At 47.6% G+C, this 57,506-nt stretch carries 56 protein-coding genes and 3 tRNA genes (1 of these 59 running past the window's edge); 32 read left to right on the forward strand and 27 right to left on the reverse strand.

Annotated features, from left to right (window positions below; all coding sequences use genetic code 11):
- Together NTZ10_00900 and NTZ10_00905 are read left to right on the forward strand one after the other, a co-directional pair.
- On the forward strand, window positions 1–695 hold a 695-nt coding region (locus NTZ10_00900), incomplete at its 5' end, for a DnaJ domain-containing protein (protein MCX5748793.1).
- A gap of 70 nt (window positions 696–765) precedes the next feature.
- Window positions 766–1,794 carry a Fic family protein gene (locus NTZ10_00905; GenBank protein ID MCX5748794.1) on the forward strand — a complete coding sequence of 343 codons (1,029 nt, stop codon included), beginning with the start codon at window positions 766–768 and terminating at the stop codon, window positions 1,792–1,794.
- Between the two features lie 55 nt (window positions 1,795–1,849).
- On the opposite strand, the gene NTZ10_00910 is transcribed toward NTZ10_00905, so the two are convergent.
- The 3 genes from NTZ10_00910 to NTZ10_00920 all read right to left on the reverse strand — a co-directional run bounded on the left by NTZ10_00910 (window position 1,850) and on the right by NTZ10_00920 (window position 6,454).
- A complete protein-coding gene (locus NTZ10_00910; protein ID MCX5748795.1) occupies window positions 1,850–3,094 on the reverse strand; it encodes a hypothetical protein in 1,245 nt (414 codons plus the stop codon).
- A 107-nt stretch (window positions 3,095–3,201) separates the two neighbouring features.
- Window positions 3,202–3,876 (reverse strand): hypothetical protein, encoded by a 675-nt coding sequence (locus NTZ10_00915; protein MCX5748796.1) that lies wholly within the window; start codon window positions 3,874–3,876, stop codon window positions 3,202–3,204.
- 163 nt (window positions 3,877–4,039) lie between these two features.
- Window positions 4,040–6,454: a hypothetical protein gene (locus NTZ10_00920; GenBank protein MCX5748797.1), complete on the reverse strand. Its 2,415-nt coding sequence runs from the start codon at window positions 6,452–6,454 to the stop codon at window positions 4,040–4,042.
- 339 nt (window positions 6,455–6,793) lie between these two features.
- On the opposite strand from NTZ10_00920, the gene NTZ10_00925 reads away from it, so the two are divergent.
- The 4 genes from NTZ10_00925 to NTZ10_00940 are packed head-to-tail and all read left to right on the forward strand — an operon-like array spanning window position 6,794 to window position 11,238.
- Window positions 6,794–8,002 (forward strand): MiaB/RimO family radical SAM methylthiotransferase, encoded by a 1,209-nt coding sequence (locus tag NTZ10_00925; protein ID MCX5748798.1) that lies wholly within the window; start codon window positions 6,794–6,796, stop codon window positions 8,000–8,002.
- Window positions 8,003–8,029: 27 nt separating this feature from the next.
- The gene (locus tag NTZ10_00930; GenBank protein MCX5748799.1) at window positions 8,030–8,983 is read left to right on the forward strand and encodes a ribose-phosphate pyrophosphokinase; all 954 of its coding nucleotides are present in this window, start codon (window positions 8,030–8,032) and stop codon (window positions 8,981–8,983) included.
- Window positions 8,984–9,042: 59 nt separating this feature from the next.
- Window positions 9,043–10,317, forward strand: coding sequence for a homoserine dehydrogenase (locus NTZ10_00935; protein ID MCX5748800.1), 1,275 nt, complete (start codon window positions 9,043–9,045; stop codon window positions 10,315–10,317).
- A gap of 30 nt (window positions 10,318–10,347) precedes the next feature.
- Window positions 10,348–11,238: a hypothetical protein gene (locus tag NTZ10_00940; protein ID MCX5748801.1), complete on the forward strand. Its 891-nt coding sequence runs from the start codon at window positions 10,348–10,350 to the stop codon at window positions 11,236–11,238.
- A 13-nt stretch (window positions 11,239–11,251) separates the two neighbouring features.
- On the opposite strand, the gene NTZ10_00945 is transcribed toward NTZ10_00940, so the two are convergent.
- Genes NTZ10_00945 through NTZ10_00960 form a run of 4 tightly spaced genes read right to left on the reverse strand, consistent with a single transcriptional unit; the run spans window position 11,252 to window position 15,376 of the window.
- A complete protein-coding gene (locus NTZ10_00945) occupies window positions 11,252–12,043 on the reverse strand; it encodes a patatin-like phospholipase family protein (GenBank protein MCX5748802.1) in 792 nt (263 codons plus the stop codon).
- Between the two features lie 30 nt (window positions 12,044–12,073).
- Window positions 12,074–12,901, reverse strand: coding sequence for a dihydroorotate dehydrogenase (locus NTZ10_00950; GenBank protein ID MCX5748803.1), 828 nt, complete (start codon window positions 12,899–12,901; stop codon window positions 12,074–12,076).
- Window positions 12,892–13,665 carry a dihydroorotate dehydrogenase electron transfer subunit gene (locus NTZ10_00955; protein ID MCX5748804.1) on the reverse strand — a complete coding sequence of 258 codons (774 nt, stop codon included), beginning with the start codon at window positions 13,663–13,665 and terminating at the stop codon, window positions 12,892–12,894. The genes NTZ10_00950 and NTZ10_00955 overlap by 10 nt, the downstream gene beginning before the upstream one ends.
- 52 nt (window positions 13,666–13,717) lie before the next feature.
- Window positions 13,718–15,376 carry a YegS/Rv2252/BmrU family lipid kinase gene (locus NTZ10_00960; protein MCX5748805.1) on the reverse strand — a complete coding sequence of 553 codons (1,659 nt, stop codon included), beginning with the start codon at window positions 15,374–15,376 and terminating at the stop codon, window positions 13,718–13,720.
- A gap of 52 nt (window positions 15,377–15,428) precedes the next feature.
- Here NTZ10_00960 and NTZ10_00965 point away from each other — a divergent pair, with 52 nt between their 5' ends.
- Entirely contained in the window at window positions 15,429–16,952 is a 1,524-nt protein-coding gene (locus NTZ10_00965; GenBank protein ID MCX5748806.1) for a methyltransferase domain-containing protein, read from the forward strand.
- A 20-nt stretch (window positions 16,953–16,972) separates the two neighbouring features.
- On the opposite strand, the gene NTZ10_00970 is transcribed toward NTZ10_00965, so the two are convergent.
- Complete coding sequence (locus tag NTZ10_00970; GenBank protein ID MCX5748807.1) at window positions 16,973–18,190, reverse strand: hypothetical protein; 1,218 nt, start codon at window positions 18,188–18,190, stop codon at window positions 16,973–16,975.
- A 180-nt stretch (window positions 18,191–18,370) separates the two neighbouring features.
- On the opposite strand from NTZ10_00970, the gene NTZ10_00975 reads away from it, so the two are divergent.
- From NTZ10_00975 to NTZ10_01000, 6 genes are all read left to right on the forward strand, one after another.
- Window positions 18,371–18,441, forward strand: a tRNA-Gly gene (locus tag NTZ10_00975).
- 6 nt (window positions 18,442–18,447) lie between these two features.
- A tRNA-Cys gene (locus NTZ10_00980) sits at window positions 18,448–18,518 on the forward strand.
- Window positions 18,519–18,537: 19 nt separating this feature from the next.
- Window positions 18,538–18,611: transfer RNA gene (locus tag NTZ10_00985), tRNA-Val, on the forward strand.
- 401 nt (window positions 18,612–19,012) lie between these two features.
- The gene (locus NTZ10_00990) at window positions 19,013–19,630 is read left to right on the forward strand and encodes a hypothetical protein (GenBank protein MCX5748808.1); all 618 of its coding nucleotides are present in this window, start codon (window positions 19,013–19,015) and stop codon (window positions 19,628–19,630) included.
- Between the two features lie 264 nt (window positions 19,631–19,894).
- Window positions 19,895–20,749 (forward strand): SPFH/Band 7/PHB domain protein, encoded by an 855-nt coding sequence (locus NTZ10_00995; GenBank protein ID MCX5748809.1) that lies wholly within the window; start codon window positions 19,895–19,897, stop codon window positions 20,747–20,749.
- 52 nt (window positions 20,750–20,801) lie between these two features.
- A complete protein-coding gene (locus NTZ10_01000; protein MCX5748810.1) occupies window positions 20,802–22,082 on the forward strand; it encodes a dehydrogenase in 1,281 nt (426 codons plus the stop codon).
- Between the two features lie 64 nt (window positions 22,083–22,146).
- Here NTZ10_01000 and NTZ10_01005 read toward each other — a convergent pair whose 3' ends face one another.
- On the reverse strand, window positions 22,147–22,512 hold the full coding sequence (locus tag NTZ10_01005; protein MCX5748811.1) for a response regulator: 366 nt from the start codon (window positions 22,510–22,512) through the stop codon (window positions 22,147–22,149).
- Between the two features lie 177 nt (window positions 22,513–22,689).
- Between NTZ10_01005 and NTZ10_01010 the strand changes: the two genes are divergently transcribed.
- Together NTZ10_01010 and NTZ10_01015 are read left to right on the forward strand one after the other, a co-directional pair.
- On the forward strand, window positions 22,690–23,883 hold the full coding sequence (locus tag NTZ10_01010) for a PAS domain-containing sensor histidine kinase (protein ID MCX5748812.1): 1,194 nt from the start codon (window positions 22,690–22,692) through the stop codon (window positions 23,881–23,883).
- A gap of 13 nt (window positions 23,884–23,896) precedes the next feature.
- Window positions 23,897–24,259, forward strand: coding sequence for a response regulator (locus tag NTZ10_01015; protein ID MCX5748813.1), 363 nt, complete (start codon window positions 23,897–23,899; stop codon window positions 24,257–24,259).
- A gap of 20 nt (window positions 24,260–24,279) precedes the next feature.
- Here NTZ10_01015 and NTZ10_01020 read toward each other — a convergent pair whose 3' ends face one another.
- The 8 genes from NTZ10_01020 to NTZ10_01055 form a co-directional block, all read right to left on the reverse strand.
- Window positions 24,280–26,073, reverse strand: coding sequence for an ABC-F family ATP-binding cassette domain-containing protein (locus tag NTZ10_01020; protein MCX5748814.1), 1,794 nt, complete (start codon window positions 26,071–26,073; stop codon window positions 24,280–24,282).
- 73 nt (window positions 26,074–26,146) lie between these two features.
- Window positions 26,147–27,439, reverse strand: a complete 1,293-nt coding sequence (locus NTZ10_01025; protein MCX5748815.1) for a glucuronate isomerase — start codon at window positions 27,437–27,439, stop codon at window positions 26,147–26,149.
- A gap of 100 nt (window positions 27,440–27,539) precedes the next feature.
- Window positions 27,540–28,148: a hypothetical protein gene (locus NTZ10_01030; GenBank protein MCX5748816.1), complete on the reverse strand. Its 609-nt coding sequence runs from the start codon at window positions 28,146–28,148 to the stop codon at window positions 27,540–27,542.
- Entirely contained in the window at window positions 28,145–29,113 is a 969-nt protein-coding gene (locus tag NTZ10_01035) for a hypothetical protein (protein ID MCX5748817.1), read from the reverse strand. The genes NTZ10_01030 and NTZ10_01035 overlap by 4 nt, the downstream gene beginning before the upstream one ends.
- Before the next feature lie 15 nt (window positions 29,114–29,128).
- Window positions 29,129–30,025 carry a hypothetical protein gene (locus NTZ10_01040; protein ID MCX5748818.1) on the reverse strand — a complete coding sequence of 299 codons (897 nt, stop codon included), beginning with the start codon at window positions 30,023–30,025 and terminating at the stop codon, window positions 29,129–29,131.
- A 15-nt stretch (window positions 30,026–30,040) separates the two neighbouring features.
- A complete protein-coding gene (locus NTZ10_01045; protein MCX5748819.1) occupies window positions 30,041–30,940 on the reverse strand; it encodes a hypothetical protein in 900 nt (299 codons plus the stop codon).
- Between the two features lie 132 nt (window positions 30,941–31,072).
- A complete protein-coding gene (pabA, locus tag NTZ10_01050) occupies window positions 31,073–31,636 on the reverse strand; it encodes an aminodeoxychorismate/anthranilate synthase component II (protein MCX5748820.1) in 564 nt (187 codons plus the stop codon).
- Window positions 31,624–32,052, reverse strand: coding sequence for an endonuclease domain-containing protein (locus tag NTZ10_01055; protein ID MCX5748821.1), 429 nt, complete (start codon window positions 32,050–32,052; stop codon window positions 31,624–31,626). The genes pabA and NTZ10_01055 overlap by 13 nt, the downstream gene beginning before the upstream one ends.
- Before the next feature lie 125 nt (window positions 32,053–32,177).
- Between NTZ10_01055 and NTZ10_01060 the strand changes: the two genes are divergently transcribed.
- From NTZ10_01060 to lnt, 5 genes are read left to right on the forward strand one after another with little or no spacing between them, the layout of a single operon-like run.
- Window positions 32,178–33,227 (forward strand): peptidoglycan bridge formation glycyltransferase FemA/FemB family protein, encoded by a 1,050-nt coding sequence (locus tag NTZ10_01060; protein MCX5748822.1) that lies wholly within the window; start codon window positions 32,178–32,180, stop codon window positions 33,225–33,227.
- 5 nt (window positions 33,228–33,232) lie between these two features.
- A complete protein-coding gene (locus tag NTZ10_01065; GenBank protein MCX5748823.1) occupies window positions 33,233–34,717 on the forward strand; it encodes a UDP-N-acetylmuramoyl-L-alanyl-D-glutamate--2,6-diaminopimelate ligase in 1,485 nt (494 codons plus the stop codon).
- Complete coding sequence (locus tag NTZ10_01070; protein MCX5748824.1) at window positions 34,629–36,998, forward strand: hypothetical protein; 2,370 nt, start codon at window positions 34,629–34,631, stop codon at window positions 36,996–36,998. Before NTZ10_01065 ends, NTZ10_01070 begins: the two co-directional genes overlap by 89 nt.
- 2 nt (window positions 36,999–37,000) lie before the next feature.
- Window positions 37,001–37,681, forward strand: a complete 681-nt coding sequence (locus NTZ10_01075; GenBank protein MCX5748825.1) for a hypothetical protein — start codon at window positions 37,001–37,003, stop codon at window positions 37,679–37,681.
- Between the two features lie 12 nt (window positions 37,682–37,693).
- Entirely contained in the window at window positions 37,694–39,109 is a 1,416-nt protein-coding gene (lnt, locus tag NTZ10_01080; GenBank protein ID MCX5748826.1) for an apolipoprotein N-acyltransferase, read from the forward strand.
- Here lnt and NTZ10_01085 read toward each other — a convergent pair.
- Genes NTZ10_01085 through NTZ10_01115 form a run of 7 tightly spaced genes read right to left on the reverse strand, consistent with a single transcriptional unit; the run spans window position 39,072 to window position 44,380 of the window.
- Window positions 39,072–39,479: a hypothetical protein gene (locus NTZ10_01085; GenBank protein MCX5748827.1), complete on the reverse strand. Its 408-nt coding sequence runs from the start codon at window positions 39,477–39,479 to the stop codon at window positions 39,072–39,074. The genes lnt and NTZ10_01085 overlap by 38 nt on opposite strands.
- 11 nt (window positions 39,480–39,490) lie before the next feature.
- Entirely contained in the window at window positions 39,491–40,495 is a 1,005-nt protein-coding gene (locus tag NTZ10_01090; protein ID MCX5748828.1) for a DUF3084 domain-containing protein, read from the reverse strand.
- A 7-nt stretch (window positions 40,496–40,502) separates the two neighbouring features.
- Window positions 40,503–41,585 carry an LptF/LptG family permease gene (locus tag NTZ10_01095; GenBank protein ID MCX5748829.1) on the reverse strand — a complete coding sequence of 361 codons (1,083 nt, stop codon included), beginning with the start codon at window positions 41,583–41,585 and terminating at the stop codon, window positions 40,503–40,505.
- Window positions 41,582–42,304 (reverse strand): LPS export ABC transporter ATP-binding protein, encoded by a 723-nt coding sequence (gene lptB, locus NTZ10_01100; protein MCX5748830.1) that lies wholly within the window; start codon window positions 42,302–42,304, stop codon window positions 41,582–41,584. The genes NTZ10_01095 and lptB overlap by 4 nt, the downstream gene beginning before the upstream one ends.
- Before the next feature lie 11 nt (window positions 42,305–42,315).
- The gene (trpD, locus tag NTZ10_01105) at window positions 42,316–43,335 is read right to left on the reverse strand and encodes an anthranilate phosphoribosyltransferase (protein MCX5748831.1); all 1,020 of its coding nucleotides are present in this window, start codon (window positions 43,333–43,335) and stop codon (window positions 42,316–42,318) included.
- The gene (locus tag NTZ10_01110) at window positions 43,336–43,962 is read right to left on the reverse strand and encodes a hypothetical protein (GenBank protein MCX5748832.1); all 627 of its coding nucleotides are present in this window, start codon (window positions 43,960–43,962) and stop codon (window positions 43,336–43,338) included.
- 1 nt (window position 43,963) lies between these two features.
- Window positions 43,964–44,380: a hypothetical protein gene (locus NTZ10_01115; GenBank protein ID MCX5748833.1), complete on the reverse strand. Its 417-nt coding sequence runs from the start codon at window positions 44,378–44,380 to the stop codon at window positions 43,964–43,966.
- A gap of 180 nt (window positions 44,381–44,560) precedes the next feature.
- Between NTZ10_01115 and NTZ10_01120 the strand changes: the two genes are divergently transcribed.
- From NTZ10_01120 to NTZ10_01150, 7 genes are all read left to right on the forward strand, one after another.
- Window positions 44,561–45,052 (forward strand): sigma-70 family RNA polymerase sigma factor, encoded by a 492-nt coding sequence (locus NTZ10_01120; protein ID MCX5748834.1) that lies wholly within the window; start codon window positions 44,561–44,563, stop codon window positions 45,050–45,052.
- On the forward strand, window positions 45,039–45,323 hold the full coding sequence (locus NTZ10_01125; protein ID MCX5748835.1) for a hypothetical protein: 285 nt from the start codon (window positions 45,039–45,041) through the stop codon (window positions 45,321–45,323). The genes NTZ10_01120 and NTZ10_01125 overlap by 14 nt, the downstream gene beginning before the upstream one ends.
- A gap of 61 nt (window positions 45,324–45,384) precedes the next feature.
- Complete coding sequence (locus NTZ10_01130) at window positions 45,385–45,864, forward strand: Spy/CpxP family protein refolding chaperone (protein ID MCX5748836.1); 480 nt, start codon at window positions 45,385–45,387, stop codon at window positions 45,862–45,864.
- Between the two features lie 79 nt (window positions 45,865–45,943).
- Window positions 45,944–47,119 carry a hypothetical protein gene (locus NTZ10_01135; protein ID MCX5748837.1) on the forward strand — a complete coding sequence of 392 codons (1,176 nt, stop codon included), beginning with the start codon at window positions 45,944–45,946 and terminating at the stop codon, window positions 47,117–47,119.
- 119 nt (window positions 47,120–47,238) lie between these two features.
- Window positions 47,239–48,492 (forward strand): TolC family protein, encoded by a 1,254-nt coding sequence (locus tag NTZ10_01140; protein ID MCX5748838.1) that lies wholly within the window; start codon window positions 47,239–47,241, stop codon window positions 48,490–48,492.
- Complete coding sequence (locus NTZ10_01145) at window positions 48,489–49,433, forward strand: efflux RND transporter periplasmic adaptor subunit (protein MCX5748839.1); 945 nt, start codon at window positions 48,489–48,491, stop codon at window positions 49,431–49,433. The genes NTZ10_01140 and NTZ10_01145 overlap by 4 nt, the downstream gene beginning before the upstream one ends.
- Window positions 49,434–51,395, forward strand: coding sequence for an ABC transporter permease (locus NTZ10_01150; GenBank protein ID MCX5748840.1), 1,962 nt, complete (start codon window positions 49,434–49,436; stop codon window positions 51,393–51,395).
- A 48-nt stretch (window positions 51,396–51,443) separates the two neighbouring features.
- Here NTZ10_01150 and NTZ10_01155 read toward each other — a convergent pair whose 3' ends face one another.
- Complete coding sequence (locus NTZ10_01155) at window positions 51,444–51,644, reverse strand: DUF2892 domain-containing protein (protein MCX5748841.1); 201 nt, start codon at window positions 51,642–51,644, stop codon at window positions 51,444–51,446.
- A gap of 231 nt (window positions 51,645–51,875) precedes the next feature.
- Window positions 51,876–52,100, reverse strand: a complete 225-nt coding sequence (locus NTZ10_01160; protein ID MCX5748842.1) for a hypothetical protein — start codon at window positions 52,098–52,100, stop codon at window positions 51,876–51,878.
- Window positions 52,101–52,283: 183 nt separating this feature from the next.
- Between NTZ10_01160 and NTZ10_01165 the strand changes: the two genes are divergently transcribed.
- A complete protein-coding gene (locus NTZ10_01165; protein ID MCX5748843.1) occupies window positions 52,284–53,930 on the forward strand; it encodes a carboxylesterase family protein in 1,647 nt (548 codons plus the stop codon).
- Window positions 53,931–53,952: 22 nt separating this feature from the next.
- Here NTZ10_01165 and yihA read toward each other — a convergent pair whose 3' ends face one another.
- Window positions 53,953–54,522: a ribosome biogenesis GTP-binding protein YihA/YsxC gene (yihA, locus tag NTZ10_01170; protein ID MCX5748844.1), complete on the reverse strand. Its 570-nt coding sequence runs from the start codon at window positions 54,520–54,522 to the stop codon at window positions 53,953–53,955.
- 128 nt (window positions 54,523–54,650) lie between these two features.
- Here yihA and NTZ10_01175 point away from each other — a divergent pair, with 128 nt between their 5' ends.
- The 4 genes from NTZ10_01175 to NTZ10_01190 all read left to right on the forward strand — a co-directional run.
- Window positions 54,651–55,226 (forward strand): hypothetical protein, encoded by a 576-nt coding sequence (locus NTZ10_01175; protein ID MCX5748845.1) that lies wholly within the window; start codon window positions 54,651–54,653, stop codon window positions 55,224–55,226.
- On the forward strand, window positions 55,219–55,698 hold the full coding sequence (locus NTZ10_01180) for a hypothetical protein (GenBank protein ID MCX5748846.1): 480 nt from the start codon (window positions 55,219–55,221) through the stop codon (window positions 55,696–55,698). Before NTZ10_01175 ends, NTZ10_01180 begins: the two co-directional genes overlap by 8 nt.
- On the forward strand, window positions 55,698–56,900 hold the full coding sequence (locus NTZ10_01185; protein ID MCX5748847.1) for a serine hydrolase: 1,203 nt from the start codon (window positions 55,698–55,700) through the stop codon (window positions 56,898–56,900). The genes NTZ10_01180 and NTZ10_01185 overlap by 1 nt, the downstream gene beginning before the upstream one ends.
- A gap of 190 nt (window positions 56,901–57,090) precedes the next feature.
- Window positions 57,091–57,506, forward strand: the 5' portion of a protein-coding gene (locus tag NTZ10_01190) for a mechanosensitive ion channel (GenBank protein MCX5748848.1). The gene runs 115 nt beyond the window's last position; 416 of the gene's 531 nt are visible here — the first part of the coding sequence; the start codon lies at window positions 57,091–57,093; its stop codon lies beyond the right edge, outside the window.

Below are 57,506 nucleotides of genomic sequence, written 5' to 3' on the forward strand. Positions count from 1 at the left end.
AACTAAAACAATTGGATTACAAAGACTATTACAAAATACTCGGGGTCAGCGAAAAAGTAAACGTTGACGAAGTAAAACGCGCTTATAGGCAGCTTGCCAAAAAGTACCATCCCGACATGAACCCTAACGACCGCAAGGGCGCGGAGATAAAATTCAAAGAAATCTCCGAAGCCTATTATGTGCTCGGCGACGAAAAAAGAAAACAGGAATACGACATGATGCGCAAGGGGGGATATGCCTATACTGGAAGGCCCGGCCAGTCGTACGCGAATACCCAGGGGTTCGACATCGACGACCTTCTTTCCCACCTCGGTTTTGCGACACGGAGCAGCGGCAAAAGAAGTGCTTCAACCCGGAGTGCCCGCTCGGCACAGATGGACTTTGACGTTTTTGACGATGCATTCGGAGACACTTTTTCACCGGGGGAGAGAAGGGGTTTTACGAACGTGTATAGTTCATCGCCTCAGACGGAGAATGTCAGCACGGACATAAATGCCCAGATAGAAATACCGAAAAGGATCGCTGATAACGGAGGGAAAGTAGAACTTTCTATTCAGGGAAGAAAAAATATCACCGTGACGATCCCAAAAGGCGTCACTGACGGAACAAAGCTCCGGCTTGCAGGTCTCGGGAACCCGTGCCCCTGCTGCGCTAAAAAAGGCGATCTTCTTGTGAAGATAAGGATCAAAGGTTAGGCGCCAATAGATTTGACATTCGTCCATTATTCGTCTACTATTCGTCTATACCATTTAAGGGGGGTTGGCAATGTTTAAACCAAGATATTCCATAACCAATAAACTGCTTGAGAACATCAAAAGAATAACAGAGCTGGTCACACAGCTGAACAGCAAGAGGTTTCCCAGGGTGGTACTGATGGCGATGGAAAAAGAAGCCAGGGAGCTGTCTTCACATACTTCAACGAGCATAGAAGGCAATCCCCTGCCTCTGACCGAAGTGAAAAGGATCCTCAAAACAAGGCCCGGGAACCTGAGGGATACGGAGCGCGAGGTCATAAATTATAACCGTGCGCTGGAAGACCTTAATAAGTTATTGCGCAAGGGGCCTCCGCTGCTCAGCAGTAAATTGGTCCTTGATATCCAGAGATCCATCACAAAAGGACTGATAGAGAAGCATCGCTGCGGCAGACTGCGCGATGAACCGGTGTTCGTGAACGATCCAAGAACGGGGAAAACGATCTATTGGCCGCCCGATCAGAAGGACGTCAAGAAATTGCTTGATGAATTGCTCGAATATACCGGGAAGAACAAAGTGAGGACAGACCCTCTTATTCTGGCCGGCATTTTTCACAAGCAATTCGTGATAATCCATCCCTTTATGGACGGCAACGGAAGGACATCAAGACTCGCGACAAAAGTTTTGCTGGCTTCGATGGGACTTGATACATTTAACCTGTTCAGCTTTGAGAATTATTACAACAAGAATGTGGGCAAATATTTTGAAAAGGTCGGGGTCAGGAACAACTATTATAACATCAAAGAAAGCGTTGATTTTACCGGGTGGCTCGAATATTTTACGGACGGTATAATCGATGAGCTGCTGCGCGTGAGCAAGGAACTGGAGGCGTCAGCGCTTTCTCCCAAAACCGCGCTAAGAACCTGCGACAAACAGGTGATCGATCACATTAAAAAACATGGATACATCACCGACAAGGAGTATTCCGGCCTTACAAAGAGAGCCAAGGCGACGCGGAACAAAGATTTTAACAGGCTTATTGACATGGGCCTTATAAAAAAATTGGGCAAAGGCAAAGCGACGTATTATAAACTGAGGTAAAAAGCCTGCGCTAAAAAGGGCGATCTGCTGGTGAAAGTGAATGTGAGAAACTAAATCAAACGCCTTCCGGTGTTTTGTCCTTTTTTCTAAGCGCGGTCATTACTCTTCTGTACCTCAAAAGCCCGCCAAGGCTGACAAGTCCGAAAAAGGACAATGCCGTTCCCGCGAAATTAAGCGGATCGGATAAATAAGCCAGAAGATCAAATCCTTTAGCGCCACCCGCTTTGCTTGCGGCACGAACAGATGGTACCGGCGCGGCAGCAGCAGCGGTCTCCAACGGACGTGAAGCGGTGATCGCCGGTGTTTTTAAGATCGTCTTTGCGGCTATTGCTGCCGGTTTGACAATTTCTCCGGGAACGGTTTCAGGCACGGCTGCCAAGGCCGGTCCCTTAGGTGCGGATAGGCTTGCGGTCTTTGTCTTGAGGCTTTCCCCGAAGGAAGGCGGGAGAAGGGTTACTGAGACATAATGTGTTATATTTTCAGAGCCTTCGTGATACGGATGATATGCATAATCTACTTGAATAAACCCCAGCCGCAGTCCGACACCGAACGTCGGATCTGAAGAAACTTTTGTATCTGAGGCTGCGCTGAGCGACTGATCGATCCCTCCCCTCAAAATCAAGATAGGATGTATCATCCATTCCACACCGGCATGCATCAACGAAGGCACATTTCTGGATACATAGGTGTCCCTGTCGACTTCTACTTTTAATTTATTATCAAGCAGATTGACAGCTGCGCCGGCTTTCACAACACAGGGAATGCTTTCGTATACCCCGTTATACCAGTTCATCCTGCCGCCGCTTTCGACAGGCAGTACGTTTTGCGCCACGGCCCCAAGGCTTAGCCAGTTAAAAGGCGTGAATTTAGCGCCTACATCAAGGTCCTTCCCGAGCCCGGATGCGGCAAACGAACCGGTAAATCCTTCATCAAAGACTTTTGCGCTGGCGCCGACACTGAGAGCTTCGTTAAGTTTAGCGGCAGCAGTAACGACATACAAATTGTTATGATAATCAAAATAGCTAAATCCTGTCTGAGAAGGCGAGGGGATATTAGTAACCTGGGACCCAACGGCTCCGATGCCCAGGGCGCCCTCTATCCCGCCAAGATTGAACGGTGTCGCGACCGCGAGTGTCGCATAAGGGATATCATTAAGCACGTTGGAATACATCGAGAGCATCGTCCACGATTTTATCGATGCCAGCCCGGCAGGATTCATGAAGATGGAGCTGGCGTCATCTGCCGAAGCTACGAATGCTTTTCCCATGCCCATCGGTCTTGCGCCGACACCTATCTTCATAGGATCTTCCTGGATACCTACCACCGTCAGGGCAAGTAAAGGTCTTATTTGCGATATCAACATTGTGCAAACGATCAAGGTAAAAATAATACATCTATTTAATGTATTCATTTTACGTACACTGCTATCTTTCCTCTGGCCTTTATCTTGCCGGTGTTCTTGTCGATAAGATGCAGCAGATACAGGCCGGTGCCCGATACCTCGCCAAAGCCGTTAGTCCCGTTCCAGGTGACAGAATTGTCCCCTTTCTTTCCGCCGTTCTGTCCGGAGAGGAAGTTCATTTTATAGATCAAATCAGCCGATGTATTAAATATATAAAGGTTGACGGTCATAGGATTGAAAGGGTTTGGAGAGTTGACCGCCAGGCCCATCGGCAGGCCGTAGCTTGTGACCTTAAACGCCGAAGCAAGCTGCGTTTGAGTGCCGTCAGGATTGACGATCACTACATTCCGCAGTCCCTCATTTGCGCCTGACAGGTTAAACTTGCAGGTGATGCTTCCGGCGGCTGCCGCAATGTCAATACCGCTTATGTCGGCCTCTGTCGTCGATGTAAGCTTCACGGTAAGGCCGGTTGCAAAATTGGCTCCCGTTATTGTAACGGAGACCGGGGCTATGTTCTTTCCTTCAGCAGGGATTATACCGGTGATGATCGGAGAAAAAGCCGCACCTATTATAGAGCCGATAAACCCGCTTGAAGATGAATAACTGCCGCTGGACATCCCGACCGCCTGCTTGTAAGAGGAGCTTTGCGTCAGCCCGTAAGAAGAGGAAGAAGCTGTCATGCTGCTTCCGCTGCTAACTGTTTGTGTCGTCACGCTATAGCTGGCAGAAGTAGCGGCCCAAATTTGCCCTGCCGCAACAACGATCAAAATACCTGCCAAAGCCGTTCCGATTAACCTTTTTTCATATTTACCATAAAATAATATCTACCGTCATTTGGCGTATTTATTTATACTCGTGAATAATTATAACTCCATTAGCGCCTACACCACCCGTTGCAGTCGTATCGGTACCACTAATTCTGAAGCATGCTCCTCCTGCACCTCCGCTTCCATATAATGCTCCTGCGGTTCCTGTAACAGCAATTGCAGTAGTAGGGACATAAACACAAATGCTCTGGGAACCATACAAAGAAGCGCCTCCTGCACCAGAGATACCAAGCGTTCCTGACATGCGATATCCGGATCCGCCTGTACTGCCATCAATATTGACATCACCCGTAGTGCCCGCTGCACCTCCGGCCCCACCAGAAGCAGTTAAAATCGTAGATCCACTGGCCATAGTCGTCCCTCCACCACCTCCATTTGCGGTAATTGATGTTCCATCAAATTGAGTTTGGCCTCCAACTGAACCAGACCCAGGACTTCCTCCAGCACCTCCCGTGCCTACTACGAAAGTAAATGTAGATCCACCGCTTGTTGCGATCCGCTTTGATGTGTAGGCACCGCCACCCCCTCCGCCTCCGGCAGCAGCCTTAGTGTTAGTTGTTATAGCAGTTCCTCCTGCGCCGCCGCCACCCCCACCAATCAATTCAACTTCAATAACCGTTACATCTGCTGGTACAGTATACGGACTCAAGCTTGGTAATGTAATCCTCGAAAGAACACCAAGATTTGTTAAAGTGTTGCTAGTGGCGGAAATTGTCTTGTTGGTCAATGTCTGCACAGCATCAAGCGTTACCACATTTGTTGTTAATATGGCATCAGGCAATGTCCCGGTTGTAATTTTTGATGCATCAAGATTTGGAATTGTGCCGGCTGACAGGGAAATACTATTGTTAGTATCAGATATGGTTTTATTTTTAAAGGTATTAACTGACTCCGCGGTGACAACACCTGAAATTTTAGAGCCCGCAAGAGATGTTATCCAAGCCGGATCAGCATACGAGCCATTAGAATAGACACCGTTGGTGACAGTTGTCGCGTTGTTTGCGGAAGTTGCCGAGGTCGCTGTCGCGGCGTTCCCGGAAATATCTATACTATACGACCCCGTTAGTATCCCTGATGCCAATGTTCCTGTTGTAATTTTTGATGCATCAAGATTTGGAATTGTGCCGGCTGACAGGGAAATACTATTGTTAGTATCGGAGATAGTTTTATTCTTAAAGGTATTAGCTGATTCCGCGGTGACAACACCTGAGATCTTAGAGCCCGCAAGAGATGTTATCCAAGCCGGATCAGCATACGAGCCATTAGAATAGACACCGTTGGTGACAGTTGTCGCGTTGTTTGCGGAAGTTGCCGAGGTCGCTGTCGCGGCGTTCCCGGAAATATTTCCTGAGATCTTTGAACCTGCAAGCAATGTTATCCAGGCCGGATCAGCATAGGACTCGGTTGTGAGGACGCCGTTCGTTACCGTGATCCCTGTCAGATTGGAACCATCAACAGCTGGTAGTTTTGCTGTTCCGTCTAATTGGATGAGTTTGCCGGGAGCGTTAAAAGAGTTCCCCTGTGTTGTGACGTTTGTGGAGAGTCTGGAATCCGAAACATTTCCCGCAGTCGCTGAATTGATCGCTGCTATTGCACTTTGACCTGCTGCATCAGAAGTGGCCAGAAGATTTGCCGTTATCGCGGTCGTGGCAGAAGTAGCCGCGCCTCCCTTGCTCGATGATCCGGCATAGTTAAAATTCGCCATCGTAGAATCTACTGTAACGACATCTGTTCCGCCTGTCTGGTGTGAAGAAGCGTGCGCGCCGGGAAGAGTAGTCCCAACGACTTTGCTTCCGGAAATGCTGACTATCTTTGCATCTGTTACCGACGCATCAGCAATTTTTGATGTTGTAACAGATCCGTCTGCAATAGAAGCCGCGGCTATCCCCGTCAACTTTGATCCGTCACCCGAGAAAGCATCAGCAGTGACAATGCCTGTGACAGTTATTCCTCCGGTAAGGGTGCCGCCTGATTTCAGCAGATAATTTGAAGCCGCGACTCCCGCAAGGTTATCGGAATCGGATGATTTGAAAGCATAGGGGGCCGTTACCAGCTGCATGCGGGGAGCCAGGGTCTCTCCCGCTATCGTGAGCTCAAGGTACGCATCGCTCCCGTTGAATACCAAAGCGTTGATGGGATCGCTGTTGCTGCCCAGGAGTGCCGAAAAGGTGCCGTGGCTCTCCGGCACTATATTATATGTAGAGGAGGTCCACAGTGCCGTTCCGCCTGTCAGGCCGTCGTAGATCTTAAAGGTTACTGCCTTTGTTGTGGTAACGGGGTTTCCCGCAGTATCGACAAGCCTGCCTTCGTAGCTTATCCTTGTCGGGATACTTGCTGAAGCTACTGATGTGATGACCGAGACCGGGACAAATAAAACCGCTACCAAGATGAACAAGGGTACAAGCTTAGACAACAGATTAGAGTTCAACATAATTTTTCTTCCTCCTTAGATTGTTTTTCGGGGTGCCGGATGTTCATATATTATAACATGCCTTTCGCTCTTGCAAATAAAGGCCGTTTGCCATTTCAACTATCATCACTATGCAACATTCCGTATTCCTCATACAACAGCATATCGGACGCATTTCTCGGAAATTTCACGCAATTTTCATTTCAGGCCCGGATCAGTTTAATAGCAACAGGATTATTATGTGACTGAGATCTAGAAAAACAAAAAGCGCATTTTACCTCGGTCAAACGCCGTTCTGTTATAATTTGTTATGATTACGGAAGATCATGTTTGGCGTAACGGGATTCATATCCGGAAAGCATGCATGTGAGAAAATATCTCATAAAAACCTACGGTTGCCAGATGAATGAAAATGATTCCGAGATCATTGCGGGCATCCTCGAAAAGAACGGTCTTGTTAAGGCTTCAGATATTAAAGAGGCTGACATCGTGATCGCCAACACGTGCTCGGTCCGCGACGCGGCAGAGAGAAAAGCAGCCGGATTCATAAATACACTTATCAAGCTCAAAAAAGAAAAACCCGGCCTGCTTGTCGGGGTCGTGGGCTGCATGGCAGAGAGGCTGGGGGAGGAGCTGGTCAAAAAGTTCAAATTCGTTGATTTTGTTATGGGGACAAGCGACTTCCGCAACTTCAAAGACACTTCCATAATCAAACGCGAGCCATCCGTAAATGCCTGGATCACGATAATGGAAGGCTGCGATAATTTCTGCTCGTTCTGTATCGTTCCTTACGTGAGAGGCAGGGAAAAGAGCAAACCCGTTGCGGATATATTGAAAGAGATCGATGAACTCGATAAAAATGTTTTTAAAGAAATAACACTTCTAGGCCAGAACGTGAACTCATACTCTTACGGTTTTCCGCATCTTCTGGACGCGGTCTCGAAGATCAATGGCATCAAAAGGATAAGGTTCATGACCTCCCATCCAAAGAATATGTCGGATGAGATAATCGAAGCGGTAAAAAATACCCCCAAAGTCTGCGAGAACTTCCATCTCCCGCTCCAGAGCGGGGACGATGAAATATTAAAAAGGATGAACAGGGGATATGACAGCGATTATTTCAGGAGGCTTGTCGAAAAAATAAGAAAAAAGATCACGGCATCAGCAATTACTTCTGATGCGATAGCCGGTTTTCCGGGTGAGACGGATGAACAGTTCGAAAACACACTGCACTTGATATCGGAGCTGGAACTGGACGCGGTCAACACGCTTGCTTATGATGTAAGGCCCGGCACAGCCGCGGAAAAGATGGAAGGAAGAGTGCCTCAGAAGATCGTCGATGAAAGGCTTCAGCAGCTTATAAAAGTTGTGGAAGAGACTTCATTCAAAAAGAACCAGTCTCTTGCCGGGTCAGTACAGGAGATCCTCGTAGAAAAAAAAGGCAAAGGCAGGACCAGGAGCCACAAAATGGTAAAATATCCAAGTGAAGCGGATGAGACCGGAAAACTCATAAAAGTCAGAATAAAATCGGCAAAGTCGTGGGTGTTGCTAGGAGAGGTTGTAAGTTGATATAATGAAACAAGCAAGGAGAAAATAATGACAAGCGAAAAAAACGATTCCCTGATGATATTTTCGGGCACGACGGCGCCGGTATTCGCGTCGGATGTGGCAAATTATATCGGGCTTAAGCTCGGAGGGATACAAATATCAAAGTTCCCGTCGGGCGAAATATACGCGCGCATCAAAGATAATGTGAGGGGGAAATCCGTTTTCGTGGTGCAGACGGGGACGCAGAACGTGAACGAAGATATCATGGAGCTTCTGATAATAATAGATGCTATGAAAAGAGCTTCCTGCAGGAGCATAACAACTGTCATCCCGCACCTTCCGTACGCAAGACAGGACAGAAAGGCGGCGTCCCGCGAGCCGATCTCCGCAAAGCTGATCGCAGACCTTTTAACAGCAGTCGGAGTGCACAGGGTTATAACGATCGATATGCATTCAGACCAGATACAGGGGTTCTTTAACTGCCCGGTGGACACACTTACGGCCCTGCCTCTGTTCGCGGCCTATATAAAGGGCAAGAACATCAAGGATCCCGTCATAGTGGCCCCTGATACCGGCAGGGCTAAGACCTCGAAAAAACTGGCTGACAGGCTGGGTTGCCCGCTTGCGATAATTCACAAACAGCGGCCGGAGCACAGCACGTCAGAGGTGACCCATGTGGTCGGCGATGTGAAAGGCAAGACAGCTATCATAGTGGACGACATGATAGATACCGCGGGCACCGCCACGAACGGCGTAAAAGCGCTTATCGATATGGGAGCTGAAAAGGATGTGTATCTGATGGCGACGCATGCGATCCTGTCAGGCCCGGCAGTGGAGCGGATAACAAAGGCGGGGATAAAGGAATGCATCGTCACCGATTCCGTTCCCGTACCTAAGGAAAGACAGTTCCCTTCGTTAAAAATAATATCGGTAGCCCCGCTGTTCGGCGAGGCGATAATGAGAGCGCATGAGAATTTGTCGATAAGTTCGTTATTTGATTAACCCCCTCTGTATCTCCCCCTTTTCAGGGGGAGAGGGGAAGGAATTTAGGAAAAGAGGAAATGCAAAAAGAAATTAAAATAGGATTGATCGGGTTCGGTACCGTCGGGAGCGGTGTGGCCGCGCTTTTACAAAAGAACGCGCTCTACATCGAAAAAATGACGGGCGTGAGCATAAGGATCGATCGGATAGCGGACACAGATATTTTAAGGAAAAGACCTGTAGACATCGATATGCGTATTATGACGCAGGACGCTTACGATATCATAAAAGATAAAAAGATAGACATTGCAGTGGAAGCGGTAGGCGGCACTGACCCCGCGCTGAGATTTGTCATCGACGCGATAAACGAAGGAAAACATATAGTCACTTCAAATAAAGAACTGATGGCGAAACACGGCCCCGCAATACTTGAAGCTGCCGATAATAAAGGGGTCCGCGTACTTTTCGAAGGTTCCGTGGGAGGCGGGATACCGATAATAGCAGGCCTCAGGCGGCTTTTGTCGGCCAACAGGATAGAGGAAGTGTACGGGATAGTGAACGGCACTACAAATTATATTCTTTCGGACATGGCCGCGTCAGGCAGGGACTTTTCGGCCTCTCTTGAAGCGGCAAAAAGACTGGGATACGCGGAATCGGACCCCAAGAACGATATAGAGGGATTTGACGCGTCTTTCAAGGCCGCCATCCTTGCTTCTGTCGCTTTCGGGCAAAAGGTCAATTGGGAAAAAATATATTTTGAAGGAATAGACGGCGTTACCGTGGAAGATGTCCAGTATGCGGAGGAAATGGGATACAGCATCAAACTTCTTGCAGTAGCAAAAAGAAAGAACGGCGGATGCGAGATCCGCGTGAATCCGGTCCTCATCGATAAAGACCATCCCCTTGCCGGGGTCTCAGGGGCTTACAACGCGATATACGTAAAAGGCGACAGTGTCGGCGAGCAGATGTTCTACGGCGAGGGCGCGGGCGGCGGGCCCACGGCTTCCGCTGTCGTTTCGGACGTGATAGAGATAGCCTTAAATCCGGATAAGGGGAATATAAAGCTTGAAGGCGAGGCAAAGATCGCGAACATAGATGACTGCGAAAGCAGGTTCTATGTAAGGCTGAGGGCCAAAGACGCTCCGGGAGTTCTCGCGGCAATAGCGGGCGCTTTCGGGGACAAAAAGGTAAGCATTCAGAGCGCGCTCCAGAAGGGCACTATTGATAATATCGCCACAATTGTTATAATTACTCATAAGGTCAAGGAAAGAAATTTCCGTGAAGCGGCAGAGACGATCTCGAGACTGCCTCAGATAGACACGATAGGCAGCATAATCCGGGCGGGAATGGAGTAATAAATGCTACTTGGAATATTGTCACCTTTTATGAAGAAGATAGTGGATGAAGAAGCTTCGTTCCCGTCGCCGTCGGCAAAAACAAAGATCAACAAAGCGATAGGAAGGTACAAGCTTCTTTCAATAGGCCAGAAATGGAAAGAGCACATGGAGGACATAAAGTTCGCGCTGGCCGACCTCCTGCTGGCAAGGGGCGAGGAAAAGGACTATAAAGAAGCCCTCGAAAGTTATAACCTGATAATCGCAAAGACCCGCAGCGCCGCCCTCAAAGGCAGGTCGCTGATCGGGAAAGCGGAGCTTGCCATCATGGGGATCGCCAATATGAGCGCCGATGAGGCCATAAAGCTCTGCAAAGAAGGGTGCAAACTTCTGAAAGGCGACCTAAGGGACTTTTTTGTCGCGAAAGGCACGGCCGTCGAAGCCGAACTGCTCGTAAAAAAATCTGGCCAGAAGAACATAAAGACTGCGGCAAAGCTTTTTGACCGGCTGATAGGCAGGAAGAACGCCAACCCTTATTTCCGCGGCAGGGCGCTTGTCGGCAAAGCCGAGCTGATACTTTACTTCGGGCTGGACACGCTTTCAAAGGGAGTGTCGCTTTGCGAGGAAGCCCTCAGGATATTCATTGACAGGCCTCTCGACTATTTCGCGATAAAGGGAAAGCTCATCGAAGCGGAAATGCTGGCAAGAAGAGGCGGCCCGTCAGACCTGCAGAAAGCAGAGAATGTCTGCGAAAAAGTGATCACCAGCTCATCGGCCCACAAAGACCTTCAGTCAAGGGCAAAACTTGTCCTGGCTGAGATCTCCAAGAAAGAAAAAGCAAAACAGCTGTTCGAGGAAGTGCTCCACCAGGAAGACATCGATCCATACCTTATAGAGAAAGCTAAATTGGTCAAGGAAAGGTTCAGGAATAAAGCGAACTGATCAGGTCGGCCCCTTAAAAAAATGAAAGCGCTTTCTTTATTTCGGGAAGCGCTTTTTTTGCGGCTTCTTCCCCTAATTGCACGAGACGCTCGGCTTTGTCCAGTTCAAGCGAGGATATCCTCTCATGTACCGGCGTGATAAGCACATCGCAGCCTTTCTTTTTGTCCCGGTCCTGGTTGAGTATAAAAAGGTCAAGGGCCCTGTCAAATATCTCAAGGATGTTCTTGAAATCATCCGCTTCTTCGAGCCTGGGGATGACATCGACGCCGATGACTATGTCGGCTCCCATCTTTCTGACGATGTCTGACGGAAGGTTGTTTTTTAAGACCCCGTCGACAAGAAGATGTTTTTCATACTTAAAAGGAATGTACATCCACGGAAAAGAGCAGGACGCGCGTACCGCTTTGCATACTTCGCCTTTATCAAGAACGACCTCTTCACCGGTCTTTATGTCGATGGTAACGGCCGAAAAAGGCTTTTCCATGTCAGCAAAGGTTTTTTTGCCTATCTGGCTGATCACAAAGTTCTCGATCTCCTCGCTTGAGACCAGTCCCGATTTTGAAAGGACGATCCTGAAGAAGTTCTTCCATTTGACCTTCGTCGCGATCTCCATCATCGTGGTAATGTTCACGCCGCCGGCAAACAACGATCCGATAAGCGCTCCCGCGCTGGTCCCCGCGATCATGTCAACAGGGATCCTGTGATCGTGGAAGACCTTTAATACGCCGATGTGGGCGAGGCCTCTTGCACCTCCGCCGGAAAGCGCAAGGCCTACTTTTTTCTTCCTGAAAGGATTAAAGAGCATGATTATTTTCTATCTTAACATATTTCATCTTCAGATCTCCTCGATTATCCTTATTACGATGTTCGGGTCAACAAAATTCGCGGTGCCTACGGCGATCGCGTCTGCTCCCGCGGCAAAAAACTCTCTCGCATCGGACGCGTTCATTATCCCGCCCATTCCAATGATCGGGACTTTAACCGCCTTTCTTACCTGCCTGATGAGTGACAGCGCGGTCTGTTTTATGGCAGGTCCGGAAAGGCCCGCAGTGAGTTTTTTCTTAGAATTAAGGACATCGACGGTGGTTTGAACGGTATTTATCATCGAGATAATATCGGCTCCCGCTCCGGCCGCGGCTTTCGCGATCACGGTAATATCTTTTACATTAGGCGTCAGTTTTGCTATCAAAGGAAGGCCGGTCGCCCTTCTGACGCTTGAGACCACTTCTCTTGTGAGAACCGGGTCCTGTCCGAATACCATGCATCCTTTATCGACGTTCGGGCAGGAGATGTTTATCTCTATCGCATCGATCCCTTTTTCCTTGTCCAGGACCTTCGCGATATCGGCATATTCTTCCACGGTCTCCCCCGCGATATTGACGATAACCGCGGTCTTGATCTTCCTTAGTTTAGGAAGGCAGTTCTTTATGAAATATTTGACCCCGTCATTTTGAAGCCCTATCGAATTAACGAGGCCGTTATCGACTTCCACAAGACGCGGCTGGGGATTACCGCTCCTCGCCTTTAAAGTTACGGTCTTCGTGACGATAGCTCCGAGCTTTTCGATATCGACGAGGTCCGCAAACTCGAGACCAAATCCGAAAGTACCGGACGCGACCATGACCGGATTCTTTAATTTTAAACCGCCAAGGACTACTGCCATATTATTTCCTTTGGATCGAACACCGGGCCGTCCTTACAGACCCTTTTACTGCCGTCTTTTGTGCTGATCACACAGCCGAGGCACGCGCCGATGCCGCACGCCATCCGCTCTTCCATCGATACCTGGCAGGAGATGCCGTGCTTTGCGGCAAGATCGCTCACGGCTTTTAGCATCGCTTTCGGGCCGCAGGCATATATCGCGGACTTTTTTGGGTCAAGGGATGAAAGATATGAAGAATACAGCGCCGCGACGTCGCATTTTGCGCCGCACGAGCCGTCATCGGTCGAAATATAGAGTTTTGTGCCTTTTTTTGCAAAGTCGTTCCTGCAGACAAGAAGTTCTTCGGTCGTCGCCCCCATGAAGAGATGCGACCCGATCTTCTTCTTTTTCAGTTCTTCTTCAAGGCCGTAGAGCGGGGCGGTCCCGCATCCGCCGGCTATCAGGATGGCGGTCTTTCCTTTGATTATCCTGAACCCGTTGCCGAGCGGGCCGATAACGTTCAATGTTTCCCCTTTTTTCCTTTTGGACAGGATTTCCGTCCCTTTTCCGACAACATGATAGAGAAGCGAGAACGAGTCTTTTCCGATAATATGGAAGCTGAACGGCCTGCGGAGCAGGGGAGTGGACGAGTTCAAAACTCTTACCTGGACGAACTGTCCGGGGCGTGCTTTAGTTGTTATTTTCCTGGACGAAAGAGCGATCTTAAAATAACCGGGGGCGGTATTTATATTCTCAAGTATCCTGCAGTCTTCCTGAAATAGCATTTGACTTAATTTTAGCAGAGTGGGCCCGCGCGTTCAAACAGAGTCCGGGGCCCTATATATGCCCCAGATAGTTCAATATCTGTCTGAAAGGTTCGGGGGTTATCCTCACATCTCCAGTGAACGGGAAATCGAGGGCCAATATGGTGAACAATATCAGGGTAATAAGGACAGCAAGAAGCGAGGTCATAAATATCTGCGGGACCGTGTTCTCGGTACCGAAAAACATGGTGAAACAGATCGTTATCAGGCCGCCGCTTATCAGGACGAACCAGAGCAGCGGATGGACCCCGTTATTTGATTCGTTGATCCGCATGCGTCTCAGCTCGCCTTTCTCGTTAAGTTTATGCACGGATTCCTGGAGGAAGATCTTCTCGGTCTCGGTGCGGGGCCGGTACGAAGCGTACAACCTGTATATTCTGGTGGAAAGCTCCTGGACATGCAGGCTTCTCTCCCCTTTTGAAAGAAGAGGCCATTCTTCGTTTATAATGCCTTTTGTATAATCATCCAGCGCTGTACAGATCTTTATCCTGAAATCCGGAGAGAGACCTTCGCTGTCGCGGTAAAGGTCGGCGATAGCGTTGGCCTCTTTTGACACGTTCGTGCTCGCGGTCTCAAAACTCTGCCATGAGATCACAACCATAAAAGCCAGAAGGACGGCGTAGATCACGCCCAGCGTCGTGAAAATATAGCCGGCCACGTCATTGTGCTGTTTTAATTTATGGGCAGGCATCAATCTTCCCGCGATATAAAGCCCGCTGACGGAGATCAATAATGATATGAGCAAAACTTTTTCAAGAAGCCGCAGTATTACGTCAAGGCAGCCGACCGGCTCGCCGTCCATTTCGATAAAGACCTCTTCTTTTGATGTAATACGGATCTCTTTGCCCCTTTTTATTATAACCTTTTTATTTGAGAGATGATGCCCGCCGTATATGCTCCCGATGTTTCGCAGGACCTCGATACGGCTCATGCCTTCCACTATCACGATATCGAAACTGCCGTCGTCAATGGCGGCGTTAGGCGCGATCATCATGCCGCCGCCGAAGAATTTACCGTTCGCGGCCACGCCGGCAAGCACCGGGCCTTCAAAAAAACCATGGCCGTCGACATTGACGGTGATCTTATGATTTTTCAGGAATATAAGGCTGGATAATATCCCGAGGATGAAAGCGGCTTTTCCCCGGAATACCTTCGGCGACCGGTTCACCCTTTCGGCGACGTCGGAAGAAAAGCCGATGCTTGATTCGTTGATGAACCTTCTTGAAGTGAAAGAACCGTTCTTTTTTCTGAAGATCGCCATGCCAGCATCTATTTTCTTTATATCGTTGTTGAGTAACCTGTTGACCTGTTCTTCGACCGACAGGTCGTCTATACCGAGAGTGCGGGACAGATCCTCTCCCGTGCCGCTCGGGAAATATCCCAGGCAGGCTTCATGGTTTATCTTCTTGTCGGAATCGTAAAAGCCGTTAAGGACCTCGTTCAGCGTGCCGTCGCCGCCCACCGCGATGATCGCGTCGTACCCGTCATAGAGCGCTTTACCCGCGATGTAGGTGGCGTGTATGTTGCCCTTTGTAAATGAAAAATCCAGCTTCCCGAGTTTAAGCTCAAAAGCTTCCTTTACGCGCGGCCAGATCTTTGCCGTATTTCCGCCGGCGGAATGCGGATTGACGATGAAATAATACCTCGGCACCATATTGATATTATACTTCAAATACCGATCTTTTGATGAAATTCCGTAAAAAAACATCCGATATATAAAAGATATGAAAACCGCTTTTCAAAGGATATTATTTCCGCTGGAATGCAACGGCCGTCACGCGGCGATCGCGGGAAGGATCGATGACGCGATACAGGACTATAGAAGACCGTATTTTAACGGTTACCGGACGCCTGTCCAGAGGGCCGGAACAGTTCTTGAATTCAATTCAATGGCATCGGGACTGGCAAAAAAATTGTCAGGCAATGCTGTCCCTATCGGTGACGAAACCATGCGCAGGGCCCTTGTCAGGACTTTCTGGCTGAATCCCAACGTGACGCTTGGCAACGGCAAGTTCATCTTTAAGGGAAGCAACGAGGGAGGGACGATCCCTGTCATCTGCAGAAGCGATGACGAGGAAATGCCGCTCGAGATCCCTGTAAAAGTGGAACAAAAAAGGTGCCTAGTCGAATCTCTGGTAAAAGCGGTCATCGGCGAGTCGGAAACGCTTTGCGCACAGGATTTTCTAAAGGTCGCTTCGTTGCTGAACGATCCGCGGCTGTTCGCGGACGTAAAAACATTCGATCCTGAAGCTATCCTCGTGCCCCTTCCCGAACATAACGGGGTCGCGGGCGACAGGCCGGACAACTGCTGGTCCCCGGAGAGGATCGAACCCTCGCTGAAAAATTATTCGGCGCAGAGAGCACAGATTTTGGAAGCCAACAGGAAATATTTCGAAGAGATGTTCAGGATATTCCCGGTCAGGGACGACACGGGTGAAAAACTTGAAGTAGGCAGCGGCCTCGGCAATTTCAGGGCGATGATACCGCAACGGCTTTGGCCTTCGATGATCCACATGGACTGGAATACAGCGCTGACAGCTTATGTAAAAAAGCACTATGAAGGCGCGAGGGCCGAAACGGGGAATATATACGATATCCCGTTCCCTGACGCGGCTTTTGAGAATGTCTTCGGCCTGACGCCTTTTGTCTCGTTATATTATCTCGACCACGCGATGGCCCAGATACACAGGGTGCTCAAGCCCGGAGGGACGCTGTTCGCATTTCAGGATATCATACCCAACGACAATCAGATGTCGGAACAGCTGGTCAGAAGAGGACTTTTTCCATACAGGAACCGGACCGCTTACAGTACAAAAAAGATCGACAGCAAAAAATTCCTGCTCAATATGGCCCTTGATGCATCCTGCAAAAAGATTGCCGATCGATCAGCATGGGAACAATATCTGAAAGTATCCAACGGGAAAATGGTGATACAGAACTGCTACGAATATTTACATCACTGGCTGGTCAATGAGATGAAATATGCCGGTTTCGATATCCTTTATGCCGGGTTTGAAAAAGTATTTGAGGTAGCCATGAGGCAGATCCATCACGTGGATGTTGATCACAGCGGTAGCGTGATCGATCCTGATGTATTGTTCAGATTTCAATGCGTCGAAGACGGTCCTTTTCACATGCAGCTTGAAATCCCGGGAGAATTGCCAGGTGACATCCGACGGGCCATCGGTCCTGACAGGCTGATCGAGTATTCAATAATCTGGGCCGTAGTAGGGCGGAAGAGAGAATAGATATCCGCTATCGCCGCGAATTATTTAACTGATGCCATGCTTTTCAGAAAGACCTCGACCTGTGTATCGGGAAATTCGCCGATGATGTCAGTGAAGCATCTTTCATCAGCTTTTAAAAGCGCGTTCAAAAAAACAGCCCGTGGTGCCGTGGTCATGCCGGCTATAAAAAGTGCAGCGGTCTTGTTGTCGAACCGGTCCTGGACAACAGACAAAAGATTTCTGGATTCACAGGAGATCAGGGCCGCCAGATCCGGCATCGATTCACCTGCGTTGCTGATGATCCCCGCCAGACTTTCGGAGGTCAGCGACTGAAGCGCTGAAGGAACGTTTGTTCTAAATCCGGCGGGTGCATTTAAAACACGGTGGGTTATCAGCCGGATGAGTTTTTCATCTTTTACTGCGGTATGCAAAAGCCATGCAAGAGGTGCGCGGTGCATTTGTTGCACTCTCAGCGCGAATAGTTCAACAGGACTTGGGTCCAGTTTTTCAAACGCCGCTGTTTTTATGGCTTCGGGAACCTCCTGGCTGCCATAGAACAGGTTCAAAAATTGTGTATCTGCAAAAACAAAGGCGGAAACTCTTTCAGGTTTGATCAGGCCAGTTTTGAATATTGACGCGCTTTTGTCATCAAATACCCCGTTGAACAATATGTTCCCTCCAGTTGTATCTGACATCTTGTCCGAATTTAATACGCCGGCCAAATAAATAAGGACCGGTTCGCTTCCTTTTCCTGATAAAGAGGGCGGGTTTTTGATAAGGGCGGATATGGCTTGTCTTACAGCCCATTTTGTGTCCGGCCCGGCTGAAGCCATCTCTGCGACAAAATTACAATTCATCTGGTGGATCAATGCCGGGATATGATCCTTGTCTTTCCATTCGGGATTATTAAGCAGCTCTGCGGACCTTGCCGGGCCCAAAATCTGGAGAATTGACGAGGTTGTTTCCGAGTAAAAATCAGGTTTGTGTAAATCTTTTGCCGAAAGGTCAAAAAAAGCGAATAATGCTTGGGCGGCTCTTGCATTGTCAGTGATATTTCCGATCATATCAGCTCTAGATCTGTCGGTCATTTTCGGATCCAAAAACACGTTTGAGATAACATCAGTCGGAAGAAAAGGATGATTCAACACTTGGATCAACCTTTCATGAGGGAGGCTTTGCAATGGCATCCTTTTGGCCGCGACATCAATTGCGAGCTTCCCTGCGCGGACCTTGCTGACGGTCAGATCTGTACGTATCATTATATTCCCCTTTCGATCGGTCATTTTTCGGCTCATGTATTTATCGTATGAAAAGACGGTGAATTTCAGTTATTTTTCGAACCATTTCCGTAAGCTCCCGTTTGACCGTCGCGGTGAAAAGAACGCAATCCCCTCATGCAGTTCAAAAGATATGATTTTGTAGTAAAATAGATGATATATGCGGGATTAGTTGACCGGTTCAACATCAGCTTCCCAAGCTGAAAAAATGGGTTCGACTCCCATATCCCGCTCATTGTGGCGTCGTGGCCGAGTGGTTAGGCTACGGTCTGCAAAACCGTTTACGCCGGTTCGAATCCGGCCGACGCCTTTGTTATAATTGGGTGCAAGCGCGTTTAGCTCAGCTGGTTAGAGTACTTGCTTGACAGGCAAGGGGTCACTGGTTCGAACCCAGTAACGCGCATTGAACGAAGTGAAATGCGCAATCCCGCGAACGCGGGATTGTTTTGCGACAGCAAAAAGGTTACTGGGAGAGAAAGGCATCTTTCCGCCGAGCAAGTGAGAGGAAGAGCAGCCGACACCCGAACCTCAAGCGAGGTGAGGCTGCGTAAGGAAAGATGCCATGGCCCGAAGCTGCCCCGCCCACGGGGCGCGGAGGCCGAACCCAGTAACGCGCAGTTGTTTTTTCTTATAGTTAAGAGGAAAATTCGGAATAGGGGTTTCCTCTTTTTCGTTTTATGGAGTTTTTCCTATAACTTTCCTATAACTAATTAACGATTATGTGCTTTTCCGGCATCTAAAAATGTGTGGGATTTACAATGAAATATAACGATGTATAATTAGACTACCTTAAGGAATTACATTATGAATAAATGGTTTTCTTTGTTTTGTCTAATAGTTATTTCTTTGGTTGTTATTTTGTCAGGATGTGCTCAAAGCCCTGTTGCATCTATAACCTCAACTACAGGAGGCAGAGAATACTACCCGAACACGCAGGGATATAGCTGGACTTATACAAATACATCTGGCAGCACTACAAGTGATTGGACAGAGTCATTCACAGGCGTGACCACTTACAATGGAATGACTATGCAAGTTCTTCATTCCAATTCTGGCGCTGGTTCTTCGGACGCTTTGATTGTAGTTACGGATAACAATGCGAAACAATATGGCACTCTCGCCAGTCCCACCACAGAAGCAATAACTGGATTGGTCTTTCCTCTGTCAATAAGAAGTTCATGGGTTGATTCTGTTACCTCACCAGTGTATACGGATACCGTCATTTCTATTGAGGATGTAACTGTACCCGCAGGGACATTTACAAACTGCTTCAAAATAAAGTCTGGTAGTATACATTCAAGCGGATATGGTTTTTATAAATGGCTTGCAAAAGATGTTGGATTTGTTAAATGGGTAAGTGTAGCTCCAGGTCAAACGGACGGCTCTTCCTATACAGACGTGTTAAAAAGCAAGAACTTTTAATTCATCATCTGCACTATCGGCTCCATTAAAGCTTTATTGTCTTTGCCTGAAACCCTACGAAAATCATTCATCACTACAAACTTATTGACACTTGCCTGCACATGTTCCGGTGATACATGAGTATATATTTCCGTCGTCTTAATGCTCGTATGGCCTTGACTGTTTTGGCTATGTTTTTGAAAAATTTCACATAATTTATGTTCCGGTGGAAAGTAGTATAATTATAAAATAATCCGCCGGCTGGCGGAAAGAAGGAGGAAAACAATGTTAATAGTTATATTGATCGTCGCGGTTTTTATTTTTTTTGCAGGCGTCAGGATCGTACGGCCGACGCACAGGGGGCTCATCGAAAGACTGGGAAAATACAGAAAGTTTGCCCAGCCGGGATTTCAATGGATAATTCCCATGATCGACCAGATGTACCAGATCAATATTACTGAAGTCATGATCAATGCCGAGCCGCAGGAGATAATCACAAACGACAATTTGAATGCCCGTGTCGACGCGCAGGTTTATTTCAAAGTAAGAGAAGACGAAACTAATGTAAAGAACTCCCAGTACAATGTCAATAATTACAGCTATCAGATAGTTAATCTGGCAAGAACGACGCTCAGAAATATCATCGGAACACTATCATTAAAAGCGGCAAACAGCGAAAGGGGGCGTATAAACGAAGAACTCCAAAAGACGTTAAAAAAAGAGACCGCCAGCTGGGGGATAGATATTGTAAGGACCGAGCTTAAAGAAATCGATCCGCCAAAAGATGTTCAGGAGACAATGAATAAGGTCGTAAAAGCCGAAAACGAAAAGATGGCGGCGATCGACTTTGCCACCGCTACAGAAACGATGGCCGACGGCCAAAGGCGCGCCGAGATCAAGAAAGCGGAAGGTTCGAGGCAGGCCACGATACTTGAAGCCGAAGGAGAGGCTCAGGCTATTGCGCTTGTAAACGAAGCCGCGAATAAATATTTTATCGGCAATGCGCAGATCCTTAGAAAACTGGAGGCGGTTGAAAAATCCCTCATGAATAACGCGAAAGTCGTTGTGCCGATGAACAGCGAGCTTGTGAACGTGATCGGCGAGCTGGCAGGCGTTGTACCGATAAAAACTAAAAGTTAATTGCTTTTGGTCCTGACACCCCGCATCCGATCCAATATATACTTAAGTGATGATGTCAGAACGACCGATAATCATCGGGTTTGGTCCTGCCGGTATGTTTGCCGCTCTTGAATTGATAGAACTGGGCTATAGCCCTTTGATATTTGAGAGGGGCAAAAGCATAGAAGAGCGCTCCGCGGACATTGAGAAATTTTTCAGGGAAAGAAAACTTGATGCCGGATCAAATATTCAGTTCGGAGAAGGCGGGGCCGGTTCTTATTCGGACGGGAAGCTGTTCTCCAGGAAGAACAATTCTCCGGTCGCAAGTAAAGTCCTGGAAACTTTTGTCAGATTTGGCGCTCCTGACGATATAATTTTCAAAAGCAAACCTCATCTCGGGACGGATGTTTTGTGCGAGATCGTTAAAAACATCAGGAAATATATTATCTCAAAGGGCGGAGAGATCAATTTCTCTTCGAAAATGACAGGCCTTATTGTCAGTAACGCCAGAGCAAAAGGCGTCGTCATTAATTCTGTTAAAGAATATTTGTCTTCAAAGATATTCCTTGCTATAGGCCATTCAGCCAGAGATACATTTGAAATGCTGCATGAGCAAAATATACTTATTGAACAGAGGCCGATATCTGTCGGCGTGAGGATAGAACATCCGGCCGAACTTATAAATATGATCAGGAATAACAAGAAAGCCGCAACATATTCATTTTTATACACTGATAAGGAATCCGGCAGGCGCGTTTATACATTCTGCATGTGCCCGGGAGGCGAGATAGTGAACGCCTCTTCCGAAAACGGGCATTTAGTGTTGAACGGGATGAGCTATTCAAAACGGGACTTAAAATATTCAAATTCCGCGATCGTTGTGACCTGTAAGACTTCGGATTACGGCTCTGATCACCCTTTGGCCGGGATATATTTTCAGAAAAAGATCGAACAAAAGGCTTTCGTCGCGGGCGGGGCCTGTTGGGAAGCTCCGGCGCAGAACCTTGAAGATTTCCTGCGCGGCAAAATGTCCGCAGCTCTGTTGGAAAATTCTTTCAGGATGGGAGTGAGACCAACACAGCTGTCAGATCTGTTCCCCGGTTTCGTCGCTGAGCATCTAAAAAAAGCATTTCTCCTCTGGAAAAAAGAATATCCGCTTTTTGTGAGTGACCAGGCAATATTGCTCGGAGCGGAAACTAGGACAACCTGTCCTGTCAGTTTTCCGAGGAATGTCAGGTGCGAGTCCGTAAATGTGAGAAATCTGTTTCCGATAGGAGAGGGGGCCGGTCATGCGGGAGGCATAACCAGTTCGGCAATAGACGCGATAAAAGCGGTGCGCGCGGCGGATGGTTGAAGCTAACCCAGTAACGCCCATTGATTATTTGCGGTGTTAAGGGGAAAGGTCAACGGAAGAAAAATTATCCAATAAGTTCATTTATTATCTTAAGCATTTTATCCGGCTCAAAGGGTTTTGCCAAAAATATATTATTCCCGGAATAATTACCTTTGGTCCTCTCATCGCTCTTCGTATAAAGAGCCGTAAGGATGACCACAGGGATGTTCTTTGTTGTATCATCTTCCTGAAGCAAAGCTTCCACTTCTCCGCCGTCCATATCCGGCAGCATTATGTCCAACAATATAAGGTCAGGCCTTTGTGCCTTTGCCTTTTCGACCACCTCAGCACCTTTCGTAACTTTTATCACTTCGTAATTTGCTTTTGTAAGCCTTCTCTCGATCATTGTCAACAGGTCTTCATCATCATCAACAATCATTATCTTTTTCATCCGCTTCCTCTTTCACTGAAACTTTGAAGCAATTATATTATACGATATGAGCCGAGTCAAGGAGAGATCATTTTACCGCCGAGCATGGCATTTGACTTGCCCCCCCCACAGTAATATAATTTAGCAAATTGCTAATTAATAAAATGGGTTTTGATTGTTTGTTTGTGGGAAAAAACCATGACACAGAAAGACAGAACTAAAGAAAGACTGATTGAAGAGATAAAGCTCCAGCAAAAGCGGATAGCGGAACTTGAGACAACAAACGCTGAGCGCAAACGGGAGGCTGAAGAGGCGCGCCGCATGGTGACGGTGGTGCGCGACTCGAACGATGCGATCACGATCCATGATTTTGATGGGCGGATCACCGCCTGGAACCACGGAGCCGAGCTGATGTTCGGCTATAGCGAAAAAGAGGCGTTGCAGATGACTATTTGGCAACTCGCCCCTCCCAATAAAGCGGCAGAGCAAAAGGATTTTAACCGCCGGCTTTTTGCGGGTGAAAAGGTCTACTCGTTTGATACCCAGCGGCTGACCAAAGACGGGCGCCTGCTCGACGTCTGGCTGACGGTAACGAAACTGGTGGACGATGCGGGAAAAGTAATTGGTATTGCCGCTACAGAACGCGATGTCACAGAGCGCAAAAAAACGGAGAAGGAGAAAAAGGCCGCGGAAGAATCAAAGATCGCCACAGAGATAAAGTCGAAGTTCACATCCATGGTCTCGCACGAACTGAGGAGCCCGCTCGCGGCCATTAAGGAAGGTGTAAATCTCGTAGTCGAAGGCTTGATAGGGGATATCAATGATAAGCAGAAGGACATGCTTACCCTCGTCAAAAATAATGTCGACAGATTAGCGCGCCTGATCAATAACGTCCTGGATTTCCAGAAGATACAAGCAAAGGGAATGGAATTTAAACTCCTGCCGAACGACATCAATGAAGTAGCGTCTGAAGTCGCCAAAACTATGAATGTCATGGCGGAAATCAAACAGTTGAGCATTACAACAAACTTCGATGATAATGTCCCTAAGATCAAGTTCGATAAAGACAGGATCAACCAGGTGATCACCAATTTAGTGAGCAACGCGATAAAACTCACCGAAAAAGGAAGTATCGTTATCGGTACAAAAGCGGAGCATGACGAGGTGCATGTAATGGTGCAGGATACAGGCCCGGGGATCAAGAACGAGGACATACAAAAGCTCTTTCAGCCGTTTGAGCAGCTGGACAGCGCAAGAGACAGGAAAAAAGGCGGCTCCGGGCTGGGACTGGCCATTTCAAAAGATATCATCACCGCGCATAAGGGGAATATATGGGCCGAGTCTGAATTCGGCAAAGGAGCGACTTTTCATTTCACCCTGCCGGTAAAATAACGCGGGAGAAGTTATGGCAAAGAAAATCCTGGTAATTGACGACGAATCTGATCTGCTCAAGGTCACATTGGTAAGATTAGAGGCGACCGGATATGAAGTGTGCGGCGGTGTCGACGGCCAAGAGGCGCTGGAACTTGCAAAAAAATATGCGCCCGATCTGATAATACTTGATGTGTACCTGCCCCTGATTAACGGGGATGAGGTCGCCAAAATATTGAAAAAGGATGAGGAGTTAAGGCATATCCCGGTAATTTTGATCTCCGCTACCACCAGATCTCTTTCTGAAAGAGCAGGGGAGAGCGGGGCGAGCGGTTTTCTTGCAAAGCCGTTTGAGCCTGAAGAGTTGATCGGTTTGATCAAAAAGATCCTGGGATAAATGAAAGGTCAAGAATCTCCCTACCCCTTTATTTCACCAATGCCGTCAAGTTCCGCGATGAGTTTTTCAAGTTCGCTGTAGCCTTTGTCTATCTTTACCTGATGAACATGCGCCTGTTTCTGCAACCGCTGTATCTCCTGCCACTCATTTTTTGCGCTTGCTTGCGCTATTATCAGATTCAATGATTCCAAAGCGGTCTCTTCATCATCAATTGTCTTTTCAACCTCTTTTGTCTTTGCTATTATTTGTTTACGCTTATTATTTATGTCATGTTCAATGCGCGGCGATTCATTCTTTGCCTGTTTTTTTGCCTTTTTCGGTTTTTTCCCTTCTTTTTCCCAGCCGGCATTATCCAAAAAGTCCTGATAAGTACCGTTATAGAACATGGCTTTATCTTCATTGAACACTATCAGTTTTTTTGCGAGATGATGCAGGAACATTTCGCTGTGGGTGACTATCACTACTGCGCCGGGAAATTCATCCAGAGCCGCTATCATGGAATCGCAGGATTCAACATCAAGGTGGTTCGTCGGTTCGTCCAGTAAAAGGATATTGGTCGGCGTCAGCAATATCTTCGCGAGAGACACCCTGCTTTTTTCCCCGCCTGAAAGGACCGATATTTTTTTTAATGCCAGATCGCCCGTGAACATCATTGCTCCGCACGTGCGCCTTATTTCCGTCTTGCTCAGGTCCGGCCTGAGCCTTGTCAGTTCTTCTTCTATTGTCAGTCCAGGATCAAGCCTCTCGATGTTCGTCTGGCCAAAATAGCCCATTTTGCAATTGGGATTATGGACAATTTCTCCTTCAACCGGGTTCAGTTCGTTAGCCAGCAGCCTTAAAAGCGTTGATTTGCCTTTTCCGTTCTTGCCGACGACGCATATCCTGTCTTTTTTTCCTATCGAAAAAGAAAGTCTTTTTATCAGCATATTGCCGGGCGTATAGCCGAAACTGAGATCTTCGACATTTATCAGATGAGATGAATGTGTTTCAAACCCGTTGAACCTGAAACCCAGTTCGGTTATTGTCGAGAGCTCTTCCTTTTTACCCATTTTGTCCAGGGCTTTTATCCTTGACTGCACAAGACTTGCTCTTGCCGCCAGGGCGCGGAACCGGTTTATGAATTCCATGGCTTCTTCCCTTTTTCTGTTCTCTTTTAACCGTGTCCTTTCATAGACTTCTTCTTCAACCGCGATCTGCTCAAACAGTTTTACGGTATCTCCTTCTATCTTTTTCATCTTGTGCCTGTGTATGCCTATGGTATGGGTGGTGACGCTGTTCATAAAATCCCTGTCATGCGTTATGAGCATCAGTTCGTTCTCCCAGTTCCGAAGGAACCTTGTCAGCCAGCGGATCGAAATGATGTCAAGATAATTTGTCGGTTCATCGAGCAATAACAGATGAGGCTCCGCAAGCAATACTTTCGCAAGATTAAGCCTTACCTGGAAGCCGCCTGAAAATTCAAGAGGGGACCTGTACATTTCTTCTTCAGAAAAACCAAGCCCGGATAATATCTTCTCGGCCTTCCATATCTGGTCCTGCTCCTGCGGCCGCAGCCCCAGGCAGGCTTCCTGCAGAACGGTCGGCTCGTAAAATCTGAGATGCTGTTTTAAATATCCTACGGTATAATTTTTCGGCAGTGAAAGATGCCCCTCATCAGGGGACATCTCCCCGGTGATAAGCTTAAATAGCGTGGTTTTTCCGGAGCCGTTCCTTCCTACAAGGCCAATTCTTTCACCGCTATGGATATTGAAGCCTATATCATCGAATAGTGTCTGGTCCCCGAATGTCAGGGATAAATTGCATACTTGCAGCATATTATTAATATAGCATGAGCAAAGGTGCTTGACAGACAAAACCCTATCGAGGCAGTCACTCACATATGGGGTATTATTTAATTCCGCAGAACCTCAAAAAATTGCCGCCGAGCATATTTGAAACATCCCTCGCGATATCCTCCTCGGTGAGCGGAGTCCCTTTCGGTAATTTTAAATATTGCGCTGTAAGGACATCAGCGATGATCTGACGCGAATGTGACCATTTATATGCCAGTTGGTCAAGCACGCGCGCGTCCGAATGCTGCGGTACAACGGTAGTTCCCGCAAGTTCAAGCCTCAAGGTAGTTATCCTTTCGATCTCGGCCGGGGTGTTAAGGAACCACCAGCATCCGAAAGGCATCAGGTTCGGGAATTTGCGGGCAGCGACCGCCAGCTCTCTCTGATTGGTATCGGAGAGCAGCGTGACGAAGAACCTGACATCTGGAGTATTGCTGCAAAGCCGCTCGACGGCTTCAATGGTCGCACTTCCGACACCGTCCCCGGCTTGGCCGAGGATCGGATTGACGCCTCTTTTTACTCCGATCATCAGCGCTACGGGCAGATCCCTCTCTTTTGCCATCGGCAGGACCGCATTATTAAACATTTCCGTGATATGACCATTGTCCGTGCTTGTTTTGGTCAGTTCTCCTGAAGAAGGATAGTCAAAGTCCGGCGGAAGAGAGGCTGCAAGATATACCGGCTTCATTTTATCAGCCCAAGTTTCCAAAAATCTTCTTATACCGGTAAAATCATGAGAACCGGAGACTCCCATGACCTGTACGGCTTTGGTCCAATTTGTGAAAAGAGGGTCGACCCTGAGAGCTGTCATGAAGCGCCGGTCAGGTTGAACTCCCTTTTCCCAGACAGCCCTTTCCTCGTCAACGAAAGGATCATTCGTCATTACAACACGGTCGATATTAGCCAGTCTAAAAATAGTCTCTATATGCCTTTCATATGGTTTGTTCCCGAGAGCCTTTCTGTATCCGGTCAGATCGGGCTGCCTTAAGTTTTGGCCTAACATGCTCAATGTCGTCAGGACACCCCTGCATGCTTCGGATACGGGCGTATTGTCGACGAACAAAGTCTTGTAGATGCGATCAGCCTTCTGATCAATTGGAAGTCTGTTAAATGAAGCGATAGCCGAGGCGGTAACTTGAGACCGGTCTTGCAGGCCTATTGTCCTGAAATATTCCGCTTGCAGATAATGATATGTCATAAGATGATCGATGCCCCATAAGTTCAAACTTCCGAAAGGCGGGCTGAAAAGGTGGGTGTGCATGTCGACCACTTTGCAGTCCCTGACCCGTCTTGCGATCGCGCTTGATATATCCGCCGGATGATTAAGAACAGCTGACCCTACTATCATGATATTCTCCTTTTCGATTATTTGCTTACATTCTCTTGTCGAACGTTCTTTTTGAAAATTTCACTTAATTTTCACCGGTTCGTTTATCCTAAGCAAGGGCCTATTCAGTTTTGATCCTTAGCGGAAAAATAGTTATTGTTTCCCTTGTGATGCCCATCATATCGCCGGGAAAGGACTCATGTCCCATGCCGGGAGCGGCATCAGTGCTTATCGCAAATTTTTCCAGCGAAACCCTCCTGTTCCTGCCGTCCTCGGTCCAGCTGACCGACTTTGCGTTAAGAGCTTCCTCCAATTCCCGTCTCCAGTTCGGTTTCTGATGCATCAAGGATACGTGTTGCGTGACCGCTGTCAGCCCGAAAAATTCCTGATTGCCGGTTTTTTTTGTGACCGGATTTATTCTGCTGACCGTGCTGTAATAGGTCCCATACTGCCTGAGATCTACCGTTTCCTCCAGGGCCTTTCTAAGCAGAGTTAAGACAGCACCTTTTTCGGACTTGCTGAGAGAACCATAGTTTTTTGAGCTTGAGGACGACCCCGAGCAGCCGCTCAATAACAGCGGCGAACAAATGATGAACAGTGCTACTGTCGCGATCTGCGATGAGACTGTTTCCTTTGCCTCCGGCCTGTCTACGGGTTTTGCCGCTGTCTGGCGCTGCTGCGAGACATTATAAGCGATCCCTCCTGATATCGATTGCACCGTATTTGTCATGATTTAGTCTCCTTACCAGCGGCTCCTGCGAGTTGTCTTTCGGCTTCCCTGATTTTTAAAATCCTCTGTTCGCAACGCGCCTTTAGAGCAGGTGTAGCGTTTGACTGGCCATTTATTTGCTCGATAATATGAATACTATCGGCTACATTTAACAGTCGTTCGAGAACATCTATATCCAGGAGGTAGCAAACTACTCTTGACTGCGCCCTCCGCACGCCGTCAATTGTCGCCTTAGCCCGCTCATTTTTTAGGGCGATAAGCAATAATATGTCATTTGATGTTTCTGGATGCGCAGCTATAAGGCCCATTGCTATGTCATCTTTGCAAATATTATAGATCCGCGTAATATCTGCTCCGGACAGTCCTGCACATAATCTTTTAAAAGCGTTGGAGTGGTCTTCCGGGGATTTTTCGATTATGCGCATCAATGTTCCCCTTCCGGCATTATCTGCAGAAGATAAGACTGCCAGCATGGGATCTCCGTCATTTAGGGACTCGACCATTTTCCGGATCTCACTATCAGCAATAAATGCTTTTATTGTTGCGAAAGCCGCCATTTTCCTTTGATGGTCTATCTGGCGATCCAGCATTACGGATACGCAAACATATTTCGGGACGATGCCGGCGGCAAGATAGGATGCGGCAATCTTATTACAAGGCAATGACTGAAACGCTTGATCCCTTGTATTACTTTGTACGCTCATAAGCCTTTCAGTCGATATTGTTCCGGTCGTGATCCGCCTTATCAGCTGCAACAGGACATCATTTTGTGGAGCAAACGCTCCTGATCGCGCAACAAAATATTCCGATCTTGATAACCGGGCCAATGTCCAATTATTAATGAACGGGTCCGCCGCTTTGCTTATTTGTGATGAGAGCGGGTCGTGCACCCCCAAGAACCTTCCGTGGCCGAACATGAACTTTCCGAGCGTTGCGGTATGGCCGTATTTACTGATCAGTAACATGAATGATCCTCCTTTTTACTTTCCTTTTTCCGCTATTTTTCTGTTGCAACGCGCTATGAGATCGGCGCTTGCATTCGGCTGACTTTTTATTAACTCTAGAATGTAGATGTTATCGGCCACATTAAATAGCCGTTCAATAACGTCCCCTTCAAGATGATGGAAAAGTAATATTGCCTGTGCCCTATGCACTCCTTCAATTGGCGCCTTAGCCCGTGGAAGTTTTAGGGCGATATCCAATAATACAGTTTGCGGAGTCTCGGGGTGCGCGGCTATGAGGCCCATCACTGCCTTGTCTTTACAAGTAGTATAGATCTGACTTATGTCTGCTCCGGACAGTCCCTCACTTAGTCTTTTAAAAGCGTTAGAATGGTCTTCCGGTGATTTTTCGATTATGCGCATCAATGCTTTCCTGTCGGCATTATCCGCAAAGGATAAGAGTGCCAGCATAGGGTCTCCGTCATTTAGGGACTCGACCACTGCCTGGATTTCACCAAAAGAAAGAGATGCTTTTACAGTGTTGAAAGCCATCACTCTACTTTGAAGGTCTATCCCGGGAAGCCGTATCATATGTATGCAAAACGCTTCAGGGATGATGCCGCCAGCAAAATAGACTTCAGCAATGGTGTTTAAATACACAAGCGCTTGGTTTCTTAGAACCTTTGGTATGCTCATGAGTTTTTCGACCGATATTGTTCCTGATTCCATACGCCTTGCCAGCTGTTTGATAACTTTATTTTGCACATCCTGATCATCCGACATTGACAGCCGTCTCAACGTCCAATTATTGATGAACGGGTCTTCCGCTTTTCTTACGTTTGATGAAAGCGGATTATGCACACCCAAGAACCTTCCGTGTCCGAACATGAACTTACCAAGCGTTGACTTATAACCGTATCTGCTGACCGATAACATAAATGATATTCCTTTTTACTTTCCTTTTTCCGCTATTCGTTTATCGCAACGCGCTTTGAGATCGGGACTCGCATTAGGCTGATCTTTTATTAACCCGAGAATATAAACACTATTGGCCGCGGCAAAAAGCTTTTCAAGGTTGACTTCCTGCACGTAATGGTAAGGCACTCTTGCCTGCGCCTTACGCATTCCTTCATCTGATGCTTTAGCCGGTTTATTTTTCAGGGCGATATCCCATAATATTGTAAGCGGAGTTTTGGGATGCGCGGCAATCTCGTCCATCACAAGAATGTCTTTGCAGATCCCAAAGATATAAGTTATATCTCCTTCGGATAATTTTCCACTTAACCTGTTAAAAGCGTTGGCGCAGTCTCTCGGGGATTTTTCGATTATTCGCATCAGTGTTTTTTTGCCGGCGAAATCCGCAAAGGATAAAAGCGCCAGCAAAGGGGATCCGCTGTCAAGGGACTCGACTATTCCCAAGATCTCACTATCAGAAATTATTGATTTTATAGGATAGAAAGCCGCTTCTTTCCTTTGATGTTCTACCCGGGGATTCATCATTATAGATTTGCAGGCATCTTTAGGTACGATGCCGGCGGACAGATAGGGTTCGGCAATGGAAGTATCAGGCAAACTCATGAACGCCTGGTCCCTTATAGCTTTATGTACGGCCGTAAGCCTTTCAACGGATATTGTCCCGGACCCGATCCTCATCACAAGCTGATCCACAACTAAATTTCTCACGATCAGATCATCAGATCTTGATAACCGTCTCAACGTCCAATTATTGATGAACGGGTCTTCCGCTTTTCTTACGTTTGATGAAAGCGGATTATGCACACCCAAGAACCTTCCGTGTCCGAACATGAACTTACCAAGCGTTGCGGTATGGCCGTATTTACTGACCAACATAAGTGGTTCTCCTTTAATTCATTTATCTTGCAAATAGTTATCGGCATTATTTTATGTAAATTTCACACATTTTTGATTTAGGATCCTATTTTGTTCGTGGGTGTAAATTGTGGTTTTGCTTTTATTAAAGCCTCAGATATTCAGGAAATTCCCCAGCAGTTTTTTACCATCCTTAGTGAGTATTGATTCCGGGTGGAACTGGACGCCTTCCACTTTGAATTCTTTATGACGTATCCCCATTATCTCGCCGTCTTTCGTCCAGGCGGATATCTCAAAACAGCCGGGAAGGCTTTCTTTTTCAACTATCAGGGAATGATATCTTGTCGCAGTGAAAGGATCGGGCAGGCCTTTGAAGATAGTTTTTCCGTCATGATGTATCTGCGAGGTCTTGCCGTGCATGAGGTTCACGGCGCGGACCACTTTCCCTCCAAGGGCTTCCGCTATGGACTGGTGGCCCAGGCAGACGCCGAGAATAGGGATTTTCCCAGCGAAATCCTTGACTACATCCATAGATATTCCGGCTTCTTTCGGGGTGCAGGGTCCCGGAGAGATAACGATCTTTTCGGGGGCAATATTTCTTATTTCATTTATCGTAATTTTGTCGTTGCGGTATACCCTCGTTTCGGCGCCGAGCTCGTTGAGATACTGCACGAGATTATATGTGAACGAATCGTAATTATCTATCACGAGGAGCATAAATCCTCACCCCGCCTCGCCCCGCCTTTGGCGGGGACCCGGCACCCCTCTCCACTTCGTGGAGAGGGGAAAGCAAACTGTTTAAGCTTTTTAAGAACGCTGTTAATATCGGAGATCACCTCATCATTATTAAAACGCAAAATATTTATTCCCTTATTTTCAATGATATTTTGTCTTGCCAGATCATATTCCTTTAAATTATGATGAATATTGCCGTCGATTTCAATCCCCAGCCTGATCTCAGGACAAAAAAAGTCCAAAATGAAACCATCCAAAGGGACTTGACGTCTGAATTTAAGCCCGCAAAGCCCGCGGTTACTCAGATATTTCCATAGAAGGATTTCTGCTCGCGTGGAACTCTTCCTTAGATCTCTTGCTGCCAGTATCGTCCGATATTTTTTATCTTTTTTTCTCATGTCCAGCTTATTTACCCCTCTCCATAAAATGGAGAGGGGTGCCCCGAGCAAAGCGAGGGGCGGGGTGAGGATTTTACATATTATATCATTTGTTATTGTTCGGGGCAGATGATAGAATTTCCGGTATGAGCTACAGGCTGACAGGTGAAACTGAGAGGGAAGAGTTCGACAAGATCGCGGGGACCGGTTCCCAGGTCCTGCAGTCCTATGGATGGGGAGAAGTTAAGGGAGCTTTCGGCTGGAGCCCGACAAGAGTACTGCTGGGATCGGGCGGATCTTTTTTGTTATTGAAAAAACAGCTGCCGCTTATAAAAAAATGTTTTTTCTACCTGCCGAGAGGCCCCCTGATCGACTTTGGCAAAGAAAAGCAGGTCGAAGAATTCATCTCCGCCGCAGGCGGCCTTGCCAGAAAGGAGGGCGCTCTTTTTCTCCGCATGGACCCGGAGATAAGCGAGGAAGATAATGAAGCTCTCTCGTTGCTGAAGAGCAAAGGATTCATCAAGGCAAGAAAAGAGGTCCAGCCGCGCTCTACATATATACTCGATCTCACTTTGGACCTTGAAAAGATCAAGGCCGCCTTTGACGGCAAGTTCCGCTATAACATCCACGTCGCGGAAAAGCACGGCGTCACCGTGAGGCAGCAGAGCAGTGAAGATGCGCTTAAGGAATTCTACGGCATCTATAAAGAGACCTGTTCAAGGCAGAACTTCATCATTCACCCGTATTCCTATTACAAAAAGATCCTTGAAGAGATCATTTCGAAGGGGAACGGCACTTTTTTTATCGCATATCACGGCGGGGTCCCGATATCCGGGATCGTGGTCTTTACTTTCGGAAAAAGGGCCTGGTACATGTACGGCGCGTCTTCAAATGAATACAGGAACATGATGCCTAACAATCTTATCCACTGGGAAGTCATCAAATGGGCAAAAGAGAAAGGGCTCAGGGAATACGACCTGTGGGGAATACCTTCAAATCCGCATGAAAAACATCCTCTCTGGGGGGTTTACAGGTTCAAGAAAGGAATGGGAGGCAGGCTTGTAAAATATATTGGGGCGTATGACCTTCCTTTTAACAGGGGCTTCTATCAATTATTTGATAAACTTATTATCGGGTACCAGAACACTGTCAGGTTCTTAAGAAAAGGCACGATCTCGGATTCGCTGGCGGAATGAGCTAAATGAAACTAAATGAACTGATAAAAAATATAAAGGTCACAAAGACAGAAGGGGACCTGGATTTCGATATTTCCGGTATCGCTCATGATTCGAGAAAAGTGAAAAGCGGGGATGTCTTTGTAGCGGTGCCCGGGCTGGTGTATGACGGCACGCATTTTATACCTATGGCGCTTTCAAACGGAGCCGGCGCGGTCGTGACCGAAAAAGATGCGGACCTTGAGGGGAAAGCCGCAAAGATCATAGTCCCTTCATCAAGAACGGCCCTTGCCGACCTTTCATGCGCGTATTTCGGATTTCCGTCAAGAAAGCTTAAGATCGCGGGTATAACCGGGACGAACGGAAAAACGACGACCGCATACCTCCTTGATTCTGTTTTCAGGAAAGCGGGGCTCAAGACAGGCCTGATAGGCACCGTGGAGACAAAGATAGGGGACAGGACAATAACTTCAGAACTGACGACTCCCGAATCAACGCAGCTCCAGGGATATTTTGCCGAGATGATAAAAGAAGGCGTGACCCATGTCGCGATGGAAGTGTCCTCGCATTCTATCGCGATGAAAAGGATAAAGGGAATAGAGTTTGACGCGGCAGTCTATACGAACTTAAGCCACGACCACCTTGATTTCCACAAGACGCTCGAGGCCTATTTTGACACCAAGATGTACCTTTTCAGGACTCTCGGCTCGGGAAGCAAAAAGGATGTCCATGCGATAGTAAATGCCGATGACGGCTACTGCGATGCGGTCCTGGAAGAGACCGGCGCCGGAACGGTGACATATTCCCTGAAACACAAGGCGGATATTACGGCCAAGATACTGCGGTCAAGCCTTGACGGTCTTGAATTAGAGATAAAATATGCAGGCAGGACTTTCAAAATAATGTCTTCGCTGACCGGGGATTATAACGCGTATAACATCCTGGCCGCGTTCGCCTGCGCAGGCAGCATGGGTATCGATGAAAGAATGATCGTCGAAGGCATCGAAGCGCTGAAAGGCGTCCCGGGAAGGTTTGAAAAGATAGATGAAGGACAGGATTTCAGGGTGATCGTGGATTTTGCCCATTCTCCGGACAGTCTTGAAAAAATATTGAAGTTCGCGTCAAACCTTAAAAAGGGCAGGGTGATATCGGTCTTCGGATGCACAGGGGAACGCGACAGGCTCAAACGGCCGCTGATGGGTGAAATATCATTCAGGAACGCAGATCTTACCATCCTTACATCGGATGACCCGCACGGAGAGGATGCTGACCGGATAATACAGGATGTAGAGGCGGGCCTCAAAAAAGCCGGTGCTGTCGCGGGCAAGCATTACCTGAAACTGCCCGACAGGAGGTCCGCGATAGAAAAATCAATTGAAATCGCTTCTCAAAATGATATAGTAATAATTGCAGGCAGGGGGCATGAAAAGATACAGGAGATCAAAGGAAAAAACATCTATATCGATGACAGGGCAGTCGCAAGGCAGGCAATACAAAAACGCGCTATATAAATTCCTTTATTTTCCGATAATACTTGCTATCCTCGTCTCAGCTTCGTTTTCCTCTGACAGCGGACAGGAGATACCCGTAAGCCTCAAAGCCCAGCACCTCAAATTCGACCAGGATTCCGGCATAATATCCGCGAGCGGTTCAGTCGAAGCCGAATTCCAGGATGTGACCCTGTATGCCGATTCCCTGAAAGTCAATACGGGAACAAAGATCGCGACGGCGGAGGGGAACGTCAGGCTTAAAAGAAAAGATTACGAAGCTTCGGGAAGCAAGATGGTATATGACATGGAAAGCGAAACAGCTCACGTGAAAGACTTCCGCGCGTCCCTCTCCCCGTCTGAAATGAAAGGGAAGCTTTTTCTTGATCTGGAGGATGTGGACGATGAAAAAAATATAAAATACGGGCATAACGGGAACGCGACCACCTGTGACCTCGCAGAACCCCATTACCATATGGACGCGGGCAAGTTCTATTTTAAACCCGACGACAAAGTCGTAGGGGTCAACGTGACCGCTTTTGTCGGTAATACTCCGGTGATGTGGTTCCCTTTTTACATCTACGACCTTGCAAAAAGAAAGGTCTCTTTGATGGTCCCTGTTATCGGAAGCAACGATATCGAAGGCAACTTCCTGAAATCAGAGATCGCGTATTTCTTCGGTTTTGATAAGTGGGGGTCAGTCTATGTCGACCTGATGAGCAAAAAGGGGGTAGGTTACGGCATAGAACATAATTACAAGCTCAACGAAAAGAACTCCGGTAAACTTTATGTCTATCATGTTTATGAATCGGATACAGGCATCCCGGACTGGGTTGTAAAGCTGGACCATAAAGTCAAGCTCAGCAAATATACAAATCTTGCCCTCGGCTATGATTACAGGTATATCTATCTTGTCCCGAACAGCAGGCTGGACCAGACCGGTTATAAGATAGGGCTTGATTATAATAACGGCAAGGATACTTTCGCGACCTCGCTTGATGTCCTCAATAACCGCATCAGCAGCCTTGGCGAATACACGTTCAGGATCGGAAGATCGGATGATATGTCCAGGACCAATTACATGTACAACACAAGGAACAGTATCGCCGCTGCCGGCTGGCAGAACGAGTCTCAGAGCTTTTCGCACAACCAGTGGCTTTTCAGCAAAGATCTCAACATATCTTTAGCAGCGAATTATTTCAGAAATGTCACGGCAGAAGGCTATGCTTTCGACCAGAGGCTCGATCCGACTGTCGAGATTAACTGGAAGGGGAAAGGATTCAACTTGAGAGTGACGGAAGCGACGTACATTGATCCTGACACAAATTCTTACACGGCTGACGAGAACGTGGAATATGTGGAGAAACTGCCCGAAGCCGTCCTGACGCTTGACACGACGCAGTTCGCGACGGTGAACGTGAAGTCCGAAGTAGCTTACGGAAAATATCACGAATCAAAATATATTCCCGCCACCAACAGCCAGCGGCATTATACCGCCGAAAGGTTCAAGGAAGCCGCGACATTTGACAAGGTCTTTACGCTGCCCCTGGGCAGCAGCTTGTCCGGTCTCTTCGGGGTCGAGCAGTACCAGTACGACACGGGGGACGAAAGATACGCGCAGAAAGAGAACTTCGCGCTTTCCACTGACCTGGGAGGTTTCTTTACCAACAGGGCGGTCTATGACAGGGCATACAGCGACGGGAACAGCCCTTTCTATTTTGACAGCGGAGGGTATCTTTTTAATACTTTAAAAGACACGGTCACGCTTTACAGGGGTAATGATAATAAATTCACTATTGACGGAGGGTATAATTATATTACAAATACATATATGGACCTTCTTACGAAGTATTACTTTAAACCAAATGATTCATTGAATCTTGATATATCTTCGGGTTATGATATACAGGACGGAATATGGAGGGACCTGGTCACGCTGATAACCGTGGTTCCGTTCGCCGGTCTTAAGGACAGTCTCTCTCATACATACGACCTGAACACCGGGAAAACGAAACTCGCCACAAACCTGTTCGAATGGGAGATCGGGGATACCTGGCAGAGCAAGTGGAAGATAAGGCTGGGGCATACATTCGATTTTACGGTAAATAAGGTAATATTACAGGACGCGGAGATAGTGAAAGACCTTCACTGCTGGGAGCTTAAATATACCTGGTCGGATTTCAGGAAGGAGTTCCGGATAATGCTGACGCTCAAGGCTTTCCCCGACCAGCCGGTAGGTTACGGATCAGGAAGCAGAGGATTCTTTATGGAAGGGACGGATCAGGTGGGGCCGGTGAGGTACTAAATATGATAAATTCGAAATTTGGAGCGTTTGTCATTTCGATCTTGTGCTTCGGATTTATCTTCGGTGGTTGCGCCAAGACTGTGGTGCCTCTGCCGAACGTGGGGAACCAGATCACGGTGACAATAACGCTGCGAGGGGATATCGATACGGTGAACAATAAATACTATATGATCTTCGGCAGCGCAAACCCGGCGATCCCTTATATCGACAAACCGTCATATTTCTTCGCCCCGGGAGAAAACTACGATTCCCTCAAGATGAACGTTTCAAAAGACCTGAACTATTATTACACTTACTATTTCACCACTTGGAACGACTATATCCTTTTGAAGAATGATTTTTATACCGTCATTAACGGCCCGTTCATATTAGCCAACCATGTGACATATACGGGCAGTTATCTTGATTTCAGGACAGCACCCGGCGACCCGTCACTAAAAAAGAAGATAATCCTTACTTTCAATTTTAACAAGTTGAGCACGCTTCCGGCCGACCTCTATTTTAATTTTGTCTGCGTGGACAAGGACGGCTACCAGAGAGATTATTTAAGAGCGACTGATAACAAAGTGTCGGTGAACGCCGGGACCACAATTTCGGATAAGTTGGAGCCGGCCGATCCTTTAATAGATCCGTCGCTCGATATAATATCATGGGGTATGGCGGTGCAAAATAATTCAAAATAAGAAAGAACCATTTTGAAAAACATTCTTCTTTCGGTGATCTCCGGTTTATTGCTCACGCTGTGTTTCCCGAAGTTCGGGATCAGTATACTCGTATGGATCGCCCTGGTCCCTTTCTTTGTCTCCATATATTCTTCAAAGAACATAAAACAGGCTTTATTTTACGCCTTTATTTTCGGGATGTGTTACTTCGGCGGAGTCCTTTTTTGGGTTAGTTTAATATCGCGCTGGGTAGGCGGTTTCGGTTACGTCGCATGGGTGCTGCTAAGTATCTATCAGACATTTTACATAATGCTTTTTGCCTATGCCGCTTTTTTGTCGATGAATTCCTTTCATAAGTCAACAAATATGTTGTTGATACCCTTTTTGTGGGCTGCAGTCGAGTGGCTTCGCTGCTTCGGCGAGTTCGCGGTGCCTGGGGCTCTGCTCGGGCTGACTCAATACAGGAACCTTCCAATAATACAGATAGCGAATGTGTTCGGTGTCTTCGGCGTAAGCTTTATCATCGTAATAGTAAATTATGTGATTTTTCTGGCCGTGATATCGGAGGGTTCATTTATCGAGAGGTTTATTAAGTTATGGCCGAAGATCGCTTTCGTGTCCGTGCTGGTGGTGGCGGTCTACGCGAAGGGGATAGATGTCTTGAATGAGACTAATTATGACCCGTTCGAGCGGGAAATAAAGATCGCTGTCATACAGCCGGACATCGGACAGGAAGAAAAACTCAATCCCAGGAACACTTATGACATGTTGAACCTGCTTGACTTCATGAGCAGGTCTTCTTTCATGGAAGCCCCGGATATAATAATATGGCCGGAAACGGCTGTCATGACGTTCATAGAAAAAGACGCGGCAGCCTTATCAAAGCTGAAGGATATAACAAAAAAAGGCAGATGCTATCTTGTGACGGGCGGCTTTTATTCAAAGGACGGGAAGATCTTCAATTCGGTCTTTTCTCTCTCTCCGGACGGAAAGATAATCTCAAGATATGACAAGGAGCATCTTGTGCCTTTCGGGGAATATCTGCCTTTCAAATGGATGATCTATCCGTTCCTGAGGTCTACCGGATATTTTGAGACCGACCAGTACGGCGGCAAAGATCCCGGGCCTCTGTCGATCGGTTCCCTGAAAGCGGGATGCATGGTCTGTTTTGAGTCTTTGTTCGACGGCCTTGGCCGTCAGAGGAGCAAAGGGACCCATTTTCTTCTGACGGTCACTAACGATGCATGGTTCGGTCAAAGCGCCGCGGCCGAGCAGCATATAATGGCGGCCCCGTTCAGGGCGATAGAGAACAGGAAATACCTGGTCCAGGCAGCCAACACCGGGATAAGCGCGTTTGTCGACCCCTGCGGCAGGTTCATCAAAAGATCAGAGCTTGAGGAGCGCAGGGTCCTTATCTTGAACCTTCCTTTAAGTAGCGGAGTCCGATGACCACAGCGGCGTAATCATCATACGGTTCATGGGGTATCAAAAGGGTCCTGGGCACAAGCCGCAATAAACCTTTGGGCGGGTTCTCTTTCCAGTAGAGCCGTCTTGCTTCAAGCGTCGAGCCTTTTTCGTTGATGAAGATAACGCTTGCCTTGATATTAAGTGAAGATATTTTTTTCTCGATTATCCTTCCGGGCCCGCCGTTGCCTATCAGGATGATGCTGACAGCGTATTTGTAGCAGTAGGAAGGGATGTCGTCACTGAGCACGAGGGTCTTTATCACGGTCCTTTCAAGGATCTTTCCTGCAGGATCCAGCACAGCCAGGCCTGACTTGAATTTACCCGGGTCGATCGACAGGATATTTCCCTGCATTTTCGGCCTCCTTATTTAGTGATCTTCAGGTTTATTTCCAGCGGGCCTGCGGAATAGATATCTTTTGAAGTATCCACAGACAGGATGACTGTCCGGTTCATCGATCTTATGTTCTTGGAGGCATCAAATATCTTTGAATAAGGGATATTGCCGACGGACCCGTCGATGTTCGGCACCATCCGTTTGCTTATCGCCGTCTCATTCACCTGTGACAGTGTCTCTTTTATCTTTTGCTCTATGGCGGGAAGCGGCTGCCTGCCGTCGACTTCCGACCTTAATATAGTTTCGCCTTTTTTGAATATAAGCGCGTTCTCGAACAATTCAAAGTGGACGGGGATCTCTTCACCGAGGATGACATTGCCGGCCGCGACGACCCTGACGATGGTGCTGCCGGGATGCGCCGCCATGAAATTTACCGCTTCATCCAGTTCGCTGCTCGGCATCAATATGTAATGTTTTTTGTCGCCTTTTACATTGCTTTTGATGATCGAATCGGTCTCGGCAAGGATGCTTCCGAGCTTGTCCCTGCAGAGCTCCGGCCTGCCGGAAGAATCTATCACGGTCGAAAGGATAACATCATTGACCTTAAAAAGAAGAAGACCCGATCTCGCGGTCCTGATCTCTTTGCTCAGGTTCTCCTTTGTCTTTGTCAGGGACAGGACATCCTTTTTCGAAGCATCAAGCGTGTTTTTCAGGATCGAGATATCGCTTAAAAGCGCCTGCCTGTCGGCTTTTATCTTTTCAAGCTCGATGCTTCTTTCGGAGATCATCTTCTTAAGGCCGTCCAGTCCGAAAAGAGCCGTTCTTACATCGGCCGATGCCAGAAAAAGGATCACACCTGTGGTGAGCGCTATCAGAGAGCCGGTGATCACGGTTATCGCGGTAGCTGTGTGCCTTGGCCTGAGGTTAAATGCCGTGAGCCTTTTTTTGCCGATAGATCTGCCGACTATATTGCCTATATAGGCGATAAGGCCGGAGACGAAGATTATGACGACGATTATTTGTATTGCGAACATCTTGTATCTATTGCCCCGCCTTGTATAATATCCACCCGCCGATGCCCGCCGTTATCACGTTCGGCAGCCAGGCCGAAAGAAAAGGAGATATCATCTCCATCTCCCCCGCCGCCATGCCGATGAACATCAGCACATAATAGACAAAAATTATTATAACACTTATGCCGAGCCCGATAGACGAGGATTTTCTTGTCGGATTGAGCCCGAGCGGAGCCCCCAGAAGAGCGAACACGAAACAGGCGAACGGTATCGAGAGCTTCATGTTGAGCTGGATCAGCAGGTCAGTCACGTTGGCGCCCATCTTTTTCTTCAGGTCTATATAGTCCCTCAGCGAGTTGAAGTTCATCTCGTCCGGTTTCTTGTCCCCCATATAAAGGTCCGCCGGGGTGAACTTGATGGTGATATACTGCTCGTCGAATTTCAAAAGATGCTTGTATTCCCCCGTGTCGGACAACAGATACGTTATGCCGTTCCTGAACACCCACTTGTCATTCTGCCACTGCGCGGTCTTGGCGTTGACCAGCTGGCTCAGCTGCCCGTTATTGAATTCCTGTATGATGACCCCTTCCATCACATTGCCTTTGATCTTTCTCGCGTAAAAGATCCTTTTTAAGGTGCCTTGTTCAAGCTCGGGCATGAAGACGTTATCCTGTATTTTAGGAGCCTTGTCGATCCTTGTCTGCACCATAAGAAAAGCCGAAGCCCTGTTGGCCTCCGGCACGATTATTTCGTAGAAAGAGAGCGTCAGAAAACTGATGACCAGGCCCATTATAAGGACCGGAACCATAAGCCTGTAAAGGCTGACCCCGCCGGCCCTGAAGGCGGTCACTTCCTTGTCGGCCGAGAGCCTTGCGAACGAAAGTATGGCGGCGAGCAGCATCGCCATCGGGAAGATATAGACCATGACGGACGGCAGCCTGAACAGAAAAAGCTGCACTGCGATGTAAAAAGGCATGCCCATCAGGATGACCGCTCTTACAAGCTCGAACATGACCATGCTGGCTGAAAGGATGAGAGTGAAGGCGGCGACCCCGAAAATAAAAGGGTCTAAAAGTTCCTTGATGATGTAACGGTCAAGTATCTTTATCACAGTTTAAATTCTTCCCCTAGGTAGATCTTTTTTGCAGTCTCGTCATTGGCTATATATGAAGAATTGCCGGACACAAGTATCTTTCCTTTTTGAATGATGTAAGCGCGGTCTACTATAGCAAGGGTCTCCCGGACGTTGTGATCGGTGATAAGTATCCCCAGTCCTTTGTTTTTCAGGTATATGATGATCTTCTGGAGTTCCGATACCGTTATCGGGTCGATGCCCGTGAAAGGCTCGTCCAGCAGCAGGAACATGGGTTCCATTGCAAGCGCCCGGGCGATCTCGACCCTGCGTGCTTCCCCTCCGGAAAGCTGGTAGCAGCGGTTGTGGCGCAGGTGCTTCACCCCGAGCTCGTCAAGGACTGTGTCAAGTTTAGGCTGGTAATCCTCTTTTTTTACTTTTCCGGTAGCTTCCCAAAGCATGATGATGTTCTCTTCCACGGTGAGTTTTTTAAATATGGATTGTTCCTGGGGCAGATACCCGAGTCCCATCTGCGCCCTTTTATGCATAGGCATATAAGTGATCTCGTTGCCTTCGAGGTAGACATGTCCGCTGTCCGGTTTTGCCAGGCCGACGACCATGTAGAACGAAGTCGTTTTTCCGGCGCCGTTCGGGCCGAGCAGCCCGACCACCTCGCCCTGTTTCACGTCTATCGAAACTTCATCGACGACTTTTTTACTTCCGTAGGATTTGACCAGCTTTTCGGCTTTGATATACATAGATAGACTCCTTAACTCTGTTTATTCGTAAACTTCTTCAATTCCTCCAGCTTCTTCAATGCTTCGCCTGATCTTATCGCCTGTTCGGCTTTTTTTATCCCTTCAGAAAGGTCCGCGGCCTTCCTTCCCACGACTATTGCCGCAGCCGCGTTCAGTACCGCGATATCATGTTTCGGCCCTTTTTCTTTTCCGGAAAGGACGGCTATGGCGGTCTTTGCGTTGTTGCCCGCTTCCCCGCCGGAAACATCCGACATCCTGCATTTCTTTAGTCCCAATGACTCGGGTTCAATATAGTATTCTTTTATTACACCGCCTTCAAGATATGCGACTTTTGTCCTGTCGGACAAAGAGATCTCGTCGATCCCGTCCATCCCGTGGACTACCATCGCGGTCTCGCAACCCTGGTCTTTGAGCACCTGAGCCATCACAGTAGTAAGACCTGCCGCATACACGCCCATAAGCTGTCCCTTTGTGTTCGCCGGATTGCTTACCGGCCCGAGGATGTTAAAGACGGTCCTTATGCCGATCTCTTTTCTCGCCGGCGCGGCAAACTTCATGGCTTCATGAAATACCGGCGCAAAGATAAAACCGATGCCAACCTCATCGATACAATCCCTTACTTGTTCGGGAGCGATATTTATTTTTATCCCCAAAGCTTCAAGAAGGTCCGCGCTTCCGCATCTTGAAGAGACGGCGCGGTTGCCGTGTTTTGCGACGACCACCCCGGCTCCCGAAGCGATAAAAGCGGACACGGTCGAGATATTAAAAGTTCCCGAGACATCGCCGCCCGTCCCGCAGGTATCCACGAAATATCTCGTCTTCAATTTCAGGGGGACCGCGTGCTGCCTCATGACCTTTGCGAACCCGGAGATCTCCTCGGCTGTCTCGCCTTTGATCCTGAGAGCAGTGATAAGCGAAGCGATCTGGCATGACGTGGTTTTCCCCGTCATTATTTCTTCCATCACGCGGGAAGAATCATCCTTCGTAAGATCTTTTCCGTCGACAAGGGCCTTTATGTATTCCCGTATCATTTAATTCTTTTTAGGGTTGAAAAGCAGGTCAACCGCCTGTCCCTTTACTTTTATCCTCAATGTGAGAGGGTATTCAAGCCTGAAATTAGAGATGAAACATAGTATCCCGTTCCTTTCCGAACCCTTGTAAATAGGCCTGAACGAAAAATAATTATCAATTCCATACTGGATTATCTGCGTTAATTTCCCTTTTGTCGGAGCATCCAGCGCCCCCATGATTGTATTTACCGAGGTATTGATTATCTGGTCCTGTATCGCACTGCTTCCCGGCCCGCCGGCAACAGTGTTCTTGACGCTCTGGACTTCATCCCGGGTCAGCAGCCTTACCGGCTTGAGGTCCCTTCCGTCAAATAAGGCGATAGAATATTCCCCGGGCTCGATATCGGCCCCTGTGTTATTGATCAATTTGACAGACGAGGCGATGATGTAGTTATAGCCGATCATTGCAGCAGAGATCTTTATCTTGTCGCCTGAATAATACGCAAAATCGATGTCTTTATCATTGTAGCAGCCGATCTTTCCGGGGTTTTTTTGAGGCTCGTATTTTTTTGTGTTGTACTGGGATACCTGGGAGCAGCCCAACATAAAAGGAAACAGGCAGATAAAAACAACAAGAACTTTTCTCATATCAGAAACTCCTGCCTACCGAAAAACTGATAGAGTTTGAATTATTATTCTCGTTGCTTTCCCTGACCGTATTATTGTAATCGGCAGTGGCCTTAAATAGGTATTTCTTTCCGGCCGACACTGAATACGTGACCCTGTTGGCGTAGATATTGCCTGGGTCGATCGAAGGGACGTTCTGCTGGATGACCGGCATATTTCCCGTCGTTAAAGCTTCAACCCTGGTTTTAGATGCTTTTGCCGCGGCTTTCCCCTGGTTCTTTACTGTGTAGATGACGTCGACTTTCCCGTCTTTTTTTACGTGGGAATTATCCACCTTAATATCAGTGACGGCAAGGTCGGGCAGGGGAGGCGGTGCGGACAAAGCAGTTGAAGAGATTAATATCATCGCGATCATGCACGCCGGTACGGTCTTTTTCATTTCCTACTCCTTTTTGACCACTCGTTTGATATATTATATCATTTGTCGGGTCGGTGGTATCTTAAATAAATCTTCTGATTTAGATATACGGGGCTGCATCTTGTTTTGAGATATTGTATGAACACGGAACATTTTTGATCATTTGATTGTCTATAATTGTAATAGTCGAGGGAGGGACTCGTGTCAAAACATTCTTTTGATGAAGTATATGACAGCTGCAAAAACAGTGTATGGGGATTGATCTCGAAATATTCATTTACAAAAGAAGACAGGGAAGACATCTTCCAGGAGATATTTTTCAATGTCCATAAAGCTTTGCCGCGTTTCAGGGGGGAATCCTCGATAAAGACCTGGGTCTATAAGATAGCTGTCAACGGGGCGATAAACTATGTCAATAAGCAGAAAAGGCACAGGATGATAGTCAGCGTGCTCAGTAACTTAAGGATATTAGAACATGAGCCGGCTGAAATCGGAGCTGATGTTGAGATGTTAAAGCCGCTTAAAAAGCTCAATCCGCGGCAAAGGATGGTGCTTTTACTGTCGGACGTTGAGGAGAAAAAATTGGAAGAAATATCCGGGATCATGAAGATCCCGGTCGGCACGGTCAAATCAAATCTGCACCGTGCCAGGGAAATAGTAAGAAAGGAAGCGGTAAAAGATGAAAAAATATAATGACTACGGGGAATATATAGATCATCTCAAGGAATATAAGGTTGAGTTCGATGATGTGCGCATGTATTCGCAGATCGAAAGCAGGATGGCCCCGGTCCGGACACCACGCAGGCTGGTAATGGCGGGTGCTTTTACGGTCATTTTGATCGGATCTTTGACATATTTGATCGGGTCCTCCTATCAGCCGGAAAGCGGGGATGTTCTGTCGGAATATGTATTGCAAAGGCCGGCAGCCGAAAATAATTCCGTCATAAATTATGTTTTCAGATAAAGCGGAACTTTTTTTGATGAGTTATAGTCTAACTATATGTAGAATGGTAAAGGAGAAAAAAATGAAAAACTGGTCTTTAACGGCAGCCCTGATGATAATGCTCTTGACAGCCGGAAGTTCTCACGCGTTCCCGCATTTTGGCCCGTCTGCGGAAAAGTTTGTCGAACGGATAGCAAAAGATCTCGGCCTTACCGAAAATCAGAAAAACACTCTTCTTTCCGGAGCAAAGCAGACAGAACTTGAGGAAAAAGATATACATTCAAGCGATAAGGCCATTTTCGAAAAAATAAAGGAAGAACTCCTGAAAGATAACCCTGACCGCAAGACTATACACGAGTGCATCGAACAGATAGGGCAGAACGAAACAAAGATACAAATAAAGCGGATGGACCGGATGATAGATATGCGGAAAATGCTCACCCCCGGGCAAAGGACAAAACTCGAAGCGTTCATGAAAAAAGGAAGAGAACGGGCGGAAGAAAAGTTCAAAAAAATGAAAAAGAACGACCCAAAGCCCGGAGATCCAAACGGGTCAAAATAACACAGCCGATGTATAATATTGTACTTGCCAAATATAACGAAAGATATTATAATTGTTCCAATCAATAACTATGGTTAAAATGATAAAGCCGATTATCAGCAGTTTCCTTCTATGTGCCGCATTTGTTTTCATTATCAGCTTCTATGGATGCGGGGTGTATCCTCCGGCCATAGGCATCATTGTTTCTCCGGCACCGCCCATCATTGTCGGGACCACAGTATCATTATCATGCGAAGCATCAACAACTTCCGGAAATGTATTGACCTATCTTTGGAGCGCCAGCGGGGGAACGCTTTCAAGCACAGCGGGAAGCCTTGTTCAGTGGACTGCTCCTTTAACAGCAGGGACATACACAATAAATGTATCAGTCAGCGACGGATCGCAGTCAAGCTCGGCAACCTCTAACATCAGTGTTATTGTCAATGTTCCCAGCATAACCGTTCTCACCGCGACACCGGCTTCAGTCGGCCTTGGACTAACATCAATCCTTTCATGCGAGGCCACATCGCCGAACGGAAAACCGCTGACATTTATATGGACAGCCGATAAGGGCACGCTTTCGAGCAATTCCGGAAATATTGTTTCGTGGAAGGCTCCCACGACCGCCGGAACCTCAACAATAGGTGTTACCGTTAATGATACCCTCGCTACTGTTTCAGGAACTTTAAAAATAGATGCCACAAGCAATCCATTGATAAACAGCCTTACCGCAACATCTTATTCAATAACAGCGGGACAATCGGTTGTTTTAACATGCGATGCTACGTCTTCTCTTCTCGGGGGCACTGTGACGATCAATTGGGCTGTCAATGCAGGATCCATTTCACCCAGCATAGGTCCAAATGTCACATGGACGACTCTACCGACTCTGGCTGCAGGAACCTATACCATTACTGTAACGGTTACCGATAATGCGACGCTGAAAACTAATACTGCGACTACAAGCATAAATGTTCTTGCGGCGACGGGACCGATTATTCAAAACATCAGTCCTGCTTTGAGTTCCCATGTTGCGCTGAATACAACTTATCCGCTGCAATGCAATGTTACCAATGAAAATGGCGGCCATAATCTTTTTACTTATTCATGGACGAGCAACGCAGGAGGGACTTTCTCTTCCGATACCGGATATTCAACTAACTGGACAAGCCCGGCGAGTATGACAAACCCGACCTCAGTCACGATCACGGTGACTATTACGGACCCTGTTACAGGAATAAGCAAATCAACCACAACTAACAGCACATATCCGTAGTCTTTTATACAGGCCGGTATAAAAACTCTGTTTATTGAGCAAATTAAAAGATATCTGCAATAATTCAGGAACCTTTTGTCCCGCGAATTGTCTAATATAGTATAATTGAATTAAATCTTATGAAGAAATACTTTCATTTAACTTTCGTTAATACAGCGATAGTCACATTTATTTTTCCTTTCTTGTTGTGTCCCTCGTCTTTCGCCCTTTCATGGAAAGATGTCACGTCCCTTACTGAAAATAATAACAATTCCATAAAGAGCGCCCAGAAGCAGGCGGAATCTTCTTACTGGCAGTACAACAGGGCGATGACGGCTTTCCTGCCCCAGATATCCGCGAGCCTGGGCGGGTCGAAGACTAATAATTCTGCCACATCGACGCTGACAAAATCCTATTCATACGGCGTTTCGGCCTCACAGTCTCTTTTTACGGGTTTTAAAAATATCTTTAATCTCCAATCGGCGTACGCCCAGTGGCAGTCGGATAAGGCAAACCTCGACAGCACAAGGTCACAGGTCTATTACGACCTGAGATCCGCTTATGTGAACCTTTTGACCGCCCAGCAGAACGTGGAACTCCAGAAAAAAATAGTGGAAAGAAGAAAATCTAACACAAGGCTCATAGGGCTGAGATACAAGAGCGGTATAGAGGACAAGGGTAATTATTTGATGACCCAGGCGGATGAGGGGCAGTCGGTCTACCGGCTCAGCAGCGCTAAAAGGGATGTGGAGCTCGCGGCACTGAAACTTTCACAGATCACCGGGTCCGATATCGCGACCGTTGAAGACATATCAATTCCCGGGAAACTGACCGACATCGATTATAAAACACTTACAGAAACCTCGGTAGGATACAGGACAGCTAAATATTCCCTTGAACTTGCGGACATAAACAGAAAGAGCACCGTAAACGAATTCCTCCCTTCTGTATCCGTCTCCGGGAACTATTCAAAAAGCGGCTCAAGCTGGCCGCCTTCGAACGATTCGTCGACGATATCCCTTAACATGTCTTACTCTTTATTCCCCGGCGGGAGCAATATAACGGATTATTTCATCAACGGCATAAAATATGACAAGGCCCTTCAGGATTTTGAGAACAGCAAAAAGAACATCCGGTACGGCATCGAGCAGACCGCTCTGGGGTTCAACGACAGTCTCGAGCGGCTTTCCGCCGACAGAACGAGCGCGTCGGCCAGCGGGGAAAGGGCCGAGATAACCCAGGCGAAATATCTGGACGGGCTGGTCACGTTCGACGAATGGAACAGGACGGAGAACGACGGCATTCAGGCGCAGATCACCGCGCTTAACAGCAAAAAGACCGCGCTTGTTTCGCAAGCGGCTTTCTATAATTCTTACGGGGGGATAATAAAATGAGATCTTTTAAGGTTGCGGTCCTGTTGATGCTGGTAGTCTTGGTGACATCCTGTTCAGGTAAAAAAGAAAAAAAGCCTGAGGTAGTAAAAGTGACCAGAGGCAACATCCTTGCGAGCATATCAAGCGTCGGTGAAGTGATGCCGCGCAACAGGCTTGAGATAAAACCGGCTGTATCCGGGAGGATCGACAGTATCTTTGTGAATGAAGGAGATAATGTAAAAAAAGGTCAGATACTTGCACTGGTCAGCTCATCAGACAGGGCCGTCCTTCTTGACAGCGCGGCGGCAAAGGGACCTGAAGAAGTAAAATACTGGGAAGAGGTATATAAACCTTCGCCGGTGATGGCGCCACTCAACGGATTTATCATAAAACGCAGCATGGAACCGGGCCAGTCGATCGATAAAACCTCGCCCGTATTGGTGATGGCGGACCATCTCACAGTGAAAGCCCAGGTGGATGAGACGGACCTCGGCCGTATCAGCCTGGGGCAGAAGGCGACGATAATCCTGGACGCTTATCCGGAGACGAAAATAGACGCTGTAGTGGAGCATATAGCGTACGAATCCGAACAGGTGAACAACGTGACCGTTTACAAGGTCGATGTTCTCCCTTACTCCGTTCCTGCTTACTTCCGCTCTGGAATGAGCGCCACTGTCAACTTTTTCCAGGGAGAAAGAAAGAATATATTGTTACTTCCGTCAAACGCGGTGCGCACGGTCCGCAAAAACCCTTCGGTATTTTTAAAGACTGGCGGTGGCAAAAATTACAGTGTTGTCCAGGTCAAGACCGGGCTGGAAAATGAAAACAGCATCGAGATCGTTTCGGGATTGTCGGAAGAAGCCGAAGTGCTCATTCCTTCTGTAAAGATGGTCCTGGACGCCCAGGACAGTCACCGCGGCCCGCAGGGCCCCTCCATTTTGGGCGGAGGAAGGCGACAATAAATGCCCCTTATCGAGCTTAAAGGGATAAAAAAGACTTACAGGATCGGTGACGAGCAGACCGTTTACGCGCTGAAAGACATCAACCTTTCGATAGAACACGGTGAATTCGTCTCGATAATGGGCGTGTCAGGATCCGGAAAATCCACGCTGCTAGGCATACTCGGGCTTCTGGATAAATCAGACGCGGGACAATATCTTCTTCTCGGTAAAGATATCTCAAAGCTTTCGGACAATGAATACGCGAGACTACGCAACAGATTTTTCGGCTTTATCTTTCAGATGTTCAATCTATTGCCGAGACTTAACGTGCTGGACAACGCGATGATCCCTTTCATCTACAGGCGAGGCGTCAGTCAGGAAGAACGTAAAAACCTTAAAGACATCATCAAAAAGGTAGGCTTAAGCGACAGGATAAACCACAGGCCCAACCAGCTTTCAGGCGGTCAGCAACAGAGGGTTGCGATCGCAAGAGCTCTTTCAAATAATCCTATGGTCATACTTGCTGATGAACCCACCGGCAATCTTGATTCAAAGTCGACTGTCGAGATCATAAATATTCTTAAAGAACTGAACAACGCAGGAAATACCATTATAATGGTCACCCACAACCCGGAACTGGCGGAGGTGTCTTCCCGGGTCATAAAACTGCGGGACGGAGACATAATTTCTGACGAAGTAAAAAGAAAGGGCCCGGCTTCTAAGTCAATAGAACTTTCCTCTCTTAAAGAACCAGGCAGAAAAATATTCTCATTTTCCGAGATAATCAATTATATTTACGAATCATTTATGACCATAAGAGCCAACAAGCTGAGGTCTTTTCTCTCTATCCTCGGCGTCATGATAGGAGTTGCGGCCGTCATCGCGATGCTTGCCGTGGGGACCGGCGCTAAAAAAGAGGTCGAAAAGAGCCTTGCATCGCTGGGGACGAACCTTCTGATGGTAAGAACGTCCAATGTCTCAAGGGGCATCTCGATGGGGACCGATTCCACGACGCGTTTTACATTTGCAGATCTGGAAGCGCTCAAAAAGATAGATGCGGTAAAAAGTGTCGTTCCTTATGCCAGCGGCAGGGCGCAGGTAGTCTTCCAGAACAAGAACTGGAACACGTCCGTCGTCGGGACCGGGACCGATTATCAGGCCGTCAGGGATGCTGTCCCGCAGAACGGAAAATTCTTTTCGCCTGGCGAGTACGCCGGCAGGGCAAAGGTCGCTGTCATCGGGGTCACGGTCGCGAACGAGCTTTTCGGCAGCGAGAACCCCGTGGGGAAACAGATCAGGATCAACCGTATCAGCTTCAAGGTGGTAGGTGTGCTTCCGGAAAAAGGTGTTTCGGGTTTCAGGAACCAGGATGACCAGATAATCGTTCCTGTCACGACAGCGATGTATCGGCTGTTTGGGACGGATTATATAAATTATTTTGACGTCCAGGTGAAGGATGCGGATTCCATGGATTATGTCCTTGAAGAGATACCTGCCGTGATAGTGAAGCTTCACAGGCTCACAGAAGACCAGACGGACAGGATAGAGATCAGGAACATGGCCGACATACAGAAAGCCGCTTCAGAAATGGTCAACACTCTTTCATATCTGCTCGGAGCGATCGCGGCTGTCAGCCTGCTTGTCGGCGGCATAGGGATAATGAATATAATGCTTGTGATGGTGATGGAGCGGACGAGAGAAATAGGTCTCCGCAAATCTTTGGGCGCGGAGAATTCCGACATCATGCTGCAGTTCCTTATCGAAGGAGTGATGATCTGCGTGTTCGGCGGCATCATCGGTATTCTGTTCGGTTCAGGCGTCTCCTGGACGATATCGGCGCTTGCAGGGTGGACAACATATATTTCTATGGGATCTATAATGCTGGCCCTTATTTTTTCAGTACTTACAGGTCTTATATTCAGTCTGTGGCCCGCCTGGCGCGCGGCAAAACTCCTGCCGATAGTCGCACTGAGGTATGAATAACTCTTTCTGAAAATAAAGCCGCGGGGAGACCCGCGGCTGTAATGCCGATTATTTCTTGATCGTGGAGAACCCCAGCAGATGATAAAGACCGCAATATCCTATCGCGCTTGTAACAAGCGCTATCGCTGCGACGATCCATAACACCACCGCCCATATACCCGACACCGCGCCTGACAGGCAGACCGCCGCCAGCAACACCGCGATGACAAGTCTTATTATCCTGTCGGTATTCGATAAATTCTTAAGCATAATATCACCCCCTCATTGTTCAGATCAAATATTGAAATACGGATCGTTCCGATCATTATGACACATTACAATATTTTGGCAATAATTATTTTATGAAGCTAGATATTTTGAAAAGAGTCGCGTAGAAAGACGAAGTAAAACTGTGAAACTAATAAACGTATCGTTTTGTCCTGAAAAAAGACTGCTAGCTGGTAAAAAATCCCTAACCTCTAGGTGACAGCAGTTGAATTATTACGGTTGCTTAGTGACGGGAGCTGGTGAACTCATCCCCGCTTCCAAGCAGGTAAGATTCTTCTCTTTCGGTTGTCCGGTCGGTTGCGTTTGAACATTTTTAGCGAAATATCTCTCAACTGTCTCAGAGAGTAGCATTGCAGCTTCCTTTAGTCCCGCAAATGAAAACAAGCTTGCTTTTACACCTGCAACTCCAGCTGCATTTGGATTTATGCCGTCAACCATATTCCTTTTCCTCCTTTTATTTGATCAGGGTCAAGTCTTTCAATCACTCCATAGTCTTAATTCTTTATCGAAGATATCAAAGGAAAACTTGCATCGAAAAAAGGGGGGGAAACGTATAGCCGTATTTCTTATTGAATACAATGTCCCCTTACATTATAATGTAGCTTAAAGAGAGGGAAAATGATGAGAAAAGCGGTTTTGGCGGTTCTGCTGGTATTGGGCATATTTTCCGTTTCTTTTGGCGTGGGTATCATCAGCCCGGAACCCGTCCCTGTAGGCGGAATGATAAGCCCGCCGGGTGCGGACATTGTCAGCCCGGAAAGCGGTCCGATAAGCGGGATAACAAGTTCTTTAGAAGCGGGTATCATCAGACTGGAAAGCGGATTTATCAGCGGGATGTACAGCGACGGCCTGCACATATTTCTAGGGATCCCTTATGCGGTGCCGCCTGTCGGAGACCTGCGCTGGAAAGAGCCACAGCCTGTAGAACCCTGGGAAGATGTAAGAGAGTGTATCTCCTTCGGGCCCTCCTGCCCGCAGCCGCAAAGTAAGAATGTCGGAAAAACAAGCGAGAACTGTCTTTATCTTAACGTCTGGACACCCGCGACAAGTGAGAGCGACAAACTGCCGGTAATGGTCTTTATCCACGGCGGCGGCTGGTCGATGGGTTCCGGCTCGATGCCAAAGTATAACGGGACCAATCTGGCGAAAAAAGGCGTCGTGTTCGTCAATTTTAATTACCGCCTAGGCCCGTTCGGCTTTTTTGTCCATCCCAAGCTGGCAGAGGAATCGCCTAATGGCGTTTCGGGTAATTACGGCCTGTTAGACCAGATCGCCGCGCTCAAGTGGGTCAAAAATAATATCGCGGCGTTCGGCGGCGATCCCGGCAACGTAACCATATTCGGGGAATCTGCAGGCTCGAAGGCGGTTTCGCTCCACATGATCAGTCCGCTCTCGGCAGGACTCTTCAGGCGGGGCATCTGCGAGAGCGGCGGGCCTTACGGCGAAGAATATATATTTCCCCAGGCTGACGGCAAGATGCATAAAGCGATCAGAGAGGCGGAAAAGCTTATGGTAAAGCTCAAATGCAATAAGGCAAGCGACCCGATCGCGGCCATGCGCGCCAGATCGGCCGACGAGATCATCAGGGCCTATCCGTTCGCTCTGACACCGTTCTCGCCCGGCTTGAAGTTCGCCCCGGTGGTAGACGGTTATGTCATCCCCGACGATCCCCAGACAATGTATTCTCAGGATAAGAACTGTGACCTCCCGCTGATGATCGGTTCAAACGCTGACGAGGGTACGGCTTTTTACCGGCCGATGAAGGTCTCCGATTATAAGAAGTGGATCGTGTTGCAGTTCGGAAGCCATCTCCGCGAGGTGCTGGCTATGTTCCCTGCAAAAAAAACCGCTGATGTCAGGCCTGCATTCGACCGCCTTGCAAGCGTAGCGATCTTTACGGAGCCGGCAAGGTTTGTCGCCCGGTCCCGGGAAGGAAGGAGTTCTAAGACCTACCTGTACTACTTCTCAAGGGTCTCTCCGACCGCTTTCGGCAAGAAAATGGGGGCAACTCACGGCGCGGAGCTTTTGTACGTTTTTGGGAACGTAAAGAAAGAATTAGGTCTTTATGACGCGGATATCTCTCTTTCTGAAAATATCATGGATTACTGGGTGAATTTTGCAAAGACAGGAAACCCTAACGGGCCGGGTCTGCCCGTGTGGCCGGCCTATGACAGCAAATCCGACGAGAATATCGAATTCGGGGACCAGATCTGGATAGATACACATCTTCTAAAAAAAGAATGCGATCTTATCCGTAAAATTCAGTAAGAATGGCCGGCAACATTACTCCTTAATCAAAGATCTCCCTGCTTAATTCTTTTATGCCGGTTTTTTTTACTGAAGAATACGGAATAACCTTGTGGCATAAAGAAATATCATAGACCTCCTGAAGTCGTTCTTTGAGTTTTGAAGGCCTTATTTTGTCTGTTTTATTCGCGACAATTACAATGTCCTTTTGATGTTCTTCTAAAGCCTGAAGCGTTTCAATGTCGCTGTCTGTCAGGCCCGCCTTTGCGTCTATGATGAGCACGACTCTTTTCTGTTCATAATGCGATTTAAACAGGTACCAGTTGATCAGGGCCTGAAGCTGATCCTTCTTTTCTCTCGAATCCCCGGAAAATCCGTATCCCGGCAGGTCAAGAAAATAAAAGCTTTCATTTATTAAAAATACATTTATCTGCTGGGTCCGCCCCGGAAAAGAGCTGGTCCTGGCCAGGGCCTTCCGGTCAGTCAAAGAATTGATGACGCTGGATTTGCCCACATTTGAGCGGCCGATGAAAGCGATCTGCGGGATGCCGTCATCTAAGGTCTTATCGGGTCCCACTATCCCCTTTATGAACTTTGCAGAGGTTATCTTCATAAATGTAAATGAAATGAAAATCTCAAGAGTTTTCTGCTAAAGACCCTGCCTCGCGGCCAAATTTCAGATTGAACCGGTAACGATCATATTATATAATCAATTATCATGATCTGACAAGGAGGACCTGGATGAAAAAACTGTCTTATTTTGTTTTGGCGCTTTATTTCTTTGCCGCTCTGCTCCTTTGTTCCCATGCCGCGATAAAAACGGCTTTTGTCTCTGAGTTCGAAGGCGGCAAGCTTTATAAAGCGGGAGCGATAAACGTTGTGGTGATGAAGGGTAATTTCAGGCAGATGGGCAGGCAGTACGGAGCCCTTTTGAAAAGTGAAATGAACGAGTTCTATGATCTGGCCGTGACAAAGACCCTGATAGGGGAGAAAAAAGCTCCATACAAAGAACTGCTGGAAATGTGCAAAGAAGCTTTAGACCGCAATCCCTATTACGTGAAAGAATGGGTCCGCGGTATGAGTGAGACATCGGGTCTGGGACTTGAAAAGCAGATTATCGTCAGCGAGGCTCTCGGCGCAATTATCATGGCGCCGGCCGGCTCCTGCTCCGGAATGATCGCCTGGAAAGATTATTCGCGCGGCGGCTCGACCGTTGCGGGAAGGAACTGGGATCTCGGGACTATGGCTATAATCCCTTACCAGAAATTCCTGACAGTGAATGAATTCAAATTCCGCACTTATGTCCATGATGCTTGACTCCAGCACAATAGATCAGGCCGATGCTTTTTTCGATGCCGTCAGACCGCAGGGAGGTCTAATAATCAACGTCGCGGATGCCAAAAAAGCTTACTGCTATGAATGGGCGACCTCGGATTACCGCAGGAGAGTGGACGATGAGAAGGGGCTTGTCGCGGATTCGAACGATTTTATCGCTGCTTCCTGGCCGGTAGCAAGGGATCTGCCGGACGGAAAGGCCGCGGGGTTCACCAAGGAAAGGCGTCTAAATCTTTTTGCAATGGGAAAAAAGAATAAGGGCAGCATCGATGCCAAAAAGATGATGGAGATATTTGATAAAACCATCCCTGAAGGCGGCCCGAGCTTCGATAAGGCCAGCGGGTTAAAAACATATTACACGATCGTCGCTATTCCCAAAGACCTGAAGATCTGGCTGAATGTCAGGGACTTTCAGGGATGGACGGAGATAGACCTGAAAAATTATTTTGAATAATGGCTAAATACGCTATTGCTGCTCTGACAATATTTATTTGCCTGGTGGCGGGATGTGCAAATAGAACACAGACTGGTCTTGATAATCCGGATCTCGACAATATGGTCAAAACGCAGTGGGCAAACTATGCCAGCAGCAAACCAACCTGGGAAGGAGAAGTGTCTATCTATATCACGACCCCCAAGGGCAATTATTTTTCCGCCAGCAACCTTGGAAGCGGCGCAGGCAGCAAAGTCCACTTCCGCGGGGCAAGCACTACAAAAACCTTTACAGCCGCTTCTATAATGCTGCTTCAACAGCAGGGAAAACTTAACATAGATGATAAAATAACAGATCTGATCCCGGGCTCCAGCGAGCCTTATGTGCCAAATACGGCAAACTATGCTATCCCTTACAAAGACAAGATCACGATAAGGATGATACTCAAACACCGCGCGGGAATATGGGACATCAGTAATTCCGACATACCGGCGACATCAGAAGTGCCGTACGCCGGCCAAAATTATGTAAGTTATATCGAGAGATCTGACTGCGTTCATACCTTTACTTTTGATGAACTGGTCGGAGTCGTGGCGATAAACAAACTGAGTTATTTTGTTCCGGACAGCGCATACCATTACAGCGATACCGGCTATTCCATATTAGGCAAGATCATTGAGAGGGTGTCAGGACAAAGCTACGATCAATTTATCCGGAAGAATTTTTTAGAAACAAATGGTCTGAATGAAACCTATTTTCCAAAGCTCGGCAACCAGACAACATTGCCGGAACCCTTTGCCAGGGGCTATTCCTATGGGGGAGGTATAGTTTTAGAAACGACCGAGGATAATATGTCTCCCCACGTCGCCGAGGGGAATGTTATCTCAACGGATGCGGACCTGGCCGTTTGGATCAGGCGTCTTATGAGGGGAGAAGCGGGACTGAAGGCTTCTACCGTCCAAATGATGACGGAAGGAACAAAAGGCAAAAAATACGGACTGGGAATATCTTATGTCCCGGGATTGGGATACGGACATGACGGAGGCCATGCCGGTTACGCGACTGTTGTCAAATATGATCCGGTCCAGGACGTTACAGTAGTGATGTCCGCTTCTGTTATAAACTTTGGTGATCTGGTCCCTTACTATGACTTCTTGCATGATCTCGGCCGCAAAGCGAAAAATATCCTCGGTTATTCAACTGCGGAGGCGAGCCCGCTTTAGCATGAAAAAGACCGCTAAGGTCATATATTTTTGTCACTAAGCAGACGACCTCCGTGCAGCAGATGCAGTGGATGAACGAGTTCTTTAAAAAATATAAACTGGAAGATTACTGGGAAGAGTGAGACGACATTAGAGTTTTTACGCTTTTCCCTTTCGTGATAGAATATTCTTGACAGGAGATCAATCTAATATGGAAACCTATCTTAACGCTTTTCTCAGTGCATCCGCACATTACGCGCCGAATATAATCGCGGCGATAGTCATTTATATCTTAGGCCGGTGGGTGGCTTCGATCGCGGCGAAGATGACAGAAAGAATACTGACCGTCCAGAAGATCAACCTGACCTTTGTCTCATTCGTAAAGAACACGGCCTATTACGGGATCATGACCTTTGTCGTGATCATCATCCTGAACAAGCTCGGGGTGGAGACGACTTCCTTTCTCGCGATCCTGGGCGCAGCCGGCCTGGCCGTTGCCCTGGCCCTTCAGGGATCGCTCTCGAACTTTGCCGCAGGTGTCATGATAATATTTTTTCAGCCTTTTAACATAGGGGACTATATAGAAGCGGCAGGGGCCTCTGGTGTCGGAGGGGTCCAGGGCAGGGT

Source organism: Candidatus Saganbacteria bacterium (assembly GCA_026387835.1).
Lineage (GTDB): Bacteria > Margulisbacteria > WOR-1 > JAKLHX01 > JAKLHX01 > JAPLKZ01.

Excerpts from the sequence above, each read along its gene's own strand:
- NTZ10_00990 (MCX5748808.1), top strand. The coding sequence starts at position 19,013 with ATGAATAAATGGTTTTCTTTGTTTTGTCTAATAGTTATTTCTTTGGTT.
- lptB (MCX5748830.1), bottom strand. The coding sequence starts at position 42,304 with ATGTATATCAAAGCCGAAAAGCTGGTCAAATCCTACGGAAGTAAAAAA.
- NTZ10_01070 (MCX5748824.1), top strand. The coding sequence starts at position 34,629 with ATGAAAAGATACAGGAGATCAAAGGAAAAAACATCTATATCGATGACA.
- NTZ10_01055 (MCX5748821.1), bottom strand. The coding sequence starts at position 32,052 with ATGAGAAAAAAAGATAAAAAATATCGGACGATACTGGCAGCAAGAGAT.
- NTZ10_01130 (MCX5748836.1), top strand. The coding sequence starts at position 45,385 with ATGAAAAACTGGTCTTTAACGGCAGCCCTGATGATAATGCTCTTGACA.
- NTZ10_01060 (MCX5748822.1), top strand. The coding sequence starts at position 32,178 with ATGAGCTACAGGCTGACAGGTGAAACTGAGAGGGAAGAGTTCGACAAG.
- NTZ10_01175 (MCX5748845.1), top strand. The coding sequence starts at position 54,651 with ATGAAAAAACTGTCTTATTTTGTTTTGGCGCTTTATTTCTTTGCCGCT.
- NTZ10_01075 (MCX5748825.1), top strand. The coding sequence starts at position 37,001 with ATGATAAATTCGAAATTTGGAGCGTTTGTCATTTCGATCTTGTGCTTC.
- NTZ10_01150 (MCX5748840.1), top strand. The coding sequence starts at position 49,434 with ATGCCCCTTATCGAGCTTAAAGGGATAAAAAAGACTTACAGGATCGGT.
- NTZ10_00930 (MCX5748799.1), top strand. The coding sequence starts at position 8,030 with ATGACAAGCGAAAAAAACGATTCCCTGATGATATTTTCGGGCACGACG.
- NTZ10_01135 (MCX5748837.1), top strand. The coding sequence starts at position 45,944 with ATGATAAAGCCGATTATCAGCAGTTTCCTTCTATGTGCCGCATTTGTT.
- NTZ10_00970 (MCX5748807.1), bottom strand. The coding sequence starts at position 18,190 with ATGATACGTACAGATCTGACCGTCAGCAAGGTCCGCGCAGGGAAGCTC.
- NTZ10_01180 (MCX5748846.1), top strand. The coding sequence starts at position 55,219 with ATGCTTGACTCCAGCACAATAGATCAGGCCGATGCTTTTTTCGATGCC.
- NTZ10_00915 (MCX5748796.1), bottom strand. The coding sequence starts at position 3,876 with ATGACAGCTTCTTCCTCTTCTTACGGGCTGACGCAAAGCTCCTCTTAC.
- NTZ10_00910 (MCX5748795.1), bottom strand. The coding sequence starts at position 3,094 with ATGAAGATAGGTGTCGGCGCAAGACCGATGGGCATGGGAAAAGCATTC.
- NTZ10_00925 (MCX5748798.1), top strand. The coding sequence starts at position 6,794 with ATGCATGTGAGAAAATATCTCATAAAAACCTACGGTTGCCAGATGAAT.
- NTZ10_01005 (MCX5748811.1), bottom strand. The coding sequence starts at position 22,512 with ATGAAAAAGATAATGATTGTTGATGATGATGAAGACCTGTTGACAATG.
- NTZ10_01140 (MCX5748838.1), top strand. The coding sequence starts at position 47,239 with ATGAAGAAATACTTTCATTTAACTTTCGTTAATACAGCGATAGTCACA.
- NTZ10_01185 (MCX5748847.1), top strand. The coding sequence starts at position 55,698 with ATGGCTAAATACGCTATTGCTGCTCTGACAATATTTATTTGCCTGGTG.
- NTZ10_00945 (MCX5748802.1), bottom strand. The coding sequence starts at position 12,043 with ATGCTCTTTAATCCTTTCAGGAAGAAAAAAGTAGGCCTTGCGCTTTCC.
- NTZ10_01110 (MCX5748832.1), bottom strand. The coding sequence starts at position 43,962 with ATGAGAAAAGTTCTTGTTGTTTTTATCTGCCTGTTTCCTTTTATGTTG.
- NTZ10_01165 (MCX5748843.1), top strand. The coding sequence starts at position 52,284 with ATGAGAAAAGCGGTTTTGGCGGTTCTGCTGGTATTGGGCATATTTTCC.
- NTZ10_00935 (MCX5748800.1), top strand. The coding sequence starts at position 9,043 with ATGCAAAAAGAAATTAAAATAGGATTGATCGGGTTCGGTACCGTCGGG.
- NTZ10_01000 (MCX5748810.1), top strand. The coding sequence starts at position 20,802 with ATGTCAGAACGACCGATAATCATCGGGTTTGGTCCTGCCGGTATGTTT.
- NTZ10_00955 (MCX5748804.1), bottom strand. The coding sequence starts at position 13,665 with ATGCTATTTCAGGAAGACTGCAGGATACTTGAGAATATAAATACCGCC.
- NTZ10_01155 (MCX5748841.1), bottom strand. The coding sequence starts at position 51,644 with ATGCTTAAGAATTTATCGAATACCGACAGGATAATAAGACTTGTCATC.
- NTZ10_01020 (MCX5748814.1), bottom strand. The coding sequence starts at position 26,073 with ATGCTGCAAGTATGCAATTTATCCCTGACATTCGGGGACCAGACACTA.
- NTZ10_01040 (MCX5748818.1), bottom strand. The coding sequence starts at position 30,025 with ATGTTATCGGTCAGCAGATACGGTTATAAGTCAACGCTTGGTAAGTTC.
- NTZ10_01145 (MCX5748839.1), top strand. The coding sequence starts at position 48,489 with ATGAGATCTTTTAAGGTTGCGGTCCTGTTGATGCTGGTAGTCTTGGTG.
- NTZ10_01010 (MCX5748812.1), top strand. The coding sequence starts at position 22,690 with ATGACACAGAAAGACAGAACTAAAGAAAGACTGATTGAAGAGATAAAG.
- NTZ10_01025 (MCX5748815.1), bottom strand. The coding sequence starts at position 27,439 with ATGATAGTAGGGTCAGCTGTTCTTAATCATCCGGCGGATATATCAAGC.
- NTZ10_00965 (MCX5748806.1), top strand. The coding sequence starts at position 15,429 with ATGAAAACCGCTTTTCAAAGGATATTATTTCCGCTGGAATGCAACGGC.
- NTZ10_01065 (MCX5748823.1), top strand. The coding sequence starts at position 33,233 with ATGAAACTAAATGAACTGATAAAAAATATAAAGGTCACAAAGACAGAA.
- NTZ10_01015 (MCX5748813.1), top strand. The coding sequence starts at position 23,897 with ATGGCAAAGAAAATCCTGGTAATTGACGACGAATCTGATCTGCTCAAG.
- NTZ10_00950 (MCX5748803.1), bottom strand. The coding sequence starts at position 12,901 with ATGGCAGTAGTCCTTGGCGGTTTAAAATTAAAGAATCCGGTCATGGTC.
- NTZ10_01090 (MCX5748828.1), bottom strand. The coding sequence starts at position 40,495 with ATGTTCGCAATACAAATAATCGTCGTCATAATCTTCGTCTCCGGCCTT.
- NTZ10_00940 (MCX5748801.1), top strand. The coding sequence starts at position 10,348 with ATGAAGAAGATAGTGGATGAAGAAGCTTCGTTCCCGTCGCCGTCGGCA.
- yihA (MCX5748844.1), bottom strand. The coding sequence starts at position 54,522 with ATGAAGATAACCTCTGCAAAGTTCATAAAGGGGATAGTGGGACCCGAT.
- NTZ10_00905 (MCX5748794.1), top strand. The coding sequence starts at position 766 with ATGTTTAAACCAAGATATTCCATAACCAATAAACTGCTTGAGAACATC.
- NTZ10_00920 (MCX5748797.1), bottom strand. The coding sequence starts at position 6,454 with ATGTTGAACTCTAATCTGTTGTCTAAGCTTGTACCCTTGTTCATCTTG.
- NTZ10_00995 (MCX5748809.1), top strand. The coding sequence starts at position 19,895 with ATGTTAATAGTTATATTGATCGTCGCGGTTTTTATTTTTTTTGCAGGC.
- NTZ10_01030 (MCX5748816.1), bottom strand. The coding sequence starts at position 28,148 with ATGACAAATACGGTGCAATCGATATCAGGAGGGATCGCTTATAATGTC.
- NTZ10_01125 (MCX5748835.1), top strand. The coding sequence starts at position 45,039 with ATGAAAAAATATAATGACTACGGGGAATATATAGATCATCTCAAGGAA.
- NTZ10_01045 (MCX5748819.1), bottom strand. The coding sequence starts at position 30,940 with ATGTTGGTCAGTAAATACGGCCATACCGCAACGCTTGGTAAGTTCATG.
- NTZ10_01160 (MCX5748842.1), bottom strand. The coding sequence starts at position 52,100 with ATGGTTGACGGCATAAATCCAAATGCAGCTGGAGTTGCAGGTGTAAAA.
- pabA (MCX5748820.1), bottom strand. The coding sequence starts at position 31,636 with ATGCTCCTCGTGATAGATAATTACGATTCGTTCACATATAATCTCGTG.
- NTZ10_01035 (MCX5748817.1), bottom strand. The coding sequence starts at position 29,113 with ATGTTACTGATCAGTAAATACGGCCATACCGCAACGCTCGGAAAGTTC.
- NTZ10_01115 (MCX5748833.1), bottom strand. The coding sequence starts at position 44,380 with ATGAAAAAGACCGTACCGGCGTGCATGATCGCGATGATATTAATCTCT.
- NTZ10_01085 (MCX5748827.1), bottom strand. The coding sequence starts at position 39,479 with ATGCAGGGAAATATCCTGTCGATCGACCCGGGTAAATTCAAGTCAGGC.
- trpD (MCX5748831.1), bottom strand. The coding sequence starts at position 43,335 with ATGATACGGGAATACATAAAGGCCCTTGTCGACGGAAAAGATCTTACG.